Below are 56,183 nucleotides of genomic sequence, written 5' to 3' on the forward strand. Positions count from 1 at the left end.
GCCAGCGCGGCGGGAAGATAGCGAAATCCATGTTGCTGGTGCCCGGTGTGTCGCTGGGCGAATGCAGCACCAGGAAGATCGACGGGTCCGGGTGGTCGTAGCTGATCGAGCCGATCGTGTTGAAGCGGCGCAGGTCGTAGCGGTACGGCGCGTAGTTGCCGTGCCAGGCCACCACGTCCAGCGGCGAATGATCGATGGGCGCGCGCCACAGGCGGCCCTCGAACTTGGCGATCAGTTCGAAATCACCGTCCACGTCCTCGAACGCGGCGTGCGGCGTTTCGAAGTCACGCGGGTTGGCCAGGCCGTTGGCACCGATCGGGCCCAGGTCCGGCAGCTTCAGCAGCGCGCCGTAGTTCTCGCAGATGTAGCCGCGGCTGGGGCCGTCGGGCAGCTCGACGCGGAAACGCACGCCACGCGGGATCACCGCGATCTGCTGCGGCTCGACCTCGACCACGCCCAGTTCGGTCAGCAGGCGCAGCGCGCCCAGCTGCGGCACGATCAGCAGTTCGCCGTCGGCGTTGTAGAAGTAGCGGCCCACCATGTCCCGGTTGGCCGCGTACAGATGGATGCCGACGCCGGCGTGCGCATCGGGCGAGCCGTTGCCGCCCATCGTGTACAGGCCTTCGACGAAATCAGTCGGCAGTTCCGGCAGCGGCAGCGGGCTCCAGCGCATCTGGTTGGGCGAGGCCGGCTGCGCGCCGAAATCACACTGCAGCTGCGACTGCGCGAACGGGGTGAATTCGCCGTGGGTCACCGCCGGGCGGATGCGGTACAGCCAGCTGCGGCGGTTGCTGCCGCGCGGTGCGGTGAACGCGGTGCCCGACAGCTGTTCGGCGTACAGCCCGTGGGCCACCTTCTGCGGTGAGTTCTGCCCGACCGGCAGCGCGCCGGCGACGGCCTCGGTGGCGAACTCGTTGCCGAAACCGGACTGGTAGCCGCGGGCGGTGATGGCGGTGGACATGGAAACTCCAGAGATTGCCGGCCAGCGGCCGGCACTACCATTCGGACAGGCAATGCCGGCGGGCCGCCAACATTGCCTGCAGACGTTACAGCACGCCGCGGCGGATCTGGTCGCGCTCGATGCTTTCGAACAGCGCGGTGAAGTTGCCTTCGCCGAAGCCTTCGTTGCCCTTGCGCTGGATGATCTCGAAGAAGATCGGGCCGATGCAGTTCTGGGTGAAGATCTGCAGCAGCTTGCGCTGGTGGGTTTCCGGGTCGGCGTCGATCAGGATCTTGTTCTTCGCCAGGCGCGCCACGTCTTCACCGTGGTTGGGCACGCGCTGGTCGATCACATCGAAGTAGGTCTCCGGCGTGTCGAGGAAGTCCACGCCCTGCGCGCGCATGGCTTCGACGGTCTCGTAGATGTTGTCGGTGAAGCAGGCGATGTGCTGGATGCCCTCGCCCTTGTACGCGTCCAGATACTCGTTGATCTGGCTCTTCGGGTCGGAAGACTCGTTCAGCGGGATGCGCACGATGCCGTCAGGGGCGGTCATCGCCTTGGACACCAGGCCGGTCTTCAGGCCCTTGATGTCGAAGTAGCGGATCTCGCGGAAGTTGAACAGGCGCTCGTAGTAATCCGACCACTGCTGCATGTTGCCGAAGTACAGGTTGTGGGTCAGGTGGTCGATGAAGGTCAGGCCGAAGCCGAACGGACGCAGGTCGGCGCCGTCGATCACCTCGTAGTCGCCATCGAAGACGCTGCCGGCGCTGCCGTAGCGGTCGACCAGGTACAGCATGCAATCGCCGATGCCCTTGATGACCGGGGCGTTGACCGCCTTGCTGTCCGGCTTGAAGGCGATGGCTTCGGCGCCGTTGCCCAGGGCGGTCTGGTAGACCTCCTGGCCCGGCTTCTTGAAGCGGATGGCAAAGCCGCAGGCGCAGGGGCCGTGCTTTTCGGCGAAGTCGGCGGCGAAGGAATCGGGGTCTTCGTTGACGAGGAAGTTGACGTCGCCCTGGCGATAGACGGTAATCGGACGCTGCTTGTGCTTGAGCACCGCGCTGAAGCCCATCTTGCGGAAGTACTCGTGCAGCTCCTGGCCACGGCCGGCCGGGGCGGCAAATTCGACGAACTCGAAGCCGTCGATGCCCATCGGGTTTTCGAAGGTGGTGACCTGCATGCCGGGGTTCGGGTGCGAGGCGGTCGGGACTGCGGTATTCATGGCGTGGCTCCGAATCGGTACCGCATCGGTACAAACCAGGTGCGGGCTAGGGTGGACCCGGCGAGAATGCAGGGTCCGGACATACCACTTATAGTTACACTTGAAACCACCAGCAAGGTGCACCGCAGCATGAGCCCAGCCGACCCCGCCTCCACCCGCGTGCGTGCCTCGCACGTCCTGCTCGACCTGGAACAGTTCCTGCCCTATCGGCTGAGCGTGCTGTCCAACCGCGTGAGCGGCAACATCGCCAAGCTCTATGGCGACCGCTACGGCCTGGCCATTCCCGAGTGGCGGGTGATCACCATCCTGGCGCTGTACCCGGGTTCGTCGGCCAGCGAGGTTTCCGATCGCACGGCGATGGACAAGGTCGCGGTCAGCCGGGCGGTGGCGCGCCTGCTGGAGCGTGGTTTCATCAAGCGTGAGACGCATGGCGATGACCGCCGGCGCTCGGTGCTGGCGCTGTCGGCGGCCGGTTTCGAGGTGTACGAGACCATTGCGCCGCTGGTGATCGAGATCACCCGCAAGCTGATGTCGGTGCTGAGCGAGGAAGAGGAGCAGGTGCTGGAGAGGCTGATCCTGCGGCTGGCCGGCGATGGCCTGGAGCGGATGGGCGAAGGCGTCTGAGGGAAGGCTTCCGGGGCCCCTGCCCCGGTCCCCGGTCCCCGGTGGGTGCCGACCGTTGGTCGGTACATCTGTCAGATATCGAAATCAATTGTGGGTCAGAACCGGTGCCGACCAACGGTCGGCACCCACCCGTGCCGGACGCCGTTCCGGTAGATCCACGCCATGCGTGGATGACGTTGCCTGCCTCGCCCGGCGTGTCGTCGGCAACACTTCGCGGGTCCATCGGGCCGTCGTTGATGACGTTGATCGCGTGCAATTGGGTGTTGGCCGACGAGCGGCACTCGGGCCTCACACGTCACTGGCTGTCGGCGTTGCCACCTGATGTTTCGGGATTGGCCCGGTAGCATCGTCCTGGACAGATCAGGCCTATCCAACTGCGCAAATCGAGTGGTTTTGCCTATTGGACGAACGCTCCGGTCGAGGCGAGGTTGGGCGCGCAGCGGAGCACCGCTGCCGGGGTTGAACGCCCGTTGATCCAGGCCCAGGAATCCCGCCATGTCCCGATCCGCCCGCCGCAAAGACCCGGCGCCCTCCCCCATCACCCTCGATCATGAGGCCGACCTGCAGTGCATCGATGAGGCGCTGGCGACGGTGGAGTCCATCGCCGATGCCTGGTTTGAACACCATCGCCTGAAGCCCTGCCCGCCCGGGTTCCTGCTGTCACTGAACCGGCTGCGCGACTTCACCAGCTTCGCCAAGGCCTACGCGACCGCGCTGCGGCTCGTGCGGGAGTAGATCCACGCCATGCGTGGATGCTCCTGCTCAGCTCAGGTGCTTGCGCCGCGCATGGATCCACGGCACGGCCAACGCGGCGATGGCACCGCCGGCAAAGCCCAGCGAGGCGGCAACCGTAGCCGCTTCGATCGCACCGGGCAGCGCCAGCGCGGCAGCGACCAGCAGCAACGATGGCAGGCCGACGAAGGTGCCGAGGAAGAAGGTCCAGCGCGGCGACCAGGTGTTGAGCTGCAGCAGGCTGACCGGCTGCCAGGCCTCCGAGGCGGTGTCTTCGGCGATCTTCGCCACCACCTTGCCAAGGTCCACTTCCGGCACCAGCCGGCCCGGGCGGGCGGCGGCGATGGCCTCGGCCACGGCCTCCACCGGCGGGAAGCTGGCCGGCCACGCGCCCGGCGCGGCCACGCCATAGGCGGTCAGCAGCGGCACGCTCAGCCACGGCGCCACCAGCGGGCGCACCTTGCGCCGGCCGTACACGCACCAGATCTGCGCCTGGCCGTGCGCGGTCACGTTGTACAGGGCAAGCTCGCCCGGCGGCGGGTAGCCCAGCATGGTCACCCGTGCGGCCATGCTGTCCTGGTCCATCGCGCGCAGGAACCCGGGGCGGCTGCGCCCTTCCTGCATCCAGGCCAGGCCGAGCGCGCCGACCAGCCAGGCTTCGGCGACGTCCTTGCTGCCAGCAGTGGCGCGCTCATCCGCGGCCAGGTACCAGGCCAGCGATTTCGGTTCGGCCACGTCGTCCACGCCCCAGCGGCTGTCGTCGCCCAGCACGTGGCGCACCGGCAGGCGTGCCGGCGCGGTCTCGCCGCGTTCGCCGGTGTGCAGGAACGGCAATACGCCCTGCACGAAACTGGGCAGATCAATCGCGCGCAGGCCATTGCCCTGCCATTCCGGCGGCAGCAGGCCAGCCAACTGGCCCTCGGCAGCCAGGCGGTCCAGGCGGGACTTCTGTTCAACCAGCTTCTGCACCGCGCCCTTCAGCACGACGTTGTCCGGCAGGGCGATCTGCGGCAGGCGGTGGCGCGGCGGCGCCAGCTCCACGGTGTCCTCACCGGTGCCTGCGTCATCCAGCAGGGCATCCTGCGGCGGCAGGCTCACCCCCTCGGGGGCGGCGTCACTGGCCGCTTCGGGCAGGCGTTGGGCGTGGTCGGTGTGCATGGGCGCTCCGGTAGGGGCAGCCGACGATCCTGTCGACTGACGTCCTTGCCGTTAGCGGCCATGGGGTGGGTTTCTGTAGGTGAGCAGGCACGGCAGCCGAGCGTGGGCTCGGCTCTACAGAGGCAGGGCAGCCGGGGTCAGCGCTGCGGCGCCCACTTCTTCAGGAAGGCCATGAACCTGCTGCGGTTGTAGCCCTTGCCTTCGTTCTTGGCTTTTTCCAGCTCGCCGGTGAACTGCGACTGCAGCAGGGTGCCATCCGAATCGAGCACGAACAGGTGCGGGTAACCCTTCACCTGCGGGTACTGCGAGAGAAACGCCGCGTTCTCGTTCTCTTCGCTGTAGTTCACCTTCAACCAGACGTAGTTGGCATCGCGGAAGCGGCGGATTTCGGCATCGCCTTCCACGAACTGGTCCATCAGGTGGCACCAGGGGCACCACTCGCCGCCCACGTCCAGGATGATGTGCTTGTTGCCGCGCTGGGCTTCGACCTTGGCCGTTTCCAGATCGGCGGCCGGGTCGCGGGCCGGGTCGAAGCTGGCATTGAGGCCGGCGATGGCGGCGATATCGGCCGCCGCCGGGGTGTTGCCCGAGGCCACCGGCGCGCTGGGATCAGCGGCCGGTGGCTCGGTGGGACGGGTGTCGAGCGGCTGCGTCGGTTCGGCCGGTGCCGGCGGCGGTTGCTGGGAACAGGCGCCGATCAGCGCCGCACACACCACTGCCACCACTGCACTGCCGAACGTTGTACGCATGCCCACTACCCTCTGTTTACTTGACGCCGTGCATCAGCTTGTTGATCAGCGGGGCCACCAGGAACAGCACCACGCCGGAGCCGATCAGGGCCCAGAAACCGAAGGTATACCCCTTCAGTGCCGATTCGATCGTCATGCCACCTTCACCGGACACCGCGCCGGCGAAGATGCCCGACAGGTTGTTGCCGATGCCGGTGGACAGGAACCAGCCACCCATGCCGAAGCCGACCAGGCGCACCGGGGCCAGCTTGGTCACCATCGACAGGCCGATCGGCGACAGGCACAGCTCACCCACCGACTGGATGACGTAGACCATGAACAGGGTCCAGAACGGGATCTTGCCGTCCACGACCATCTGCGACAGGGCGAACATCAGCAGGGCGAAGGCGGCGCCGTTGAACAGCAGGCCCAGGCCGAACTTGCGCGGGATGGACGGATTGGCGCTGCCCATGGCCACCCAGATCCAGGCGATGATCGGCGCCAGGGTGATGATGGCCACCGAGTTGACCGACTGGAACCACGCGGTCGGGAAGGTCCAGTCACCGAACTTGCGGTTGACGATGTTGTCGGCCAGGAAGGTGAAGGAGCTGCCCGCCTGTTCGAAGAACATCCAGAACATCACGTTGAAGGCGAAGATGATCAGCATGGCGATCACGCGGTCGCGCTGCACCTTGCCCTCGCGGATGCCTTCCACCAGCAGCAGGATGGCCAGGACGGTGAACATCGCGCCCAGGATCCAGGCCAGCGCAGCGGCGCCGGTGGCCAGCAGGAAGTACGACACCGGAATGGCGACGATCGCACCCCCCACCACCTTGATGATCGGCCCGATGCCTTCGGCGCCGGCCGGCGGTGCACCAATGCCCTTCAGGCCGGCGCGACCGATGTAGAACCACACCAGCGAAATCAGCATGCCCACGCCGGAGGCGATGAACACGATCTTGTAGGACGGCATCTCGGCGGTGCCGAAGATCTTGCGGGCCAGGTACTCGGTCAGCACCGGGGCGATCATCGCGCCGATGTTGATGCCCATGTAGAAGATGGTGAAGCCCGAATCGCGGCGCTCATCCTTCAGGCCGTACAGCTTGCCGACCATGGTGGAGATATTGGGCTTGAACATGCCGTTGCCGACGATGATCGTGGCCAGGCCGAGCTTGAAGATGTGCTCCTGCGGCAGGGCGATCATGAACAGGCCTGCGGCCATGATGACCGCGCCGGTCAGGATCGACCGCTGGTAGCCCAGCACCCGGTCGGCCACGTAGCCACCGAAGATCGCTGCAGCGTACACCAGGGCCAGGTAGGCGCCGTAGATGCGGCTGGCGTCGGCTTCGCCGGCGGCACTGCCGTTGCGGAACTGGGCAACGATGTACAGCACCAAGGCCCAGCGGATGCCGTAGAACGCAAAGCGCTCCCAGAACTCGGTCATGAACAGCATCCACAACGGGCGCGGGTGGCCCATCAGGGTCTTGAATTCCGGCACGGCCGGCTCTGGGGTGTTCGCAGTGGCGTTTAGGCTCATGCGGGTTTCCTGGTTCGGTGGATGGACGGCACATCCGATGTGCGCTTGGAGCAACGCGCGAGGATCACCGACTTCTGGCGTTCACGTCAAATACACGCCGTTTGAGGCAGGTCACGGCCTGCTCGCTGAACTTGCATCTGAAACGATCCAGCCCATCGCCGGCGGCCTTGCTGAATGGGGCTCAGGCCGGGTCGGCCGGTGGTGCCACCTGCAGGCTGGTGCGCACCTGGAACAGCTCGGGGAAGAAGGTCAGCTCCAAGGCCTGTCGCAAAAAGCCCACTCCGGAGGAGCCGCCAGTGCCGCGCTTGAAGCCGATCACCCGCATCACGGTACGCATGTGGCGGAAGCGCCACAGCTGGAAGGCGGTTTCCAGGTCCACCAGGTCCTCGCACAGCGAGTACTCGCGCCAGTAGCGGTCGGTGTCCTGGTAGATGCGGGCGAACACCGGCTGCAGGCTGTCGTCGGACACGTGCGGCAGGGTCCAGTCACGGTCGGTGTAGAGGTCGGGGATGGCGTGGCCGAAGCGCGCCAGGTACTTCAGGAATTCCTCGTACAGGCTCGGCGCTTCCAGCACGCTGCGCAGCTGCGCCTGGCCTTCCACGTCATGCTCGAACACCTGCAGCATCTGCGCGTTCTTGTTGCCCAGCAGGAACTCGATGTAGCGGTACTGCAGCGACTGGAAACCGGAGGACGGGCCCAGCACGTCGCGGAAGCCCATGTACTCGGACGGGGTCAGCGTTTCCAGCACCGACCACTGCTCGGTCAGCTGGCGCAGCACCTGCTTGCTGCGCGCCAGCACCTTGCGGCACTGCCAGACTTCATCGCGCTGCAGGAAGCCGATCGCCGCCCGCAGCTCGTGGCCCAGCAGCTTCAGCCACAGCTCCGAGGTCTGGTGCTGGATGATGAAGAGCATCTCGTCGTGGTGCGGCGGGTTGGACAGCGGCTGCTGCGCGGTCAGCAGCTGGTCCAGCCGCAGGTAGCCGCCGTAGGTCAGGCGCCCGTGCAGGTCGGTGTGGATGCCGGCTTCGAGATCGCGTTGGTTGTTGTCGACGGACATGGGCGGGACCAGATCAGGGGCGGCAAGGGTAGCGCGTTGCCTGCCGCGCGGGCAGCGGGCAAGGGGCAGCGTGCGGACCATACCGGGGCGTGCAGTCGGCCTGTGGAACCGCCGTTGCGCGTGGAACCTTTCGCGCCGTTGCGCCGGCAGTCAGCCAAAGGCGTATTCTGATGCTTTGCAGCAACGACTGAATACGTTGTTGTTATTGGCCCCCGAGCCGTCGCCAGGGGTACAAAGGGGAATCCCCGTGTTGCGCCGCAGGAAGGCTATTTCGTACGCGTTCCTTAACATGGCGATTCATATCATTTGTAACTTCTCTGTCGAAGGTGCAGTACGCAATGACGGTTGCCGCTGAGTTCAAGATCGAATACCTGCAGTACCTGGACGCGGACGGCAAGCTCGTCCGTGACGACCTGCCCGCATCCCTGAAGGATCCGGCCGTCCTGGTGCCGCTGTTCAAGCAGATGCTGTACGTACGCACGTTCGACAGCAAATCCATCGCGCTGCAGCGCACCGGCAAGCTCGGCACCTACGCCGCCTGCCTGGGCCACGAAGCCGCACACGTCGGCATCGGCGCTGCGATGAAGGCCGGCGACGTGTTCGCGCCCAGCTACCGCGAATACGGTGCGATGTTCATGCGTGGCGTGCGCCCGTACGACGTGCTGATGTACTGGGGCGGCGACGAGCGCGGCAACGACTACACCGGCAACGCGGTGAAGGACTTCCCGTTCTGCGTGCCGATCTCCACCCAGTGCCTGCATGCTGCCGGCGCTGCGCTGAAGTTCAAGCTCAACAACGAAGCGCAGATCGCAGTGGCGGTGTGCGGCGATGGCGGCAGCTCCAAGACCGACTTCTACGCCGCGCTCAATTCCGCCGGTGCCTACAAGCTCCCGCTGATCCTGTGCATCGTCAACAACGGCTGGGCGATCTCGGTGCCGCGTTCGGCCCAGACCGGTGCCGAAACCCTGGCCCAGAAGGGCCTGGCCGGCGGCCTGCACTGCCTGCAGGTGGACGGCAATGACCTGATCGCCGTGCTGGCCGCGATGGAACAGGCGCGCGAACGCGGCCTGGCTGGCGACGGCGGCACCGTGCTGGAACTGCTGACCTACCGCCTGTCCGACCACACCACCGCCGACGACGCACGCCGTTACCGCGACGACGCCGAAGTGAAGGACGCCTGGACCCGTGAGCCGATGCTGCGCCTGCGCAAGTACCTCATCGCCCAGGGCGTGTGGAGCGAAGACGAAGAAAAGACCTGGGTCGAGCAGTGCGCGGCCAAGGTGGACGAGGAAGTGAACCAGTACCTCAATACCCCGGTGCAGCCGGTCGAGGCGATGTTCGACTACCTGTATGCCGATCCGCCGGCCGACCTGCTGGCCCAGCGCGCGGCCGCCATTGCCCTGGAGCAGCGCCATGGATGACATCAAGACGGGCGCATCCGCTTCCCAGGCCAATGCCGCCGACAGCGCCGCTGTCGCCGGTGGAGATATCGCAATGACCGCTACCCCCATCACCCTGATCGAAGCCATCACCCAGGCCCTGGCCTGGGAGCTGGAACACGACCCGTCGGTGCTGGTGCTGGGCGAGGACGTGGGCGTCAACGGCGGCGTGTTCCGTGCCACCGCCGGCCTGCAGCAGCGCTTTGGTTCGCAGCGCATCCTCGACACCCCGCTGGATGAAACCACCATCGCCGGCCTGACCGTCGGCCTGGCCGCACAGGGCATGAAGCCGGTGGCCGAAGCCCAGTTCGACGGCTTCGTCTACCCGATGGTCGACCACATCATCTGCCACGCCGCGCGCCTGCGCACCCGTACCCGTGGCCGCCTGCACTGCCCGATGGTGCTGCGCGTGCCGTGGGGCGGCGGTATCCGCGCGCCGGAACACCACAGCGAAGCCAACGAATCGATCTTCACCAACGTGCCGGGCCTGCGCGTGGTGCTGCCGTCCAGCCCGCAGCGTGCCTACGGCCTGCTGCTGGCCGCCATGCGTGATCCCGACCCGGTGATCTACATGGAGCCCAAGCGCATCTACCGCCAGTACAAGGAAGTGGTCGTCAACGACGGCGAAGCGCTGCCGCTGGACGTGTGCTTCGTGCTGCGCGACGGCACCGACGTGACCCTGGTGGCCTGGGGCGCACAGGTGAAGGAAGCGCTGGAAGCGGCCGACAAGCTGGCCGGCGAAGGCATCAGTGCCGAAGTCATCGACGTGGCCACGCTGCGTCCGCTGGACTTCGCCACGATCGCCGAATCGGTGGCCAAGACCGGCCGCTGCGTGGTCGTGCAGGAAGCCCCGAAGACCGCGGGTTTCGGTGCCGAGATCGCCGCACGCCTGGCCGAGGAGTCCCTGTACGACCTGCTGGCCCCGGTCGAGCGCGTTACCGGCTACGACACCCACATTCCGCTGTTCCGCCTGGAAATGAAGTACCTGCCCAGCGTGGACCGGATCGTGACCGCGGCCAAGCGCGCGGTGGCGGCAGGCTGACATGCGGGCACGGCTCCTTGGGGCTTACCGCAGCCAGTATTCCAACCCGCTCCGGTTCCGCACCGGCCAGATCGTCGAAGTCGGTGTACGTGACGAGGAATGGCCGGCGTTTGCCTGGGTACGCACCAACGATGGGCGCGCTGGATGGGCGCCCATCGCTTGGCTGCAGCTGCTGGATGATGGTCGCGCCGAAGCCCTGCGCGATTACGACGCCCGCGAGCTGGATGTGGAAAACGGCGAGATGGTGAAGCTGCATCACGAACATGGTGGGTGGTGGTGGTCCGAGCGCGCGAATGGCGCGACGGGCTGGCTGCCGGCCCGCGAACTGGAACTGCTGGAAGAGAACTGCACATGAGCCAGACCAAGAATTTCAACCTGCCCGACCTGGGTGAAGGCCTGCCGGACGCGACCATCGTCGAGTGGTTCGTCAAGGAAGGCGACGTGATCAAGCTGGACGCGCCGCTGGTGTCGATGGAGACCGCCAAGGCCGTCGTGGAAGTGCCCTCGCCGGTGTCCGGCAAGGTGCTGAAGCTGTCCGGCGCCGCCGGCGACATCATCCCGACCGGCGCGGTGCTGGCCAGCTTCGAGATCGATCCGAACCTGCCGCAGCGTGCCGATGGCCAGGACACCGGCCACAGCCACGGGCACGCCCCGGCGGCCCCGGCCGCACCGAACCCGCCGCCGCTGCCGGCCGCCCCGGTGGCTGCCGCCGCTGAAGAAAAGGCCGAGCGTGATGACGCCGGCACCGTGGTCGGCGCGATGCAGAGCTCCAATGCCGTGCACACCGAACAGGCGCTGGCCGTCGGTGGCGTCAAGGCCGTGCCGGCCGTGCGTGCCACCGCGCGCAAGCTCGGCGTCGACCTGGCCCGCGTGCGCGCCACCGGCGCCGATGGCGCGGTGACCATGGCCGACGTCAAGCAGGCTGCGGCCGACGGCAGCGCCAAGCTGGGTGCTGCCCCGGCACCGGTGGCCGCCGCTGCGTATACCGCCCCGGCCCCGGCCCAGGTGGCTGCGCCAGTGCAGAGCGAAGCCCGTACCCCGCTGTCCGCCGCCGGCAAGCCGATGCGCACCCAGCCGCCGGGCGTGGTCGCCAAGGGCCAGCCGGAGCCGCTGAAGGGCGTGCGCCGCAACATGGCGCGGGTGATGGCCGATGCGCACAGCAAGGTCGTGCCGACCACGCTGAACGACGACGCCGACATCCACGCCTGGCTGCCGGGCAACGACGTCACCGCCCGCCTGGTGCGCGCGATCGTGGTGGCCGCGCAGAAGGTGCCGGCCATGAACGCCTGGTTCGACGGCGAAGCGCTGACCCGCACCCTGCACGCGCAGGTGGACATCGGCATCGCCGTGGACACCGACGACGGCCTGTTCGTGCCGGCGCTGCGCAATGCCGACATGCTCGATGCCCGTGGCATCCGCGAAGGCGTCAACCGCCTGCGCGAACAGGTGGAAGCCCGTTCCATCGCGGCCTCCGAACTGAGTGGCTACACCATCTCGCTGTCCAACTTCGGCATGTTCGCCGGCCGCTATGCGACCCCGGTCGTGGTGCCGCCGTGCGTGGCCATCATCGGTGCCGGCCGTGCCCGCCACCAGATGACCCCGGTGATGGGCGGCGTGGAAGCACACAAGGTCATCCCGCTGTCGGTGACCTTCGACCACCGCGCCGCCACCGGCGGTGAAGCGGCCCGCTTCCTGCGCGCGATGATGGACGACCTGGCACTGGCCAGCTGATGGCTGGATGCCAACCCTTGGTTGGCACATGACCTGAAAAAACGCCGGGCATTGCCCGGCGTTTTTTTGTGGGCGCAGCGTGGCGATCAGTCGCGCGCGACCATGCCCTCGGCACGGCTGTACACGCGCAGGCGATGGCCATCGGGATCGACGCCAACGAAGGTGTGGCCGAATTCCAGGGTGACCGGCGCCTGGGTGATCTGCACGCCGAGCGCGCGCCAGGCGTCGTGCAGCTGCTGCACTTCGGCGGGGCTGGCGGCCACCATCGCCAGCTCGGCGGCGCCGGCCTCGGCGGTGACCGGCGGCAGCACGCCATCACGCTGCCACAGGCCCAGCGCCGCGCCATCGCCCAGCAGGAACAGGGCGAAGCCGGGCGACTGCTCGACCGGCGGCGTGCCGAGGATGCTGCTGTAGAACGTGGCACTGGCCGCGACATCACGCACGTACTGCAGCAGGGTGCTGGGCTTGAACATGGGGAACCTCCGTTGTTGGGAGTGCCCATGGTGGTGCGGCCCTGCTGACAGATCCTGTCAGTAGCGTGGCGGCACTGGCTTCTGTTTCTGCCTTGGTAGAGTCGACTGTCAGTCGACTGCTCTTGCCTCAGAAAGTCCCGCGCTGCGCGCGATAGTCGACTAGCAGTCGACTCTACCCCCGCTTCTCTACCTCCGCCGGCCGGCAACTCACGACTGGTCCAGCCAATCCGGGGCGATGCCCTGCGCCTTCTGCCAGCGCCGCAACAACGTGGCGCGCGGCACAAGGTAGTGGTCCTGCAGCACGCGCACCTGGCGGATGCGGTCCAGCCTGAAATGGCGGAAGTCCTCGCGGCCCTCGCACCACGCCGCCAGCATCGGTACTTCATCGAAGTAGGCCAGCGCGAACGGCCACACAATGCGCTCGGTGCGCTGGCCGTGCGCGTCCTGATAGCCGAACTGCAGCCGTTGTTGTGCACTTACCGCCTCGCGCACTGCCTGCAGGCGCGCCGGTGGCACCTTCGCCGCAGCTTTCGAGGGGCCTACACGCAGGCCGCTGTCGCGCAGTGCTTCGCGGCGTGCCGCTGGCAGTACGTGGGCGATGCGTGCCAGCGCATCACGGGCGGCGTCAGCCAACGCCGGCTCGGTGCGCGCGGCGACCCAGCGCAGGCCCAGCACCAGCGCGTCGATCTCGGCCGGTGGCAGGGTCAGCGGTGGCAGGGTATCGCTCGGCGCCAGCAGGTAGCCGATACCGGCCTCACCACGCAGGTCCGCACCCTGCTCACGCAGGGTCTCGATGTCGCGGTACAGCGTGCGCAGGCTGATGCCCAACGCATCGGCCAGCGCCTGCCCGGCCACCGGCCGGCGGTGCCGGCGCAGCAGCTGCAGCAGTTGGCTCAGGCGCAGCGCACGCGACATCAGCCGACCAGCGCGCTGGACGCCACCACGTGTTCGCCCGGCGGCGGCGCCAGCGCGGCATCCACCAGCGCCCTGGCAATACGGCTGGCCGGATTGATCCGCCATGCCCGCGGCAGCACCGGCCCCAGCGCGCCAAGCACCTGCAGGGCGAAGTGTTCGCCACGGCGAACCTGCTGCCGCTGCCCACCAATCAGGCCCGGCCGCACCAGCGTGAGCGAAGCAAAGGTGAGCGCGCGCAGATCGCGCTCGAGCTCGCCCTTCACCCGGTTGTAGAAGAACGCCGAGCCAGCATTGGCACCAGCGGCCGAGTTCAGCACGAACACGCGGGCGCCCTGGCTGCGCGCCAGCCGGGCGAAGGCCAGCGGGTAATCGTGGTCGACGCGGTAGAAGGCCTCGCGGCTGCCGGCCTGGGCCATCGTGCTGCCCAGGGCGCAGATCACCGCATCCACCTGCGCCCAGTCCGGCGCATCGGGCAGCGCGTCGAACGACAGCACGGGGGCATGCAGCTTCGGATGGCTCAGGCCCAGCGGGCGCCGGGTCGGGGCCACTATCGCGCGGCAAAGCGGGTCGTCCAGCAGCATCGGCAGGGCCAGCCCGCCGACCAGGCCGGTCGCCCCCAGCAACATCACGCGCATACCCACCTCCACTGCGGCATCCTGTCGCCCATCGTAGCCGTTCAAGCCGTCGGCGGCCGCGCCGATATGCTGTCACCAGTCCCTGCCAGCCCCAGGATTTTCTTGCCATGACGGACCAGCCCGACCACCGCCCTGCCCCCGGCACCGCCCTGGGACCGCCGGCGCGCACCCGCGCGGTGCCCGACGATGGCCGTGGCGACCGGGTGGTCCTGCAGGGCGGCACGGCCGTGGCCCTGCAGCAGTTGTTTGCCGGCGCCGATGCCCCCGAGCCGCTGCTGGCCGCCTTTGCCAATGGCATGGCCACCCTGCCCGGCGAGCTGGGCGACATGGGCGACCGCCTGCAGTCGGCGCAGGCCAGCGCCGACTGGCCGCGCTATGGCCGGGCGATGCGGCAGCTGATCGACAAGTACATCCGCACCATCGAGCAGCATTCGCCCGATGGCCAGCCCGACAGCCTGCGCCTGTCCGAACAGCTGCGCCTGCTGCTGGGCGGCGCGGTGGTGTCGCTGCTGCTGCACGACCCTGACCTGCGCGAGCAGGCCCAGGCGCTGGCCGCCCAGCTGCGGCAATGGCAGCCGGGGGCGCCGCTGGAGCCCATCGAACAGGGCGTGCGCGAGCTGGGCCACCAGGTGGGCGTGCGTGCGGAAAGCTGGCAGGAGCAGCAGGCGCTGCTGCTGGAGCTGTTCGCCCTGCTGCTGGAAAACGTGAGCGAGCTGCTGGATGACCGCAGCTGGCTGCAGGGGCAGATCGCGGCCGTACGCCAGCTGCTGGCCGGCCCGCTGGAAGCGGAGTCGGTCGAGCGCACGCGCGCGGAACTGCGCGAGGTGATCTACAAGCAGGGGCTGCTGCGCCAGGGCATCGATGATTCAAAGGCGGCGATGCGCGGCCTGATGGGCGAGTTCATCGAGCGCATGGACGGCATGGCCGCCAGCACCGGTGAGTACCACGACCGCATCGGCACCTATGCCCTGCAGCTGCGCGAGGCGCGCAGCATCGCCGACCTCAACCACCTGCTGCAGGAAGTGATGCACGACACCGGCAAGGTGCAGCAGCAGGCCGCGCAGGCGCGTGACCACCTGGCCAGCGCGCGGCAGGAAGTGGAACGGGCCGAGCGGCGCATCACCGAGCTGGAACAGGAACTGCGCGAGGCCGGCGACCTGGCCCGCATCGATCCGTTGACCCAGGCCCTGAACCGGCGCGGGCTGGACGAAATGCTGCAGCGGGAAATGGCACGGGCGGCGCGCAACAACACGCCGCTGGGCTTGGCGGTGATCGACCTGGATGACTTCCACCAGACCAACGATACCCATGGCCATGCCGGCGGTGATGCCCTGCTGCAGCACCTGGTGTCGATCTGCCGCCTGCTGCTGCGCGCCACCGATGGTGTTGCCCGGCTCGGCGGTGACGAGTTCGTGCTGGTGCTGCCGGAAACCCCGGGCGCCGACAGCATGGCCACGGTGCAGCGCCTGCAGCGCTCGCTGGCCCATCGCGTGCTGACCGTGCAGGACCAGCGCGTACCGGTGCATTTCAGCGCCGGCCTGGCGCAATGGCAGCCTGGCGATGATGCCGAGGCCCTGCTGCGCCGCGCCGATGAGGCCCTGTACGTTGCCAAGCGCCAGGGCAAGAACCGGGTGCAGGCGGGGTAATCCCGCCCTGGTGGGTGCCGACCGTTGGTCGGCACGCCATTCAATGCAGCCGAGCATGGGCTCGGCTCTACAGCTTCCCGCGCAGCTTCTGGATGCCGGTCACCGCGGCCAGCACGATCGCACCGGCAACGATGCCGACCACCATGTTCGCCGCCGCACTGATCAGCCAACCCCACTGCCCTTCGCCACCGAAGCCCTGCACCGCGTGGTGCAGCACCGGCACGTTGTGCACCAGGATGCCGCCGCCGACCAGGAACATGGCGATGGTGCCGGCCACCGACAGGAACTTCATCAGCCACGGCGCGGACACCACCAGGCCACGGCCGAACGCGGCCACCGCCCCGCCCTTGCGCGACAGGTACAGGCCCACGTCATCCAGCTTCACGATGCCGGCCACCAGCCCGTAGACGAACACCGTCATCGCCAGCGCGACCACGGCCAGGGTCACCAGCTGCTGGGTGAAAGCCGCGGTGGCCACCACGCCCAGGGTCAGCACGATGATCTCGGCCGAGAGGATGAAGTCGGTGCGGATGGCGCCCTTCACCTTGTCCTTTTCCCACGCCACCATGTCCACCTGCGCATCGGCAAGCGCCTTGCGCCGCTCGGCCTGGTGCTCGGCGTCCTCGTCGGACGAATGCAGGAAGCGGTGGGCCAGCTTTTCCACGCCTTCGAAGCACAGGAAGGCGCCGCCGATCATCATCAGCGGCACGATCAGCGGCACGTTCCAGCCCCGGCTGTGCAGCCAGGCCTCCAGCGCGCTGATCGCCAGCGCCGCCGGCACCAGGATCACCTTGTTCAGCAGCGAGCCCTTGGCCACCGCCCACACCACCGGCAGTTCGCGGTTGGCGTTGACGCCGGTCACCTGCTGCGCGTTCAGCGCCAGGTCGTCGCCCAGCACGCCGGCGGTTTTCTTCGCCGCGACCTTGGTGAGGATCGAGACGTCGTCGAGCAGGGTGGCGATATCGTCGAGCAGGGCAAACAGGCTGGCACCGGCCATGGTGGATCCAAAGAGGGAATGGGCGGATTCTGACTGATCCGGTGCCTGCTGCGGAAGCGGGTTCACCGCGTGCCTACTGCGCAGCAGGGACACTGGCAGGGTCCCCCTTCCGCCGGGCGCCCGCCGGGCATGGCCCGGCGCTACCAGAGCAGCGCACCGTCCCGAGGAGTTCCGCTTGAGCAATCCGTCCACCGCCACGGCCAATCCCCCGCTGGTCAAGGGCATGAACCGGCGCAGCCAGATCCTGCGCCTGCTGATGCGCTACCGCCATTCGGGCGTTTTTTCCGGCATGAACCTGGACGCGGCCGGCAGCCATACCGACGTGCCGGCCGACGGCAACCCGGAGCAGTTCGTCAGCGATCTGGAAGCGCTGGGACCGACCTTCGTCAAGCTCGGGCAGATGCTGTCCACGCGCCCGGACATGGTGCCGCCGGAGTTCGCCACCGCGCTGGAACGCATGCAGGAGAACGTGGCGCCGATTCCGGTCGAGCGCATCCACGCCATCGTCGAACAGGAACTCGGTGCCGGGGTGAACAAGCTGTTCGCTTCGTTCGACCCCGAGCCGCTGGGCTGTGCCTCGATCGCGCAGGTGCATCGTGCCGTGCTGCACGACGGCCGCCAGGTGGCGGTGAAAGTGCAGAAGCCGGAAGTCGCCGCACAGCTGCGCTCGGATCTGGAGGCGCTGCGCAGCTTCGCCCTGGCCGCCGACCACCTCACCCAGGTCGGCCGCCGCGTGCGCCTGCGCGACTGGCTCAACGAATTCGCCAAGACGCTGATGCAGGAGCTGGACTACCACGCCGAGGCCGAGAACCTCGCACGCTTCGGCCGCCACCTCAAGCCGTTCCGGCGCCTGTGGGTACCGCAGCCGCTGTGGGATTACTGCAGCCAGCGCGTGCTGACGATGGAGCTGGCCACCGGCGTGCGCGTGGATGCGATTCCCGACGTGCGCCGCACCGAGCAGGCGATGGATCCCCTGGCCGCCGCATTGATCCGTGGTTACCTGGACCAGATCTTCGTGCATGGCGAGATCCATGCCGACCCGCATCCGGGCAACCTGCGGGTGACCCCCGACGGGCGCCTGGCGATCTTCGACCTGGGCATGGTCGCGCACATGCCGCCGCGCCTGCGCGAGCGCCTGCTGAAGATCCTGTTCGCCGCCGTTGATGGCCGCGGCGAGGAAGTGGCTGACGACCTGATCAGCATCAGCACGCGCCTGGAAGCCTTCGACGAGGAACGCTACCTGCGCGAGACCGGCCAGCTGATCGCGCGCTATGCCGCCAGCGGCAGCTTCTCCGAAGGCCGCGTGGTGCTGGACATGGTGCGCATCGCCACCGCGTCCGGCCTGCGCACGCCGCCGGAACTGAGCCTGGTCGGCAAGGCCCTGCTCAACCTGGAAACCGTCTGCCGCCTGCTGGCACCGGACCTGGATACGCGCCGCATCGTCGAGCGACAGCTGCAGCATGTGATGCGCGCGCGCCTGAAGAAATCGCTGTCGGCCGCCAACCTCGCCAGCGAGGCGATGGAGCTGCAGCAGCTGCTGCGCGATGGGCCACGCAAGCTGACCGACATCATGGCGCTGCTGGCCGAGAACCGCCTGCAGATGAAGGTGACCGGGCTGGAAGAGTCGCGCTTGATGGAGAACCTGCAGAAGATCGCCAACCGCGTGGCGGCCGGCATCATCAGTGCAGCGCTCATCATGGCAGCGTCGTTGATGATGAAGCTGGAAACCGGCTGGCACCTGTTCGGCTACCCCGCCATCGCACTGTTCCTGATGCTGATCGGCGTCGTGCTTGGATTGGGCATCGTGACCAGCGCGTTGCTGTTTGATCGGCGTGCACGTGCGCGTGAGGAACGCGGGCATCGTTGAAGAAACGGGAAATCGCGCCGTTTCTTAATGAAATCGCGTAGCTGCATTCACGCTGTTTTTACCTGCAGCGCGCGTTTTCACCTCATGTAACGAACAAACATTTCAGTCAGGTTCGTGCAGGCACTATCGGGTCATCGGCCTGTCATGGATGTGTGCTTGCGGCAGCGCCGGTCGGATGGACACGCGTCGGTACGACGTCCATCACCACCTCCCGTCACTGCCGAAGCCGCTTATGCTCTGGATCCTGCTGCTGTCGCTGTTGCTGTTGGCCTGGTTGTTCCTCGCCTCCGATAAGTGGGTGTGGTGGAAGGCGAGCACGTTCTCGCTGCTGCTGCTCGCACTCAGCACGTGGTGGTTGATCGACAAGCTGTCCGGCGATGGCCTGAACGCAGCAACGCTCTACCACCTGGGCGCCGACATGGAAGGCGCGGGTATCGCCGACTTCAAGGGCTATATCGCCGGCTACATCGCGCTCATCGTGGTTTCGCTGCTGCCGCTGTTCGCCACGCGGGTGAAGCGCTGGCGCCGCCCCGGCCACGGCGGCGCATGGTTTGCGGGCTTCGCGGTGGTGTGGATCGCCACGATCATGGTCAGCCCGCTGGCACGCGATGGCCAGCGCCTGTACCAGCAGCTGCGCCCGGTCGATTTCGCCCGCATCGCCCCCGAATACCAGGTGCCGACGCAGCCGCTGCAGCGCCCGCGCAACATCGTCTGGATCTATGGCGAAAGCCTGGAACGTACCTACCTGGACGAGAACGTGTTCCCGGGCCTGATGCCCAACATCAACCGCCTGGCCACCCAGTCGCTGGACGTGCGCGGCCTGGCATCGGCCGAGGGCAGCGGCTGGACCATCGCCGGCCTGGTGTCGTCGATGTGTGGCGTGCCGCTGACCACGTCGCAGGGCGATGAGAACAGCATGGACCGCATGGGCAGCTTCCTGCCCAAGGCCGTGTGCCTGGGTGATTACCTGAAGCAGCAGGGCTACACCAACCATTACCTGGGCGGCGCCAGCGGCCGCTTCGCCGGCAAGGGCCAGTTCCTGGCCAGCCACGGCTTCGATGAAGTGCACGACCTGGAGTGGTTCAAGCAGCAGAAGAAGATCGGCCGCGTGCATTACTCGCCGTGGGGCGTGCACGACGACGTGCTGCTGGACACGGCCTACCAGCGCTTTGAACAGCTCTCGCGCAAGGGCGAGCCGTTCATGCTGACCACGCTGACCATGGACACCCACCACCCGGCCGGCCACCTGCCCGTGGCGTGCAAGGGCCAGCGCTATGAGAGCAGTTACGGCAACATCAACATGCTCAACGCACTGAAGTGCAGCGACCGGCTGATCTCGCAGCTGGTGCAGCGCATCCAGGCCAGCCCGTACGGCAAGGACACGCTGATCGTGATCGCCTCGGACCACCTGGCGATGCCCAACGACCTCACCAGCATCCTGACCAGGCAGAAGCGCGAAAACCTGCTGCTGTTCCTGGGCGAAGGCATTGCCCCGCAGCAGCTGAAGGCCGACGCCGGCACCACCCTCGATTCGGGTGCGACGCTGCTCAGCCTGCTGGACCCGCAGCTGAAGACGATGGGCTTTGGCCGTTCGCTGATCGACACCCACCGCGCACCGAGTGCCAGCGTGGCGACCCAGCGTGACGGTGGCCGCGATTACCCGCAGTACCTGGCCTTCGCCCGCTCGCTGTGGCTGGGCGAACCCACCCGCGAGCTGAAGATCGATGGTGATGACCAGGTGGTGGTGGGACTGCAGCACGTGCAGCCGCCGGTGCTGCTGGAGTACGACAAGGACTGGGGCCTGAAGTCGGTGTATCTGGAGAACACCTCGCGCCAGTTCGACGACGCCGACCCGGACAACACCTTGGCCTATGTGGACCGCTGTACCGCGTTCGAGGATGGCTCGGCCGATGGTGACTGGTGCGCGCTGCTGGTGAACCGCGACAACGGCATCAAGCTGTTCCGCGATGACGACCTGCGTGGCGGCATTGCGGTGGATGCACCGCTGGAATCGTTCCAGGGCCCGCGCCCGAGCGTGCGCCAGGCGCACATGATCACCCAGAAGGGCCGCCGCACCCGTGCGGGCCAGTACATGCTGGAACTGGTGGCGAGCACGCGCCCGGACCGTGGTTTCTGGATCGAGGCGGTGTCGTCGCAGCGCAAGGTGGTGCTGGCGCAGCAGTGGGTGCAGCCGGATGCGGACGGCAAGATCAACGTCTCGTTTGGTCTGGATCACGAGGTGGATGATCTGGAGATCCGGGCATGGTTGAACCATGCCGAAAAGCTGGCGGTGGATACGTTTGCGCTGGTGCCGTCGCGCGGGCGACCGCGGGGGTAAGGGTGTTTCTATTGCAGGGCTTGCAGCCCTGCACCTGCTCAATGCAACGGCAAAAGCAAAAGCGGGGTATCCGTGGGTTGGCGGGGCGGTGTCGGATTGCGGGGACGCCGCAAGTACGTCCTTGTAGGCTTGGCCGCGGCATCCATGCCGCGGACACCCCGCAATCCGACACCGCCCCACCTTCGACAGGTTCACGCGGCTGTTGGTAGGTGCCGACCGTTGGTCGGCACATCTGTCAGATATCGAATGAATTCATTCGTGCCGACCAACGGTCGGCACCCACCAGAGCAGAACGCCGTTCCAGTAGGTCCACGCCATGCGTGGATGAAATCTGTCAGATATTGATATTCCACCCCGTGCCGACCAACCGTCGGCACCCACCAGAGCAGAACGCCGTCCCAGTAGATCCACGCCATGCGTGGATGAAATCTGTCAGATATTGATATTCCAGCCCGTGCCGACCAACCGTCGGCACTCACCAGAGCAGAACGCCGTCCCAGTAGATCCACGCCATGCGTGGATGAAATCTGTCAGATATTGATATTCCACCCCGTGCCGACCAACGGTCGGCACCCACCAGAGCAGAACGCCGTCCCAGTAGATCCACGCCATGCGTGGATGAAATCTGTCAGATATTGATATTCCACCCCGTGCCGACCAACGGTCGGCACCCACCACAGCAGAGCGTCGTTCCAGTAGGTCCACGCCATGCGTGGATGAAATCTGTCAGATATTGATATTCCAGCCCGTGCCGACCAACGGTCGGCACCCACCAGAGCAGAACGCCGTTCCGACAGATCGCAGAGAACTGTCGAAGGCGGGGTGGGTCCGCCATCCCGCAGGAAACCCGCTTTTGACGTTGACGTTGATTCTGCAGGTGCAGGGCTGCAAGCCCTGCAAAAAGACCCCCCCTTTTACTCCGGCGGGGTATCACGTACCAGGTGGATGTCAGTCGGGGTCGACAGCGGGATCCCCCGCTCGGCCAGTATCTGCAGCAGGCTGAAATACAGATCGCTGCGCGTGCCATACACCTGCCTCGGGCTGGCCACGTAAGCGAAACTGTTGAACGTGATCTGGCCGCCGGCAATGCTGTCGATGAATACCGACGGCGCCGGCTGCGCCAGCACCGCCTGGTGTGCGCCATAGGCATCCAGCAGCGCCTGTTTCAGCCCCGCCACATCGGTGCTGGTCGGCACCGCGAACTGGATCTGGATGCGGCCCTGGTTGTTGCCCATCGTCATGTTGCGGATGGTCTTGGTGATCAGCTCCGAGTTCGGCACGATCAGCGTCGACTTGTCGCCCACCTGGATCTCGGTCGAACGCACGTTGATGCGGCGGATGTCGCCTTCCTGGTCGCCCAGCTTCACCCAGTCGCCGATCTTCACCGGGCGCTCGGCCAGCAGGATCAGGCCCGAGACGAAGTTCTGGATGATCGCCTGCAGGCCGAAACCAATGCCCACCGACAACGCACTGGCCAGCAGGGCCAGGTTCTTCATGTCCAGGCCCATCGCGGTCAGCGCCCACAGGCCCACCAGGATGATGCCGACGTAACCGGCAATGGTGCTGATCGAATTGCGCGCGCCCAGGTCCAGCTCGGTCTTGGGCAGGTAGGTGTCGGTCAGCCAGCGCTGCATCAGCTGGGTCAGGCCAACGCCCACCAGCAGCACCAGCACGCCGGTCACGATGCGGCCCGGCTGCAGCGTCAGGCTCTTGTTGATCTCGATGCCATTGGCCAGCGAGGCGATGCGCTCGACAATCGTGCCGACGTTGCCGAACGGCGCGGCCAGCGCCAGCAGCGCGATCAGCACCACCAGCGCGCGCAGCATCGCCGACAGCAGCACGCCGGCCTGCTCCAGCCGCGAAACACTCAGGCCGGTACTGAGCAGGATGGTCTGCCCGACCTTGCTGTCGGCGTTGAGCAGCCAGGTGCTGAAGTCATCGACAAACTTGAACAGCAGCATCGCCGCCAGCACCACGATGGCACCGCCAATCAACTGCTCGTTGACGAACTTGGCGAAGTTCACGTAGCCCAGCAGGCTGGCGATGATGGCGGCCGTGACGGCGAGGTTGCCGGCGACGCGCGCCAGCACCAGCCAGCTGCTGCGACGTACCGGCACTGCCGCACCCACGCCATCGGCCTGCGCCTCCAGCTTGGCCTCGGCTTCGGCATTCTGGCGGCGGTGCAGGCGCGACAAGGTGACCAGCATGGCCATGATCAGGCCGAGGTAGGTCAGCGCGATCACGCCGTCCAGCGCCACGGTGGTCACATCGCTGGTGCGCGTGGCCCGGTCGATGGCCACCAGCACCGTGCTGAACCAGGCCAGCGCGGCCGCACCCCAGGCGTACTTGCGCAGCTTCAACGCGGCGGTGTCATCCAGGTTCAACAGCCGCCACGAGGGCCGCGTCGGCACCAGCAGGCAGGCGCTGAGCGCGGCAATGAAGGCCGCCACGAAGGTGGCCTGCACCACGCCGTCGGCCACGTTCTGCAGGCGCGGCGCGATACCACCGATGGCGTTGAGCGACGCGATGAACACCACCACCGCATAGCCCGGCAGCAGGGTGCCGACCAGCAGCAGCCACATGGCCAGGCCGGAGCGGCGCAGGCGCCCATCGGGCGCACGGTCGGAGGCGGCGAAGCGCCGGCCCAGCGCGCGCAGCCACAGGCGCAGCGGGAACATCATCACCAGCGCGGCCAGCAGGCCCAGCAGCGGCGTCCACCAGCCTTCCTTGTTCAGCGCATCCACCAGGGCATCACGGCCCTGCGCGGCCAGCGGCGTGACCCGCGCGATATCCACCGGAAGCTGCTTGGCGACCTTGCGCCACAGCGACGGCGACAGCGGCGAATCGACCTTCTGGCCCAGTTCCTCGGTGCGCTGCGCGGTGCGCTGCTTCTCGATGTCGGCCGCCAGCTGGCCGGCACGCACGGCGCTGGCTTTTGCCTGCGCGATTGAAGACGCCAGCGCATCACGCTGGCGGGTCAGGTTGCGCCGCTGCGTCGCCAGCTCCGGCGGCTCGGTGGTGCCCTCCGGTGCCGTGCCCAGCTGGGCCAGCTGCTCGGTCAACTGGTCCAGCTGCGGCTGCAGGCTCTTTTCCAGGGCCTCGGCATCGCGGCGCACCTGCGATGCGGTCTCGGACAGCATCGCCAGCGTTTCCGTGGCCTCGGCGGCATCGCGCTTGCGATCCACCTCTTTCAGGCTGGCATCGAACTGGGCCAGCTGCTGCTTCGGCGTCGGGTCATCATCCTGGGCCTGCACCGGCGCGGCCAGCAACAGCGCGCCACACAACAGCAGCGCCAGCGAAGGGCCACGCCCCAGGATCGTTCGGAAGAAGGAAAGCAAGCCAGCCACACCGGTTCGCGCGGACCACCGCGCCTGCGCGCGACTATACGGCACGGATGGTAAAGGCTGGATGGAGGGCGCTGCGAACCTCGGCGACGGAGGTAGTGTCGACCGTTGGTCGACTGCCGCGCGCAGCGCGGGATTTCCAGGGCGTCCCGCCAGAAGCAGTCGACCAACGGTCGACTCTACCCGGCCCTCAGTACTTCAACCGCAGCTCTTCCACCTGGGGCTGCTGCAGCGCGTACCAGTCCTGGAATTCTTCTTCGCTGATCTCATCCGGCGCGTACACCGCGATGGGATGCCAGTCGTGGTCGGTCGGCAGCGGCTGCCGCGGGCCGGCGCGCAGGCTGTAGCTGACGCCTTCGTAATCGACCACATCGTCCACCTGCGGCCACTGCTCGCGGGCAAACGCGGTTTCACTCTTCAACAGGATCACCTGGTACATCGGCACCTCCACTTCGCGGGTATGGGAAAAAACGCGGCGCTGGCGCAAGCATAGCGCCGCACCGGCGGGCACTGGCACGCCGCGCGGGCGACGCAATGTTCTGGACGTGGCGCTCGCCCCGGTTTCACCTGCCCATGGCGAGCCCGGCGGCATGGTGGGGGTCCGTTCCCAACGCGTACCGCCCCGCCTGTCCATGACCGACCACCCGCCGCTGAAGACCGTCGCCGACCTCAAGCTGCCCCGCTACCTGGGCACCTGGTACGAGATCGCACGCCTGCCCATGCGCCACGAGCCGGACGGCTGCACCGATGTGTCCGCCCACTACCAGCTGCTCGACAACGGCAACGTGCAGGTGCACAACCGCTGCCGCATGGACGGCGAGGTGGAGGAAGCCATCGGCGAAGCCTGCCCGGTGGACAATGACAGCGCCCGCCTGGCCGTGAGCTTCCTGCCCAAGGGCCTGCGCTGGCTGCCCTTCACCAAGGGCGACTACTGGGTGGTGCAGGTGGCCCCGGACTACAGCGTCGCCCTGGTCGGCAGCCCGGATCGCAGGTACCTGTGGCTGCTGGCCCGCGAACCGCAGCTGGATGCCACCGTGCGCGACCATTATCTGGCCACCGCGCAGCAGCAGGGCTTCGATCTGTCCGAACTGATCCACACCCCGCATACCGGCCACCCCACTGCCTGAGCCCCCCATGGACCTGAAGAGCGGCTACCCGTGGTGGGCCGTAAGCAACGGGCTGATCCAGGCCTTCCCGCCGCTGCAGCAGGACCTGCGCTGCGATGTGCTGGTGGTGGGCGGCGGTGTCACCGGCGCGCTGATCGCGGATGAATTGTCCGGCCACGGCCACGAAGTGGCGCTGATCGAGCAGCGCGACATCGGCTGGGGCAGCACCGCCGCCAGCACCGCGCTGCTGCAGTACGAGATCGACACCCACCTGCTGGACCTGGCCCGCCAGTACGGTGCCGACGCCGCCGAACTGGCCTACCGCGCCTGCGCCGATGCCATCCCGGCCCTGGGCGAGGTGGCGCGCGGGCTGAAGAACGTCGATTTCCAGCGCATGGACAGCCTGTACCTGGCCAGCCGCCACCGCGACGTGCCGGTGCTGATGGCCGAGGGCGCCGCACGCCGGCAGGCCGGGCTGGATGCGCGCTGGCTGGAACCGGACGACCTGCAGCAGCGCTTTGGCGTGGACGCCGGCGGGGCGCTGCTGACCCGCCAGGCCGCGCGGGTCGATCCGTATTGCCTCACCTATGGCCTGCTCAAGCGCGTGCGCCGCCGCGGCGGCCATGTGCATGACCGCACGGTGCTGCACCGCCTGGACGCCACCGCGCGCGGCGTCACCGCCCGCACCGAAGCCGGGGCGACGATCCGCGCCCGGCACGTCGTGCTCGCGATGGGCTACGCCAACCAGCGCTGGATCGACCAGCGGGTGGCACGCAACCGCAGCAGCTACGCCTTCATCACCGACCCCATCGATGCCGGGGTGCTGGGGCCGCTGCAGCGCACGATGGTGTGGGAAAGTGCGCGCCCCTACCTGTACCTGCGCGCCACCGGCGCGGGCCGGCTGCTGGTGGGCGGGCTGGACGATGCCATCGACATCCCGGCGCGCCGCGACCGGCGGGTGCAGGGCAAGGCGAAGCAGCTGATGAAGCAGCTGCAGCACTGGTTCCCGCAGCTGCAGCCGACCCCGGCGTTTTCCTGGGCCGGCACCTTCGCCGAGACCGCCGACGGCCTGCCGTTCTTCGGTCCGCACGCGCAGTGGGGGCCGCGCGTTCACCTGGCCATGGCCTACGGCGGCAACGGCATCACCTATTCGATGATCGGTGCGGGGCTGCTGCGGGCACGGATCGAGCGGCGGCGGCACCCGCTGCAGGATCTTTTCGGGTTCGACCGCTTGCCGTAGAGTCGAGCTTGCTCGACTGGATTACGGGCAGTCGAGCAAGCTCGACTCTACGGGCCGGCGACAGGCATCATTCAAGCTGCGCCTGTTAGCGTCGGCCTGTACCGCCGCGCGTGGCGCGGTCCCTGCCTGTTGGAGCATCGTGATGATCCGTCCCCTGACCCTGCTGCTGTGCCTGGCCAGCCTGCCCGGGACCGTCCTTGCCCAGTCCGCCGCGGGCGCCACGGCGCCGCAGTCGAACGGCCTGGACCTGTCCGTGCCGCAGGCACCGATGCGCTACCTCAACGACCCGACCGTGCAGCAGGACCCGCCCGGCACCTATTACGGTGACAAGAGCGGCCCGCGCGTGCACGACGATGCCAGGATCGCCGACGTCACCGACGACAAGCTGAAGGTATCCGGCAGCTTCACCACCGGCATCGGCTACTCCAAGGGCTACGGCAACTCGCACTACAACGCCGCCACGCTGAACCTCAGCAAGAACTACACCACCGATGAGGGCAAGACCCGCGGGGTCAACCTCAACATCCATGTCAGCGAAGGCAACGGCCCGGGCTTCGGCCCATATGGCGGTGGCTTCTATGGCCGCGGCGGCCCGGGTTACTGGGATTACCCGCCGCCGTACGGCTGGTAAGCAGCTCCCGCTGCGCACGCCGGGCATGGCCCGGCGCTACGTCTGCCTCTGTAGAGCCGAGCCCATGCTCGGCTGCACAATTCGCCGGCCGGTACCGACGTCAATCCAGCCAGCCATCACGCTCGCTGTGCAGGATCCGCCCGTCGTATCCGCTCAGGCGCACCTCCACGCGCTGGTTGCGGGCGTTGCGCGCTTCCAGCGACCAGGTCGCGCCATCGCGTTCCAGTGAATGGATCTCACGCAGGCCCTGGGCCTGTGCCTTGGCCAGCACCTGCTCGGTGCCCAGCAGCGCGCGGCCATCGTGCTCGTCGAAAATCTCGCCGGTCTTCGGGTCGACATAGACCTCGCTGAAGCGGCCATCGGCACGGCTGACATCCGCCTCCCACAGGCCATCATCACGCTCGATCTCATGGATCTGCGTGTAACCGGCCTTGCGCAGGGTCTGTTCGACCTGGGCCATGCCCAGCGGTGCCGCCTGCACGGCCGGGGCGAAGGCCAGGGCGATGACGGTGGCGAGGGTGAGCGACTTCAACATGGGGGTTCTCCTGTTCGGTGCCGGACCATCCCGGCACCGCCACGATGCCCGGCCTGGCTAACAGCCCCTTAGCCAGCCCTGTTAGCCAATGGTTAGGACACACCAGCACACTCGCGCCCTCCTCCCTGTATTGTCGCAACCGACCGTGCTGCTTCCTTTCGCCCTGCCCCTGCTGCTGGCCCTGGCCAGCCCCACGACCGCCGCCCAGCCTGCCAAGGACCCGGCGCAGGATGTCGCGCGCCGGGCCGTGCAGCAGGGCCGCTATGTCGCGCTGGAAGGCGTGGTGCGCGATGCACTCACGCGCCACCCTGGCCAGCTGCTGGAAGTGGAACTGGACGATGGCGTGTACGAGGTGGAAATCCTGCGCGCCGACGGCGTGGTGGTGGAGCTGGACTATGATGCGCGTAACGGCAGGCTGCTGAAGACGGAACTGGACGACTGATGCGCATCCTGCTGGCCGAAGACGATGTGGCGCTGGCCCAACGCCTGCAGCCGCTGCTGGAACAGGCCGGTTACGTGGTGCAGGCCGTGGCCGATGGCCGCCAGGCCGAAGAGATCGGCCAGATCGAGGACCTGCAGGCCGCCATCGTCGACCTCGGCCTGCCCGGGCTGGATGGCCTGAGCGTGATTGAACGCTGGCGCGGCAACGGCCGCAGTTTCCCGGTGCTGGTGCTGACCGCCCGCGGGCGCTGGCACGACAAGCTGGCCGGTTTCGATGCCGGCGCCGACGACTACCTCACCAAGCCTTTCCAGGCCGATGAACTGGTGCTGCGCCTGCGCGCCCTGATCCGCCGCAGCCATGGCCACGCCAGCCCCCGCCTGCAGTGCGGCCCGCTGCAGCTGGACGTCAATGCCGGCCGCTTTGAAATGGACGGGCAGGCATTGGCGCTGAGCCCGCAGGAGTTCCGACTGTTGAGTTATTTCATCCACCACGCCGGCAGCGTGATCAGCCGCGACCGTCTGGGCGAGCAGATCTTCGAAAGCGGCTACGACCCCGATTCAAACGCGCTGGACGTACTGCTGGGGCGCGTGCGCCGCAAGCTGGGCGTGGACCTCATCCATACCGTGCGTGGCCAGGGTTGGCGGCTGGCCGAAGCATGAGCGCGCGGCAACCTTCGCTGCGCCGGCGGCTGCTGCTGGTGGCCGGTATCGGCCTGGTGCTGGTCTCGGTGCTGGCCGGCGTCCTGCTGGGCGAGCTGTTCAAGCGCAGCGCGCGCGACCGCCTGGATGGCGAGTTGCAGCAGGACATGCTGACCCTGCTGGCGCAGGCCGAGATCGATCCGGACGGGCAGCTGCGCTTGCGCCAGGAGCCGAACGACGCGCGCTTCCAGCGGGTGTTTTCCGGTGTGTACTGGCAGATCGCCGACAGCCACGGCAAGGTGCTGCTGCAGTCGCGATCGCTGTGGGACCAGACCCTGCCCGCCACCGTTGCGGGCCCGGCCGAGCGTGACCTGTCCGGGCCGATGCAGCAGTCGCTGCGCGCGCGCGTGCAGCAGGTGCGCCTGCCGCGTGCCACGCAGGCGTACGTCGCCCTGGTAGCGCATGACCGGCAGGCGCTGGACGCCGATGTCGCCGCTTTCCGCAACCGCAGTGCGCTGGCGCTGGGCATCCTGGTGGCGGCGTGGCTGGCGGTGCTGGCCAGCCAGGTCCATTTCGGCCTGCGCCCGCTGCGTGGGCTGGGCCAGCAGATCGAACGCATCCGCCGTGGCGAGGCAGAGCGCATCGACCGCCGCCAGCTGGACCGCGAGATCGCGCCGCTGGCCGATGAGCTCGATGCCCTGCTCGACCACCACCAGCGCATGGTGGCGCGTGCACGCAGCAGCGCCGAAGACCTGGCCCATGCCCTGAAGACCCCGCTGAGCGTGCTGGCCGCCGAAGCCCAGGGCGAAGGCCGCGACTGGCGCCGCACCCTGCACGAACAGGGCGCGCGCATGCGTGCCAGCATCGACCGCTACCTGGCCGCGGGCCTGGCCGTCGACCATCGGCAAAGCAGCGAGGTGGCCCCGGCCGCCGAAGCCCTGTGCCGCTTGATGACCCGCGTGCATGGCGGCCGCCGCATCCGCTTCCAGATGGATGTGCCGCGCGGTATCGCCTTTGCCGGCGCCGTCACCGACCTGGAGGAAATGCTGGGCAACCTGCTGGACAACGCCGGCAAGTGGGCCCAGGGCGAAGTGCGCCTGCGTGCGCTGGCGCAGAACGACCGGCTGCACATCGAAGTGCGCGACGACGGCCCCGGCCTGGACAAGGCCAAGCTGGAGAGCGTCCTGCAGCGCGGCGTGCGCCTTGACGAGCGGGTGGAAGGCAGCGGCCTGGGCTTGGCGATCGCCGCAGAGATCGCGGCCAGCCACGGTGGCTCGCTGCGCCTGTCCAACGAGAACCCCGGATTGCGTGCGCGGCTGGAGCTGCCGTTGGCGGCGCCGTAACGCTGCTGTAGAGCCGAGCCCATGCTCGGCTGGCTCCGCTGCAGCCGAGCATCGGCTCGGCTCTACAGTGGACCGCGAACGGCAGCCGAGCATGGGCTCGGCGCTACAGCGCTCAGCGGTGGTGCATCCACCAGCAGTCGATGGCATCCAGCGCGATGTGGATCATCAACCCGATGCCCACCAGCCGCGTCTTCTTCGGCACGCACAGGCCCGCATACACGGCGATGGCCGGTGCAGTGTGCAGCGGGTGGAAGCCGATGCTGCAGCGGTTGGGCGCGTAGATCGGGTCGGCCAGCAGGTGGTCCAGGTCGATGATCCAGCCCAGCAGCAACAGCAGCCAGACGGACGCGAAACGCTTGCGCCAGAACAGCCATGCCAGCAGGGCTGGCACGGCGGCATGCAGGAACAGATGGAAGATCGCGCGCGCGCTCATCGGCACAGGTAGCGCCGGGCCATGCCCGGCGTTCCCATGGACATCACGCCAGCGGTTCGTCGGACAGGTAGGTGTAACCGGTCAGGCCGGCTTCCAGCGCCTGCGACAGCTCCTGCGCACGCTCCGGCGACAGCTCGGCCGCCGCCACGCGCTGGGCGTAGGCCGCACGCAGGTCGTCCAGCTTGTAGCCCACATAGTCCAGCATCACATCGGTAGTGTCACCGCGGCGCTGCTGGGTAATGGCGTAGCCATCGGCATCGGCCACCACTTCCACCGCGTCGGTATCGCCGAACAGGTTGTGGATGTCGCCCAGGATTTCCTGGTACGCGCCCACCATGAAGAAACCGATGCGGTAGCTTTCGCCGTGCTTCATCGCGTGCAGCGGCAGCGAGGTGTCCAGGCTCTCGTTCTCGACATAGGTCTTGACCATGCCGTCCGAATCGCAGGTCATGTCGGCGATGATGCCGCGGCGGTCCGGGGTCTCGTTCAGGCGTTCGATCGGCACGATCGGGAACACCTGGTCGATCGCCCACGCATCGGGAATCGATTCGAACACGCTGAAGTTGACGAAGTACTTGTCGACCAGGCGCTCGTTCAGTTCATCCAGCGCCGGGCGGTGGCTCTTCTCGTCGTAGCTCAGGCGCGCACGCACGCCGTGGGCGATGGCGTAGAACAGATCGTCGATGCGCGCACGCTGCGGCAGGTCGATCTGGCCCAGCGCGTAGCTGGCCAGGCCTTCGGCGTGGAAGTGCTGCGCTTCCTGGAACAGTTCCACCGCCGGGCGCGTGTCCAGTTCCTCGTGGATCTCGCGCAGGTGGCGGATCGAGGCCGGCTCGTCGTCGTGCTGGTCCGGCACGCGGCCTTCCTGCGCCTGCTCCACTTCAGAGACGTTGGCGATCAGCACCGCGTGGTGCGCGGTCATCGCGCGGCCACACTCGGTGACGATGCGCGGCGGGGTCAGGCCGTGCTCTTCGCAGGCGTTGGCCAGCGGCTGCACGATGTTGCTGGCGTACGAATTGAGCCCGTAGTTGATCGAGCAGAAGCTGCGCGAACGGGTGCCTTCGTAATCCACGCCCAGGCCGCCGCCCACGTCCACGTGGGTGATCTTCGCGCCCAGCTGTGACAGCTCGACGAAATAGCGGGTGGCTTCGCGCATGCCGTTGGCGATGTCGCGCACGTTGGAGATCTGCGACCCCATGTGGAAGTGCAGCAGGTTCAGGCAGTCGGCGTATTCGGTATCGCGCAGCGACTTCCACAGATCCAGCAGCTGGCGCGGGGACAGGCCGAACTTGGCCTTGTCGCCACCGCTGTTCTGCCACTTGCCGGCGCCCAGCGAGGCCAGGCGCATGCGCACGCCCAGGCCCGGCTTCACGTCCAGTGCCTTGGATTCCTCCAGCACCAGCTTCAGCTCGGACGGCTTCTCGATGACGATGAAGGTCTGCAGGCCCAGCTTGCGGCCGATCAGGGCCAGGCGGATGTACTCGCGGTCCTTGTAGCCGTTGCAGACGATCAGGCCGCCCGGGCGCGACAGCGCCAGCACGGCCATCAGCTCGGGCTTGCTGCCGGCTTCCAGGCCGAAGCCTTCACCGTGGTGGCTGGCCAGGGTGCCGGCCACGCCGCGGTGCTGGTTCACCTTGATCGGGTACACGGCGGTGTAGCCACCCGGGTACTCCCAGTCCTGCTGGGCCTGGGCGAACGCCGCCTGCAGCTTGCCCAGGCGCTGGCCGAGGATGTCCGGGAAGCGCACCAGCAGCGGCAGCTTGGCGCCGCCGGCACGTGCAGCGTCCACCACCTTGGGCAGCGACACCACCGGGCCATCTGCCCCGGTCGGTCTCACTACCATGTGCCCGGCCTGATCCACATCGAAATAACCATCCGCCCAATGCGGGATCGAGTAGGTCTTGCGGGCTTGGTCGAGGGACCAATCGGTCATTGCAGTCGGCCTTGTTGGCAATAAAAGGGGGGGCATGATAACGCCTATATGCCCACAGGTTCGTTATCATGCGCGCCCGCGCCCGTGGCAGGTCTGAACCTGAACGGGCCGATCCGTCCGGATGTGGCATCTGTGCCACGCGGCCCCGCCCGCCAGCCCGGCTTCAACCCTCCGAACAGGACCGTAATCCAATGACTGACAGCAGCAACTGGTACATCGAACACTTCGAACGCACGGGCTCGGCCATCGGCTTCCGCATCACCGGCAAGCTGGACGAGGTGCAGTCGCCGTTCCAGAAGATCGAGATCTTCCAGACCACTGACTGGGGCAACCTGATGACCATCGACGGGGCCATCATGCTGACCAGCAAGGACAACTTCTTCTACCACGAGATGATCAGCCACCCGGTGCTGTTCACCCACGCCGCGCCCAAGCGCGTGGTCATCATCGGCGGTGGCGACTGCGGCACCCTGCGCGAAGTGCTCAAGCACAAGGGCGTGGAGAGCGTGACCCAGTGCGATATCGACGAGCAGGTCACCGTGATGGCGCGCAAGCACTTCCCGGAGCTGTGCGATTCCAACGATGACGCCCGCGCCGAGCTGCTGTTCGACGACGGCGTGGCCTACATGGCCAACTGCCCGGCCGGCAGCGTGGACGTGGTGATCGTCGATTCGACCGACCCGGTCGGCCCCGGCGAAGGCCTGTTCAACAAGGCCTTCTACGAGAGCTGCTTCAAGGCCCTGAAGGACGACGGCATCCTGGTGCAGCAGTCCGAATCGCCGCTGATGCAGCTGGAGCTGATCAACGAGATGCGCACCGAGATGGGCAAGGCCGGCTTCGGCTCGTTCAAGACCCTGCCGTTCCCGCAGCCGTGCTACCCCACCGGCTGGTGGAGCGTGACCATGGCGCGCAAGGGCGAGAGCGGTTTCGACTTCCGCCAGGCCGACTCGGCTGCCAAGACCTTCAACACCCTGTACTACACCGCCGCGCTGCACACCGGCGTGCTGGTGACCCCGCCGTTCGTGGCATCAGCCCTCAAGGGCTGATGGCAAGGTGTGCCGACCAACGGTCGGCACCTACCGGGGCTAATGCGTGCCGACCAACGGTCGGCACCTACCGACAGCGCGGGTTTTTTCTTTCTGTAGAGCCGAGCCCATGCTCGGCTGCTTCTACCCGGAATCCAGCCGAGCATAGGCTCGGCTCTACAATTCAGATCGCCCAGATACCGGCAATCACCGCCACCACCAGGCCCCACTTGATGACCTGGTAGGCCACCACGCTGCGCTCGCGCAGCGCCTTGGCCTTCAGGCGCACCTTGTACACGCCACCGAAGGCCTTGTTGACGCCACCGGTCGGGTCACCCGGCAGGTTCGGCGAGGCACCGCCGGCCAGCAGCGTGGACGCCACCGCGCGGTTGAACAGGCCCGGCAGGCCGAAGCGCAGCGGGCGGGCGATATCGCAGAACAGGATCACGCGGTCCTGGTCGGTCTCGTTGTGCGCGTGGTGGATGTAGGTCTCGTCGAACATCATCCACTCGCCGTCGCGCCAGCTCTTCTTCACCCCGTCCACCACGATGTAGCAGCCATCGTCGTTGGGCGTGCTCAGGCCCAGGTGCAGGCGCAGCGAACCGGCGAACGGATCGCGGTGTGGGCGCAGTTCACTGCCCGGCGGCAACTGCGCGAACATCGCCGCGCGCACATCGGGAATCGATTCGATCAGCGCCACGGTCTTCGGGCACATGGCCTTGGCCGACGGGTGCGACGGGCCGTACCACTTCAGGTAGAAGCGCTTCCAGCCACGGCGGAAGAACGAATTGAAGCCGGCATCGTTGTAGCTGCTGGACGCGGCGATCTTCTGCGCGTCACGCAGGGCCAGCGCCTCGTCGCGGATCACCTGCCAGTTCTGCCGCAGCGGCTCCAGCTGCGGAAGCTCCTTGCCCGGGTCCAGGAACGGCGTGGTGGGCACCTTCGAGAACAGGTACATGATCACGTTGATCGGGGCCATGAAGCTGGAGTGGTCCAGCAACTGGCGCGACCAGCGCGCGCGGACCTTGCCGCGGTAATGGATGTACAGCACGCAGGCCACGAACAGCGCTGCCAGGACAATCTTGATGATCAAAGCACTTTCCTCCAGCGGGCGCCGGACAGGGAAACGAACGATGCGGCCGCGCGGCCTGCACCAGGTGGGGACGCGGCAGGGGACGGTGACGTGCCGGGTGGGGGCGGCCGCCGATGTCGCGGGTTAACAGCTTATGGTCGGCAGCCAATGCCCCCGGGTCAAGTTACCCAAGCACCCTGTTCAGCATCACGTAGCTGAACAACCGACCTACACTGGCACGGATGCCCGCCTGCGACCACACCCCCTACCCCGCCCTCAGCGCCCGCTATGCGGCCTTCTTCCCGGGCCAGCCAGCAGCCACGCCACGCAGCGAGGCCTTCCATTGGGCTGGGGGCACCCTGCGCCTGGACCGCCACGGCCCGACCGATGCCGGCGCGACCGTGGTGCTGGTGCATGGCGCCGGCGGATATGGCCGCATGTTCGCCCCGCTGGCCGCCGGCCTGGCCGCGGCCGGGCATGAAGTGGTGGCGCCGGACCTGCCCGGCTATGGCTTGAGCCCAGCGGCCTGGCAAGCCTTCGATTACGGCACGTGGAAGCAGGCCCTGCTGGCCCTCATCGAGGCCGAGTACAAGCGCCGGCCGCGCCCGATCGTGCTGCTGGGTGCCAGCATCGGCGGCTACCTGGCCTATCTGGTGGCGGCCGAATCGCCGTGGGTGCAGGGTCTGGTGGCCACCACCCTGGCTGACCCACGCGACCCCGACGTGCAGGCCGCGCTGGTGCGCCAGCCGTGGATGCGCGCCCTGCTGCCCACGCTGCGCCCCGCCAGCCGCCTCACCCGCGGCCTGCGCGTGCCGGTGCGCTGGTTCACCCACATGCAGCGCATGTCGCGCGACCCGGCCCTGGCCGCGCTGGTCTGCGCCGACCCGCTGGGCGGCGGCAACCGCGTGCCGCTGGGCCTGCTGGCCTCCCTGTTTGACACCGCCCCGGCGCTGGAACCCGAGCAGTTCCAGCGCTGCCCGGTGCTGATGCTGCACCCGGCCTGCGACGACTGGACTCCGGTGGCGATCAGCGACCGCTTCTTCCAGCGACTGGCCGCGCCCAAGCAGCGGGTACTGCTGGATGAATGCGGCCACTTCCCCATCGAGCAGCCCGGCCTGGACCAGCTGCGCGACGCACTGCTGCCGTTCGTGCGGCGCATTGCAGACCAGTTTGCTGGCAAGCCATTGATTGAAAAGGCCCGAAGCGCCAAGTGAGACGAAATTGTCCGATCAGGCGCGACGAACTGTTCCAGCTACGGCCCCGACATTTCTCCGACAAAGCGTGGATTAGCGAACTCCGCGGTACTAAAATTCACTTAACGAAAGTTTAGCTACCTCCCCTCCAGTCGTACCGGTTCGCTTGACGCTGCAGCGCCACCCACCGGGTCGTCGTCCGAGACCCCGCCATGACTTCCTCTGTTTCCCCCTCCCCGTCCTGCGGCGATGATGCCGTGGCCCCGCTGCTGCTCAAGCGCGGTGATCGCTTCCTCGCCCCCGATGTCTACCGCACCTGCCTGGACGGCCGTCCGGCGGTGGTGAAGGACTACTCGCGCTACCGCGGCACCCCGGTTTCGCTGATTGCCCGCCTGATGGTGCGCCGCGAAGCGCGCATCCTGCAGCGCCTGGGTGGCTGGAAGCATGCCCCGGCCCTGCTTGGCACCCTCGGCGGCCTCGCCCTGGGCATGGAATTCATTCCGGGCCAGACGCTCAGCACCGCGCAGGCGGTGGGCAATGAAGTGTTCGACCAGCTGCAGCACGCGCTCAGCCGCCTGCACGCGGCCGGCATCACCCACAACGACCTGCACGGCACCAACGTGGTGGTGAGCGGCGGCGTGCCGGTGCTGCTGGATTTCACTTCGGCCTGGCGCGCCCCGCGCTGGCTGCGCCGCAACCCGCTCAGCCGGCAGATGCGCCGCAGCGACATGAAGAACCTGCTGAAGATCCGCCAGCGCGTGACCGGCCAGGCGCCGAGCGCCGCGCAGGCCGCGCTGGTGGCCGACCCGGGCTGGGTCGCCGCCGTGCGCCAGGGCTGGAAGCGGTTCTACAAGTGGGCGAAGCGGTAGAGTCGACCGTTGGTCGACTGCCCTTCCATCCGCACCCGAAATACCCGCGCTGCGCGCGGTAGTCGACCAACGGTCGACTCTACCCAGCCGCGTCCAGACGCCACGCGGCGCGCTTACAGCGCGTCCGCGTCCAGCTCGCCGGTACGAATACGCACCACGCTGCCCAGGTCGTACACGAACACCTTGCCGTCGCCGATCTTGCCGGTGCCCGCCGCCTTCACGATCGCCTCGACCACCAGTTCCACCTGGTCATCGGTCACCGCCACTTCCAGCTTCACCTTCGGCAGGAAGTCGACCACGTACTCGGCGCCGCGGTACAGCTCGGTATGGCCCTTCTGCCGGCCAAAGCCCTTCACCTCGGTCACCGTGATACCGGTAACCCCACGCTCGGCCAGCGCTTCGCGCACGTCGTCGAGCTTGAACGGCTTGATCACCGCCATGACCATCTTCATCGTCGATCTCCTGTATTCCGGCGTGGAGGATAGCGCCTGAACGCACCCGGCGCGAAACCGCCGCCGCCTGTGCGGCCGCGCGGGCCGGCAGTATCCTTATGCGCGAACGGCCTGCCAGGCCACGGAGTCCCCCATGATCGACCTGAACCACCTCGATGACCTTGCCCGCCGCCTGAGCGACCTGGTCCCGCCGGGCCTGCGCGAATCGCGCGAGGAACTGCAGGCCACCTTCAAGACCGCGCTGCAGGCCGGCCTGGCCAAGCTGGACCTGGTGACGCGCGAGGAATTTGAAGTGCAGCGTGCAGTGTTGCTGAAGACGCGCGAGAAGCTGGATGCGCTGGAAGCGGCTGTTCGTGAGATTGAAGGGCGGGATTCAACCCAGGCCTGAGCGCTGCCCCCAGTAGATGTGACAGGGATGCGACCTCCGGCCATAGCAGAGGTCGCGCCCATAGCAGTGACTAGCCAGTGCGGGTAATCAGCGGACACCCAAGTTCTGATGCGTCACCTGACAGAAAGCCTCGCGTCCAGAACTTCATCTTCCCGGCGTCCAAGGCTACCGTCCCGTCTTCGGCCAAGGCCCCAACCACGTTACCCTCGCTGCCCAGCGCCACGGTGCACTTCCCAATTCGCCCGTCCGCTCGGATAAGCATGTGGTTGGGTTTGGCCGCATAGCACACGTGACTGACACGGAGACCCGACTCCTTCAGTGACTGGAACGCCGGGTTCGAATCTGAAAGCCCTGACACTGAAACCTGGCTTTCAAACTCAGCTTCCACTCCATTCTCGACAAAGAAGCCCTCAGCCTCAAAGTGCGCCTGCAGGAGCTTGGATATCCGGACCGCCTCGGCGTGCGTAATCATCTGCAGAGACTCGCCCTTCCCGCCAAGATTGGATATGTCGCGCAGAAACACCGTGAAGCGTGCATCTCCCTTGAAATCACCACACAGCCGGCGCGAAAGCCGCATCAGGCTCTCTTCATTGCCCGGCATGATGTGCAACCGCATCATCACCGTGAAGTTGAAGCTGGAGGCCTTCATGGCAAGCAGGTTCTCGTAGATCCGATGAAACGTGCCAGCCCCAGAGGCATACCGTCGCGTCAGATCGTGAGCATCTGAATCTCCATCCAGCGATATCTGGAAGAAGTTCACGCCAAGTGCTACCAGTTCAGTGAACACCGGCGGAGTCAGCTCAAAACCGTTCGTGGTCATGCTGCAATCCAGCATCTCGAGAGCCCCAGAGGAAGAATGCGCGTGGAAGTCCCGAGACAATTCCAGGACAACACCCTTCGCTAGAAGTGGCTCACCGCCAAACCATTCCACACGCAGCTCTTTCAGCCCATGATGTTCCACACGCCTGCGCACCAGCGCCTTGATTCCGGCAATGGTTGGCGCACGCATTCGACCGATCTCGAAATCCTCGTAGCAGTAGACACACCGGAAATTGCACTTCTCGGTTGGCATGATCGTCAGCTCCAACCGCCTGTTCAATCGTTCCTGAAAGTTCTCCACCTACCTCTCCTTGTAGTTGCTACCCCACCCTGATCACACGCACCGCCTCCGGTAGAGTGGAAATCCGGTGCGTCACAATGATCCTCGTCATCTGCAGTCCCAAAAGGACACTCATGATCTGCTGCTCCGCTTCGTAGTCGAGCTGGCTCAGCGTTTCGTCCAGAACCAGGACTCTCGGCGCCCGATAGAGCGCGCGCGCCAACAGAAGCCGCTTCTGCTGGCCGCCGGACAGCAACCGCCCTTCATCCCCAACCTGGGTCGCAAGCGCCATCGGCTGGGACGACGCAAAGTTGTCGAGGCCCGCAGCAGCGAGGCAATGCCACACGCGCGGGATATCAGCCACCTCCCCAAGCGTGATGTTCTCAAGCACAGTCCCTGACAGCAGCGTGTCCTGCTGGAGGACCGTTCCAATCTGGCGGCGCAGGAGGGGCAAATGACAGGCCTTCACATCACAACCGTCCACTTCAAGCACGCCAGCTGTCGGCGCCACCAAGCCAGCCAGGATGCTCAACAGTGTTGACTTACCCACACCCGACGGACCAACGATGGCTACCATCTCACCCGGTCGAATGGTGAGGCTTACATCCTTGAGCACCCAGGGATCATCGACGGAGTAACGAAAGTGGATCCCACGACAGACAACGGACGGCGCAGGACCTCTGTCGCCCGCTCCGGCCCAGTCCGCACATTCCTCTGCAGGCTCGGAGAGCACCTCCGAAATTCTCTGCAGATGCACCCGCGCCATCTTTACGTCCATCACTTTCGGTACGAGCGCACTTGCACGCTGGCAGATCATTTCGACATAGATGGTCACGGCGACAAGAGCACCGACGGATAGAGCTCCGCTATCAACCGCCAACACGCCTGCGTAGACCACGAGGACCCTCAACAGGCCGAGAATCACGTCGCTTCCAGACTGCGAAAGGATAGCCATGCGCTGAAGAGAAATACTCGCTCTGATAAGTGACGAGTTGCCCCTGCGAAACCGGTCACCCCTGAGCCGCTCCATTCCGTTCAGCTTGACCGTCTGTGCTGCACGCACGGTCTCGATCACCTCACGGTCCTGCGATGCGAGCCTGTTTGCGAGCACGTTGCACGCGACGCCTACCCGACCTGACATGGATACCCGAACGGCCATGCACAAAGCCGCTCCAGAAGCGGCCATCCCTGCAAGCGGGAGGCTATAGGTACAGCACGCCGCCAGCAGGATGAACAGCGCAAGCGCATCGACCGCGCACTCCACGATCCGGGACGATGCAAGCTCCTGAACTTCGTTCACCGATCCCAGCCGCGAGATGACATCTGCTGCGTGCCTGCGCAGGAAGTACGACGGAGGAAGCTCCAGTACCCGACCGAACACACTGTTCGATAGCCCGCCAACAATCGAAGCACCCAGGTCTGCAGTGAGCAGACCGCGGATGGAAGCAGCCCATACCCTCGCAATCGCAATGAAACCGAATATGAGCAACAGGCCTTCCGCACTGAATACTCCAGCGCCCCCTAGACCATCTACCGCGGACTGATATTAAAAAGGCGCTGCGACCGTAAGCAGCTCCGCCACTAAAGCTAGAAGCAGTATCGGGAGATACCGGAGCCTGCGTGGGCGCATCTGCGACGTCAGTGCCGACCAGGGGCTTGGCTCCACCGGCATGTCTTCACACTGTCTGCTACCGCCAGTAAACCGAAGTAGTGCACCGGAGAATCGCTTCTCCAGTTCTGCGCAGGAAAGAACCAGCTCACCGACAGCCGGGTCGAGCACAAGAAACTGCTCGGCTCCACATCGCTCGACGACCACGAAATGGCAGTCATCAACCAGAATAACGCAGGTCGCATCAAGCCTCCGAAGGGCAGATGCGGTTCCGGCAAACACGCGGTGCTGCAAGCCAAGGTCGCGGGCAATTTCCGAGAGACGTGCAACCGTCGTACCTCGAAGTGAAACCGGGTATCGACGCCGCAGCCAGCGAAGGGTTACCCGCCGGTCGTATCTGGCAGCGATCATCGCCAAACACGCCAAACCACACTCCGTTGACTCGGACTGAAGGACGACGTCTCGACTCCTAAGCATCCAGCGATTCCACAGCCCAAGCACCATGCACTTCTCCTGGACAGGCGGTCATCGCTGGCGAAACGCCAGGGCGGGATCAACCTTGGCCGCGCCCAAAGCGGGAATCAGAGCGGCGATATGGCAACTCAGCAACGTCAGTCCCGCACCCAGCGCCACCGAAGCGGCGCTTACTGCAGCCATCTCCAGTTGGAGTGCAAGAAGACGGTTCGCCGCTACGGCCAACCCTGCACCCAGGATCACGCCAAGCCCGGCAACAACGGCACTCTCCACGGCGAAGAGGGCCACCACCTCACGTCGGGATGCCCCAAGCGCGCGCCGGATGGCAATCGACCGGTGTCTGGCAGAGACCCAGTAATGACTCATTCCGAACACCCCGAGCGCTGACGAAGCGGTCACGACGAAAACCACTGCCAGCAACACACTTGACCTGGATGCGTCCTTGGCGAAGTGCGCTGTCCTGAGCTCGGCCACGGAGCGAACGGGCTCCTGTACAAAGCCCGGCATGGACGAGGACAGGGCGCGAGTCACGACCCGCTTCGCCTCCAGATCAAATGGCACGTTTCGACGGACGGCATACAGCCCCCCGATACTCTGGGCATCGATCTTCACTTCCGAGATCACGGCCTCGTAGTCGCTGGCATCACCGGTGGATGCGCTCCTGAAGTCTGCCGTGATACCCACGACTCGCAGGGTCAGCGGATAGCTGCCCCACACCTCGGTATGGATCATCTTTCCCAAAGCGTCGCCCGCAGGGAAAAGGCGCTTGGCGAGACTCCGGGTGACGACCGCAGGTACGGCCAACGTGCTGTTGGGCTCAAGTACGTCCTCGACGGAGGGTGCCTGCAGGCTATCCAGCGCAACGCCCTGGACAACTGACGTACCCAGTACGCTCGCGAGCTGCTCGCTTCCAAAGTAGATATACGGGTGCCCTGACGCATCGCGGTTGGACTTCTCCAGCCGCACCGCCCCACGCTCCACCGCGAAAGGGACCGGGCCGATTGCTGCGGCGCTGATACCTGGTACGTCCCGCAGTGCACGCAGCCCAGCGCCCGAACTGGTTGCGGCATCTTCGAAGTCGATGACGCCTATGTTCTGCACCACGGCGATACGGGCCTCGCTCAGGCCGGACTCGGCATCGATGCGCTCCGAAGCTTCCAGAACAATCGTGGATATGTTTGCAAGCACCGCCATGGAAACTGAGATCTGAAGCACCATGAGGCCAACGACCGTGAGGTGCTTCGACACCGTTTTCAGCGTCGTCATCATCGCGTGAACCACCGTCATGGCACTTCCCCCATGCGCAACGATACGAACCGCTGGCTGGCTCTCCACAGCGGAATCGACGCCGACAGAAGGGAAGACATCGCCGCGATCAAGGGGCACAGGGCAACGTACCACCACGCAATGGAAAGGTGCGATGCATACGCACTGGAGAGACCCTGCACGACCCGAAATCCGAGGAGGACCATTGGAATGGAGACGAGTCCTCCGGCGGCCCCCAGCACAGCTGAATGAACGGCGAGCTGCCTGACGATGTCTCCACGGGTTGCGCCAAGCGACCGGCGAATGGCGATCTCCCTGGACCGGCCCACGAAGCCAGCCAGGAAGAGCCCGGCGGCATTCACGAGGCAGATGACCAGAACACCGGCTGCGAACCACAGCTGTGTACTGACTTCATCGGGAAGTACGTCATTGATCGCCAGCCACTCCTTGAGCGGTGCCACGCGGGAGAACACGTCAGTGGCTCTGCCTGAATCGACCTGCGCGAGCCCATAGCGGTGCAGCGTACTGCTGAATGCGCCGAGCGCGTGCGTGTCGTTCAGCTGGACCCATAGCTGCAGCCAAGCGCACGATGCGCTCTCCGGATCCTCAGGGACGCCGTCGCGACAGGACATCGCGCCCATGCCGTAGTCCTTTGGCAGCGCACGCCATGCCGCCAGCGGGATATAGAGACGTTCGCTCTCCGCGTAGGCACCGCCTCGAAGATCGTGGAATCGTGGAATGGGATTCCAGTCCTCCACCACGCCGACGATGGCGAAGCTCCGCGTGGCCAGCTCGATCTGTCTTCCCACCGCAGATTCCGATCCGAACAGCTCCCTCGAGAGTGATCGCGAGATCACTGCAACGCGCGCTCCATTCTGGTCATCATCAGATCGCCAGAAGGCCCCGGAGAGCAGTTTCAGGTCGAGCAGGGAATGCGCACCTGACGTAAAACCTCGAACGGCAATCATGCCGAGCGGCCGATTGGTTCCCATAGGCCTGTAGGGAAGCCAGGATGACGACGTTGCTACGCTCGGGACGCCGGTGAGGCGGGCAATTTCCTGCACATCGTGCAGCGACAGCACAGACAGCGGCCGGGCAGAGCTGGATCGGGCGGCATCATCCCGCAGATCAAGCTCCACGTGATAGAGAGACTGGCTGATGCTGGGTGCAGGATCGCCCCCGAGGCCGATCCGGATCAGCAGCATCGTGGCAAACGCGCTTATGCCTGTCGCTACGGCGAGCACGATCAGGACGCTGAGAAGTTTCGATCTATGGATATCGGACAGTGCGAGTTCCAGCGCGTATCGCATGCATTGCTCTCCTTGGTGCGCTGAAAGGAATGCGCCGCCACGAGGGCGGCGCATCATTTACAAGTCTCAGGGGGACTTGCATGCACAGCCGGAAACGCAGTTCCCGCTGTTTACCTTGCAGACCGCGCCGGCAGCCTGGACGCCTCCGGCGCCCAGCATTTCCAGAGCGCGCGGATCACGCACTTCGCAAAGGCCGTTCTCGTCATAGACGAACGGGTGATTGGTTTCAGCGGTCTGTCTGATCTCTTTCATAACCTCTCCTTGGCGCTGCGATGTACCCCGACGAGCCCAGTGGTTCGTGGGGATCTGCCGATGTACGGCAAACTCGATGCCCGCGGCCTCATGCGGGTCGAGTTCGTTTCTTCCACTCCGCTCTGTGCACTGCCAATAGATTCTGGCTATCGAGGGCACCCGCGTCTGTCGCAATCATTGGAATCAGTTGATGCGCCGACGTTTCCTCATCCGCGTGATGAGCTGGCAGTCTCTGCTTTTTTTGCGTGCCCATGAGACGCACACAATGTCGATAACGTCACGCAGGAAGCGGACTGACCCGTGATCAACCTGTGCTCCACAGCAAGCAGCACGACCCACATCGCCTTTCTCCGTGATAGTTTCGGAGTGCCCACGCCGGGCAACGGACGCCCCTCGATCCCGACAGGAGTCACGATCATGCTTCGATATTCTGCTCTGCTGTTCGCGCTGGCCCTGCCCGGCACTACGCTGGCCGCCGACGGCCTGGACCCGGCAGCCACCGAACGCTGCGTGGCCTGGATGAAGGAGCGCCCCTCCAGCGCACCGGCCGAGGTCCGCACCGTCGCGCCGGATACGCTCTGTGCCGACTTCACCAGCAGCCTGACCAAGGAAAGCCGCGATGCGTTCCTCACGCAGATGTCGGCCATCCCTGCAGGCGTCACGCCACAGGTGATCGTGCGCTCGATGGGCGGCGACGTGGAACTGGGCATGGACATCGGCGATGCCATCCTCGACCGCAAGGCCAGCGTCCACGCGTACCAGTTGTGCGTGTCGTCCTGCGCCAACTATCTGTTCCTGGCCGCACCCACGCGCCACGTCATGCCCGACAGCGTCGTGCTGTTCCATGGCGGCGTGGTGCCACGCATGATGAAACTGCCTGACCTCACCGCCGAAGGCCGGCAACGCCTGCAGGCCAGCATCGAACGCCAGGACGGGTTCCTGCGCCGCGCCGCGGTGTATCCGCCGTTGTTCGAGTGGATGGACCGGCTCAACGAGCCCGACGCCAACCTCATGCACCACTGCCCCGCAGACCGCACGATCTCATTGATCCAGCTTTCAGATGCCGTGCTGGCAGGCATCGGCGCACCCGTGGCGAGCAACGAGGGCCCGCGCAGCCAGGAGGCAGTGGATGCGCTGGTCGCGCGCTATGGCCCGGCGATGGCGGTCTGTTACTGGGACCAGCCGGTGAAGCACTGACCTGCTCCCCGTGAGCTGGGCCACGCCCAACGGCAGTAGTACGGCGTTGCCACGAAATGCAGCACCTTCGTCGGCGATGCAGCAATCGTTGCGGCATCGCCGAACGTTGCATAGTTGATCGTGCGTCGCAGCGTCGCGCTGGGGGCAATGCGATGCTCACCGCAGCCGCCTGGGCAATACACGCTGGAGAAACTGCTGCTTGGCGCCAGCGCCTGTGCATCGACCTGCAGGTAGGTCGATTCCTGCGACACAACAAAACCGCCGATGTCATCTGGCCAGTTCTCGGCAGAGACGCACATCGCGCGCGTGTCCAGGGAGGTCAACGTGATCTCGAATCGGCGCGCGTCAGCGTTATCGACTATATCCAGCCGGAATTTTTCCGCCGGCGGACGCTGGAAGGGGGTTGCGCAGGATGCCAGCAACGCCGCCAGTCCCAGCAGCATGCAGCGCCGGGCCGCCGTTGGGGTGACACCCAGGAAAACACGTCCTCGTGGCCATGCCATACAAAAATCCCTCCTTTCCCCAGCGGCGCGCGACGTCCGCCCTGTGCTCAGTCGCACAGCCGGGTAAACGACTCCATATCGCCGCCCCGGCCGGCAAATGCCGACTGGAACTGGGACTGCACGTCCTTTTCCAGAACCTGCAGCACCGCAGGCGACAGACTGGAGGCGTAGCGACGCGCATCCGCAGCAAATGTACCGGAAAGAGCGGGATCTTCGATTCCCATCTGCATGAGCCTGGAAATCCGGTAGGCCAGGGCAGGCTCGAGCGGCAGCATCATCGTCGCATGCGGGTGTGCGTTGAGTTGGCCGGCAGCGGCGCGCACCATCAACCAACTGCCCCTGGCAATGCCCGCGTCGATCAGGATGCGGGCCTGCGCGGTGTAGGCGCCTGCAAACCGCGCGTGGTCCGGCGTTCCCTGCGCGGGCTCCGCCCAAGGCAGTGCGACGAAGCAGGCAGCGGCACGCGCGTCGCCGGCCGCGGCATTGTCCAGCGCCAGCAGGTACACCTGCAGTGCCGCCTTGTCAGGCGCCACGCTCTGCTCCCAAGGCGCACATTCTGCACGGCGCGCATCAAGCATGCGCACGTTCTCAAGAAAGCGCGTGCGCAGCGGCTCCGGCATCCCCGCCGCCCTCACCCGCAGGGATGACGTTGCATCCGGATCGATCCCATCACTTCCCAGGAACGATTCAAACTGGCGCCTGGCGAGGCAGTGGCGCACATAGCGATAGGCGGAAGCGGACGAGGCCTGCTCGGCCGGTGGAATGCCCTGCAGCAGCTCAGCGATGGTGTCGCGCGCAGGTTCGTTGATGGTCGTGGTGGCAGCAGCGAAGCTGCCCGCACCGGACAGGCCCACGAGTACCCAGCCCATCGCAATCCTCTTGACGCGCATTCCGGCTCCTTGCCAATCGTGGTCGGGCACGTCCGCAACAGCGGCGGCATGGCTTCCAGCCCGAGCTGCTGCAACTTTACCCTGACGCCGACCGCCGCCGCCCGGAAAAACCCTAGACCGCGCGCCTGCAAATCCCGATGGCCTCGCGCCGTCGTCGGGCGGCACCATCAAGCGCCCCTTCGCAGGAAACCACACATGAGCCTGGCGCTGGTCTACAGCCGTGCCCGCGCCGGGGTCGATGCCCCGCTGGTGCGGGTGGAAGTGCATCTGTCCGGCGGCCTGCCGGTCACCCAGATCGTCGGCCTGGCCGAAGCCAGCGTGCGCGAATCACGCGAGCGCGTGCGTGCCGCCCTGCTCTGCGCGCGCTTCGATTTTCCGCAGCGGCGCATCACTTTGAACCTTGCGCCCGCCGATCTGCCCAAGGAGGGTGGCCGCTACGACCTGGCCATCGCGCTGGGCATCCTCGCGGCCAGCGGACAGGTCGAACCGCAGTCGCTGCTGCCTTACGAATTTCTCGGGGAGCTGGGCCTGACGGGCGAACTGCGGCCGGTCAGCGGCGCCCTTCCGGCCGCCATTGCCGCCGCCGAGGCCGGGCGCATCCTGGTGGTGCCGCCGGGCAATGCTGCCGAGGCTGCGCTGGCCGAGCATGCGGATGTGCGCGTGGCCCGCACCCTGCTGGAATGTTGCGCCGGGCTGGGCAATCCGCGCCTGCTGCCGCCGGTGGAGCGCGTGGACACCACACCGCTGCCCCTGCCCGATCTGGCCGACGTGCGCGGGCAGGCACATGCGCGGCGCGCGTTGGAAGTGGCCGCCGCCGGGGGCCACCACCTGCTGCTGATCGGCAGCCCCGGCTGCGGCAAGACCCTGCTGGCCTCGCGCCTGCCCAGCCTGCTGCCGGACACCGAAGAGGACGAAGCACTGCAGCTGGCCGCGATTGCCTCGGTGAGTGGCGAAGGGCTGGACCCGCGTCGCTGGCGGCAGCGTCCCTTCAGGGCACCGCACCACAGTGCCAGTGCGGCGGCATTGGTGGGTGGTGGCTGTTAATTACAGCTAACTCCACTACTTTACAGTTAACCCCGCTACACGCTATGAGCCGCGCTCTCGCCGATAACCCCGCGCGTCATGGCAATGAATCAGGCGCATGTAGCAACAGTCAGGCTAAGCGGTACAAGCGGAGCTTCCGCGCAAGACTGAACGACGCAGAGGTACCAGTCAGATACCGGAGGGCAGGCCATTAGCCATCACGGACCCGCCCGCCCTTTTATTGGCTGCAGGTAGTGCTTCAGCACCCAACCCTCGATATCCCGCTGCTCGAGATGATCGCGGAACCGTACCTTTAGCCATCGCGAACTCTTGCCAGTCACTAGGACTTGCTGGTTCGTGTAAGCAGTGCCCAAGACCAAGCCACCTCCAGGCCGAGCACGCACCGTCGCCGAGCGTGTCCCGACCACGTACACCTCCCCCTCACCCTCCAGCGCCTGCCCTGCCAATACTTCAAGTGCACGATTCAGTCGTTCCGAAGCGTCCATTGCCTCTCGGTGACGCTCTTCCAGCACCACCTTCTCCTTAGCCATCTCAGCTGCCTGCATTTGCTGATCGATGCGGTCCAGGTACCAACGCACGTTATCCAGGAGACTGAAGATCAAGGTCAGGTACAGCGTGAGATACGCTACTCGCTGCGCTTCGCTTTTGCCGCGCCAGAAAGCTGCGGGCGAGGCAGCGACGTCTTTTGCCAAGGCCTCGATCGCTCGACTCTTTGCACCCGCAACTTCGATAGCAATCGAATCGTCGTCGGCATTGTCAGGACCATACTCAGCCCGAAGCTCCTCGACCGAGGCGTAGTCTGCCGATAGCTCTGGCGATCCATAGCGGTCGTAGAGCTCACTCTTGATACGCTCGAACGTGGCAGAACCAGCATTCCGAGCAAAGATCGCGTCTCTCTGCTGAGCTAACTGCTCCTTTTGGAGAAGCTCCCAGGTGTACTCGGCCAAGCTAAGTCCACCCAGCATGCCTTTGGTCGTAGAAGCATCGGTCAGCGACTTGATTGCTTTATTGATCGCGCTATCGCGGGCGAGAGCTGCTTCCACGGACCAGGCTGCCACGGACTGTGCCGAAGCGAGCACCCGCTTCCGCTCGGTTTCGAGGTAGGCATCAATGACTGAGTTGGCTCGCCCTTGAAGATACCTCGCAACATTCTCTGCTTCAGAGCGAAGGTTTCTGGTCTGCGAGAGGATTGCCATTCGCGTCGCGACAGACTCCTGCTCCCTGTACAGGCTTGCCAGTGAGTCCAAGCCGCCAGGATAGTCGAGCTGCCCAGCCAGGCTGTTTGCCGTCTGCGCCTTCAGGAGATCCGAGAGTCCATGGCTTCCTTCAAATCTGAATCGGTCTGGTGTCATTCCCGCATTCCTTTGTCGTTGCTTGGCCAGGGTAAGCGGTCGCTACCGCTCTTGGCGGGGATTTTAGGCCGCGCGCCTTGCCAAGTTTCTGAACGAGATGTGGCAGCGGGAAGTGCGCTGCTCAACGATGGCCGCAACCAGCGTCAGGCCACGTCGGGGCGCGCAATCACTTGCGTACAGACGGGACTGTTCCCGTATTGGAGCCGTACTTCAGGCATGGCGATGTGACCTCGACGCAGGCGAGCTTGGCGTGGACGTCAGTCGTCGCTGAAGCGGTAACACTGGGCGAGCGCAGGATCGCAAAGCGCAACTCGAACATGCGGTCCACTGGGGACGATATCCAATCGGTGTTGATGCAGGAAGTACTTGACCAAACACTGGCGCATGGCCGTACTCCAACGCCAGCCGGCGTGCGTATTGCTCATACCAAACTGCCGCGCGACCACTTCCTGCTGTGCTTTGGACAAGGAGGGATCTGGCTGGATGGCCACCTCTACACAGGTCTGCCACTCGACATCCAGATGCTCAATGGCGGGCAGATTGGCAGCATCGTCAGCCGGGCCACACTCTACGATGCGGTTCAGCACTAAGTCCGCAAAGCGCGCTTTCCGCTCATCATAGGCACGCACGTGCCAACGGGAGAGCACATACACTAGATTCTGCGGCCAGATGATCCGGCGCTGAGGGTCGTCGTCTGAGAACGACTGGTAGGCGATCTCGACACACTGCCGCTGACTGATGGCAGCGACCAAGGGCCTCAGCACCTGGGCGGGAATACTTCCCTGCGCGCTTGGCAGCATTTCCACTGCCAAGGCCGGCCCGGTGCCGGCCATGATGGCCGGGTCACGTGCTAGCGAGAAGGCCAGCAGGAGCTCCAAGTACTCCTGGGGATCGCCAGAGGCGTGCTGCGGCTTGAAGCGTTCAGTTGCCGTCCACGCCCTGACCTCCGGATCGTAGGCCAGAAAGCCGGGATAGCGGGCCCGGTAACTGCTAATCTCACGCGTCACGTGGTTAAGGGTCAGCCCGAAGGCCGCGCACAGATCCTTGCGCTGCAGACATCCCTCCCACAGCAGCTGGGCCTCGATAAATCTGAAACGTTGTATCTGCGCTGGACTCAGTTCAGTCGTCAACTGCGGCGGCCCCAATCAGGACGAGTAGTACCCTCGTCGGCATGCTAGCACACAAGTTGATTGCCTCAATCATTGTGTTAATATCGGACCGTTTACTCAGGGCAAAGGCTTGCCGTGAAAACCGCCGCTTTGAACAATTGGCTACATGCTTGGGGCTACCTGCAGGACGCAGGCAACCTCCACCGTGCGGGCAAGGTTCCCGGTTCGCATCCATATGCCCGCGAGATTGATGATCTCCTTGATCCCAATGGAGACATTCGCGCCCGCGCCGTCTTTGACGTCGATGGCGTCCCTACCGTTTGCTTCTTGGCCAAGGATTCGCGCACCAGCAAGAAGGCCGCCTTGGACGCCATTCGAGAGAGGATCTGGAACCAGAACCTGATCTCCATTGTCCTCGTTGTGGATCAGGAAAGCGCGCAAGCCCTCCCCGTAAGTAACCGCAAGGCCGATGCGGTCTCGCTTGGTCGCGACGAAGCCAATCCACTGAGCCCGTTTTCCAGCGCCGACGTGCAGTCGGGCTCGGTGTTCGCTGACCACCCTGAGTGGTTCTCTGCCGAGAACCGAGTCGACCAGGTCCTGCTGCGGTCTTTGAAAGTAATGGTGGACGTCCTGCAGAAGCAGGGCCTGACCAAGACCGATGCCCAGCTGCTGATGGCCCAAGTGATGTTCGTCTCCTACTTGGAGCACAGGGGCATCATCGGCGATCAGTACCGCATCGAACACGACGTGGAACCGCTCTCTGCACTGGTGGCGGCCAAGGACGCGGCCGGAATCATCAAGCTGCTCCGCCAGCTGAAGAAGGACTTCAATGGCGATCTGCTTGAGCCCGGCGAGCGCCTGGATCGATTCTGGAATGGCCTGTCGCCTGCCTCGCTCCAGAGCCTGCACGGGTTCCTCAAGCGCGATGACCTTGAAAGCGGTCAGCTCAGCTTCTGGCGCTACGACTTCCGGTTTATCCCGGTTGAGCTGATTTCAGGCATCTATGAGTCCTTCTTGTCCGAGGACAAGAGGGAGGTCGGAGCGTTCTACACACCGCGGCATTTGGCGATGCTGGCGGTGGATCTAGCCCTGGAAGACTCCAAGGATGTGCTCAGTGAGCGCATTTACGACGGTGCCTGTGGTTCAGGGATTCTGCTTACGACCGCCTTCCGGCGCTTGATCGGTCATGCTCAGGGTCGCCGCGGCGGTATGCTCACGTTTGGGGAGCGCGTAGAGCTACTGGAGCGTTCAATTTTTGGCTCAGACCTGAATCTGTCGGCCTGTCGCGTGACGGCGTTCAGTCTGTATCTCTCGGTGCTGGAGGGCCTGGCGCCGGCCGATCTGGCCACGCTCGCAGCGGAAGGAAAGGCGAAGCTCCCCAAGTTGGTGGGCAAGAACCTACGTGGCGGCGAGGTCGATGGTGACTTCTTCGACGTATCCAATCCGCGCGCGAAGCGCCCGACGTGCACCGTCTTCCTCTCCAATCCACCTTGGGTCGAACCTCCCAAGACGGTCAGCCTGAGCAGTGATACGTGGGCGCGTGCCAACGGCGTGGATCTGCCTCGGCGGCAGACGGCCGCGGCCTTTGTCTTCCGAGCCAGTCAATGCCTGGTACCGACAGGCAAAGTCTGTTTCATCCTTCCAGTGAGCCTGCTTGCCGCCCCCAGCAGCAAGGCGTTCATGCGGGATTTGCTGATGCAGTACCGGGTTGACAAGCTGATCAACTTTGGCGATGTCCGCAAGCTGCTGTTTGCATCGGCACGCCAGCCCACCATGGTGATGGTTGCCACGCCGCGACCAGAGGGTCAGCTTGGCCCTGCCCGAGATGAGCAGATCGACTACTGGACTCCTAAGGCCGATGTCAGCCTCGCCTTCAGCCGCCTGACGGTCCATGGTGCCGATCGCAGCCAGATCCGCGCGCAGTCACTTTCCTACAGCAACGAACTGCTGACCACGCTGTTCTGGGGCAATGCCCACGATGTCGCGATGATCAGCCAGCAGCGCCTTAAGGGGACATTGGGCGCGCTACTCAAGCGCGACGGCTGGACCAGCATGAAGGGCTTCCATGTTATGGACTCTTCGGTAAAGGAGCCGGCTTCATCGGAGCCTTTGGCAGCCATGTCCTTCCTGGATGCCAGATCCTTTAGCAGCGTGGGCTCAGTGCTTGACCGCGCCGTACTCAAGCCATTCCCGGCGGAAGATTGGCCGACGGTAGCTCGTATCCCGCCCGCGATGCTCAGTGCTTTCCAGGCCCCCCGAATTGTACTGACTGATGGCCTGTCCACTGACCGCAGGGTCTGCGCTGCATATTCCAGCGCTCCCTTCTGCTTCACCAGCAGCATAGGCGTGATCACCGCTCCAACTGGCCAGGCCAGGCTGCTGCGATTCATCGCCTTCTACCTGCAGTCGGACCTGGCCCGATACTTCCTGCTCATGACTGCGTATCAGATCGCGTTTGAGCGAGAGCGCGTGAGCTTGAACGACCTCAAAGCGCTGCCGTTTGTTGCGCCTGACGTGCATCGTGATCCGAAAGCTGCCGCGGGTATCGTCAAGCAGCTTACCGATCTCCTGGCGGCTATCGAAGCCAAGCCTCCGATCCTCCATAACGACTTGTACGCGGCCAAGCGCCAGGAAGCTGAGGCCCTTCTGGCTGAGTACTTTGAGCTGAGCCCGCAGCAGCATGCTCGCATCCAAGAGATCAGTGCGCTGGTGGTGGATAGCATCCAGCCGGGGACCATCTCTGATCTGAACACAGCGCTGCATCGGCGTCCCTCCGAAAGCGAAATTCAGCAGTACGGGGCAACCCTGAGCTCTGAGCTGCGCGCCTGGCAGCAGGCCGCAGGCGGAACCGGCTCCATCGAGGCTGACTTGGCATTCAACGCTGCCGGTGCCCGAGGGCCTATTGGCGTTGTGCGCATGAAGCCAAATAAGGCAGCTCAGTCCAGGATTGAGGCAGCTGAGTCGAACAAAGCCGTTCGTGCGCTGGTGGACGAACTGCGGGGCAATGATCTGTTGCCGGCAAGCTGGGGCGAGTGCCTGTACGTGATGGGCGACATCATTATCCGACATGAAGACAACATCTACCTGGTGAAGCCCTTCATTAGCCGCTTCTGGATGACCGGATCGGCTCAGCGTGATGCCGAACGCATCGTGCGCTACGCCAGGGGAATGGAAAGCTGATGGAAACCAAAGCTATGGATAGCGCTAGCAAAGACCCTTGGCAGGAAATGTTCCCGCTCAACGAGGCGCGGCAAGCCACTGAGTTCCTGGTAACCACATGGCATCGCATTACCAGCGAGAGCCCTGACCGCTTCAGCCCTGGCATGTCGGAGCCGGTACTCACCGAGATCTTCTGGTGGTACCTGAACCAAACCAGCACATCCGTTGGCCGCCTCACCGGACAGTGGAGCTATGAGCGCCATCTGCTGGAGCTTGATCCAGCAACAAAGAAGTTCATGAAGCGCATGCGCATGGATATCACGTACTTCTCCAACGCCCAGCTACCTCAGCTGGACATGGTGTACGAGTTCAAGAAGCTCAAGCCGGAATCCGCCAGCCGTGGCAAGTACCGGGGCAAGGACGGCCTGCAACGCTTCGTTGACGGTTACTACGCCAAGCACCAGCCCATCGCGGCAATGGTTGGAATGACGCTCAGTGATCGAGCTGGCTGCATCAGCAAGCTTGCTGCGGACCTGGCCAAATCGACTGCTCACACCTCGCTGTCCATGGTGGCCAACGGCGCGGGCAAGCACGTCTGCGCCCCCTCTGAGGTCTTTGGCACTCATGCAGAGTTCGACACTCAGCATGTTCGGCCCGCCGACCAGGCCTGGGCAGGGGGCAACATCCGGGTTGCGCACATCTTCCTGCCGCTTCCAGGCTGTACGTGATGGCATGATCGACCGAGCTCCGGTGCCCGCTCGAGGCACCGGAGCCCTGGTCGGTCAGTCAGCGCTACTGCGGCAGCTTGATCATGGCCAGAAGCGTCCGAAACCGTTTCGTCGTATCGCTCAACGAACTTGTGAATCTTCTCGCGATCGACGTTGTAGCTCTCGATCCAGCTGCCGATCGCCAGTCCTATGACGTCGATCAGGCCGCGGAACTCGAAGTAGTGGATGCTCCCCGTGTCGGGCAACTTCAACCTTGCGCCGCTTACGCGGAAGGAAATGCGTCGCACACTGCTCGCCCTCACCTGTGATGAGTTGAGGTTGGACATGTGCAGCAGCCCATTGCGAAGTTCCCAAAGCTCTTCGGCGGTGATCTCTAGCGGCGCAAGATCCGCATAGTCCCGCAGCCAGCGGATGAACGAGGATGGGGCGCGCACGTCGCCGTACTCCACGTACGCAAGACTATCAATGCAGCTCAAGAGGAGCTTCATCGAAGAGACGTAAAGTCCCTTCTGATACGTCAGCCTGATCGCGGCGAAGTAGTCATCGTTGATGAGCTTGTCAAACCGGGCCCCCTCGCTGGTGACGTACTTGGTGAACCAGTCAACCATCTGACCGTGTTCACCGGCAGCAAGGGATGCTTCACCTACGTCGAACTCACCGAGCTGACTGCTGTAGTTGTACGTAACTCGCCCTTTGATCACCGGGGACACCAGGACCAATGGTCCTTGCCCGGCGCCGGCATGAGACAACGCCTCATCGAAAAGCTCTCGCTCAGTACCCAACCTGCAGCGCGTGTTGTATTCGTGCCTGGTAAAAGGCCGGGAGAGCTTGACCTTGGTCGCCCGCTGAAGATCAGCCTTGACGTTCTTTTGCAACAGCTGCCTTCCGACATCGTCGTCACCATCGAGATCGTGAGCCGCATAGCCCACGCGGTCACAACGGTCGTCTGGATCAAAGTATAGGTAGAGGTTGTAGATGGATTCCATGGCGAACGCACCCTCCTTGATTGAGTTAAACGGCTCTGCGCAGCACAGAAGTGACGTCAAATCATTGGCATAGCGTCAAAAAATTGAATGCCAAACAGGCGCTGCACTTAATGATGCTACTGCGTTATGGTGTGGTCCCGCGAGCATTCATCTGGTGACATGAAGTTCCTTGGATTCCCTACTGACGACCATCTTTGGGCGGTAAAGTGGTGCGATAAACATCGCCAGATGCACGAGAAAAGCAGATCGTCCAGCGTAGAAATCCTTCTGCAGCAGATCCCCGCTCGCGATGCCCAAATGCTTCGCCGCATGTCAGAGTCAGAGGTCGGCCAGTTCCTGGCACGGGATAAGAACGTAGCTGCACAATTTCGCACAGCCCTACTTGATGCCGGCTCGCTGCCCGCCATCCGGGTGGGTCAGGTGTATCAGTCCGGCCGTCGGGTGGGCGATCTCCGCACCAGCACCTTGATGCTGGACATGCCCGGTGGCGAGCAGCTGATGAGGGAGATATCTCTCGGCGACAATCTTGTGAAGCCGCCGGGCTGGGCTGAAAAATACAACTTCCGACTGCTCAACCCATCGCAGTACGAACTCCCCTATCGGACTTACGACATGTCCCGGTGCGTCGTGCGACGAATTGAGCATGGCGGAGCTGAGGTCGACGTCGTCATTCCCCGGATGCTGATTGAGCAGACCTTCTACTACCCCGACTCGCGCATGATCCACATCGCGGCCAAGGGTGATTGGGACGTCCAGAAGGATGAACTTCTTTACCTGAAGCCCATGACCAATGGGCTCGAGACAGCCATCTGCGCGGAAACCGGCGCATGGAAGGTCGTGGTGCGCACCCACATCCTAGACATGCACGCCCCGGGCTTGGCCATCTTCGCTCACAGCCCATACGCCCAGCACAGCGTAAATCTGATTTACAGCAACGCGTTGCTGGAACGAGGCTCTGATCGATTTGCGCCTTGGCATGCGTCCGGTCGGATTCCGTGGGATCCGGAGCTGGGTCCTTTTCGGTTGAGGTTGCGCGGGCTCATGCTCAAGTCCAACCGCATGAAAGGCACCGAGACATTCCTGGTCACGCACATCGCCGGCTGGACCCTGCCTGCTCACGTACCCACCATTCTGGCCGAGCGCGAGAACAGCGGGTTGAAGTCGCAGGACGGAACAGAAGACCCTAATCGCAATCGGGGCGGCAGGTCGGAAGGCCGAGGCAACAACCAGCGGGACATTGAATCGGGCGTGGATGCCAATCCCCAGTTCGGAAATGAGGGCTTCGATACCACTGCAATTGAGTGGCTAGAGGAGCCACGCGTTGAGACCCAAAAGAAGAAAAGCCATATCTCTCCCACAGGTGAGCCCACCACTGGTGGGTCAGAGAATCCCGATCAAACCCAAGAGGCATCAACGGGTGACGACGGCGGCCAAGAAGGAAATCCTGGCAAAGCCACCGTGCGCGCGATCACTCATCCCCCGT

General features: G+C 65.3%; 50 protein-coding genes and 1 pseudogene (2 of these 51 running past the window's edge). 24 read left to right on the plus strand and 27 right to left on the minus strand.

The annotated features are described in order from the left end of the window. Positions 1-961 carry the 5' portion of a homogentisate 1,2-dioxygenase gene (gene hmgA / locus QMZ26_RS01585; protein ID WP_283220339.1) on the minus strand. It extends 338 nt beyond the left edge of the window, so only the first 961 of its 1,299 coding nucleotides appear in the window; its start codon is at positions 959-961; its stop codon lies off the left edge, out of view. 85 nt (positions 962-1,046) lie between these two features. After that, a complete protein-coding gene (hppD, locus tag QMZ26_RS01590) occupies positions 1,047-2,159 on the minus strand; it encodes a 4-hydroxyphenylpyruvate dioxygenase (protein WP_174208704.1) in 1,113 nt (370 codons plus the stop codon). Between the two features lie 129 nt (positions 2,160-2,288). On the opposite strand from hppD, the gene QMZ26_RS01595 reads away from it, so the two are divergent. Together QMZ26_RS01595 and QMZ26_RS01600 are read left to right on the plus strand one after the other, a co-directional pair. After that, positions 2,289-2,783 carry a MarR family winged helix-turn-helix transcriptional regulator gene (locus QMZ26_RS01595; protein ID WP_283220340.1) on the plus strand — a complete coding sequence of 165 codons (495 nt, stop codon included), beginning with the start codon at positions 2,289-2,291 and terminating at the stop codon, positions 2,781-2,783. 495 nt (positions 2,784-3,278) lie between these two features. Continuing rightward, on the plus strand, positions 3,279-3,518 hold the full coding sequence (locus QMZ26_RS01600; RefSeq protein ID WP_079223925.1) for a hypothetical protein: 240 nt from the start codon (positions 3,279-3,281) through the stop codon (positions 3,516-3,518). A gap of 27 nt (positions 3,519-3,545) precedes the next feature. Here QMZ26_RS01600 and QMZ26_RS01605 read toward each other — a convergent pair whose 3' ends face one another. The 4 genes from QMZ26_RS01605 to QMZ26_RS01620 form a co-directional block, all read right to left on the minus strand. Continuing rightward, entirely contained in the window at positions 3,546-4,673 is a 1,128-nt protein-coding gene (locus tag QMZ26_RS01605) for a hypothetical protein (protein WP_079223926.1), read from the minus strand. Positions 4,674-4,810: 137 nt separating this feature from the next. Next, on the minus strand, positions 4,811-5,422 hold the full coding sequence (locus tag QMZ26_RS01610; RefSeq protein WP_283220341.1) for a thioredoxin family protein: 612 nt from the start codon (positions 5,420-5,422) through the stop codon (positions 4,811-4,813). A gap of 16 nt (positions 5,423-5,438) precedes the next feature. Further along, positions 5,439-6,938 (minus strand): oligopeptide:H+ symporter, encoded by a 1,500-nt coding sequence (locus QMZ26_RS01615; protein WP_283220342.1) that lies wholly within the window; start codon positions 6,936-6,938, stop codon positions 5,439-5,441. 181 nt (positions 6,939-7,119) lie between these two features. Continuing rightward, positions 7,120-7,995, minus strand: coding sequence for a tryptophan 2,3-dioxygenase family protein (locus tag QMZ26_RS01620; RefSeq protein WP_283220343.1), 876 nt, complete (start codon positions 7,993-7,995; stop codon positions 7,120-7,122). A gap of 338 nt (positions 7,996-8,333) precedes the next feature. Here QMZ26_RS01620 and pdhA point away from each other — a divergent pair, with 338 nt between their 5' ends. The 4 genes from pdhA to QMZ26_RS01640 are packed head-to-tail and all read left to right on the plus strand — an operon-like array spanning position 8,334 to position 12,207. Then, the gene (gene pdhA / locus QMZ26_RS01625) at positions 8,334-9,416 is read left to right on the plus strand and encodes a pyruvate dehydrogenase (acetyl-transferring) E1 component subunit alpha (RefSeq protein WP_079223930.1); all 1,083 of its coding nucleotides are present in this window, start codon (positions 8,334-8,336) and stop codon (positions 9,414-9,416) included. Further along, complete coding sequence (locus tag QMZ26_RS01630) at positions 9,409-10,476, plus strand: alpha-ketoacid dehydrogenase subunit beta (RefSeq protein ID WP_079223931.1); 1,068 nt, start codon at positions 9,409-9,411, stop codon at positions 10,474-10,476. Before pdhA ends, QMZ26_RS01630 begins: the two co-directional genes overlap by 8 nt. Before the next feature lies 1 nt (position 10,477). Beyond that, positions 10,478-10,831 (plus strand): SH3 domain-containing protein, encoded by a 354-nt coding sequence (locus tag QMZ26_RS01635; RefSeq protein ID WP_283220344.1) that lies wholly within the window; start codon positions 10,478-10,480, stop codon positions 10,829-10,831. Then, positions 10,828-12,207 carry a dihydrolipoamide acetyltransferase family protein gene (locus QMZ26_RS01640; protein ID WP_079223935.1) on the plus strand — a complete coding sequence of 460 codons (1,380 nt, stop codon included), beginning with the start codon at positions 10,828-10,830 and terminating at the stop codon, positions 12,205-12,207. The genes QMZ26_RS01635 and QMZ26_RS01640 overlap by 4 nt, the downstream gene beginning before the upstream one ends. A gap of 86 nt (positions 12,208-12,293) precedes the next feature. On the opposite strand, the gene QMZ26_RS01645 is transcribed toward QMZ26_RS01640, so the two are convergent. From QMZ26_RS01645 to QMZ26_RS01655, 3 genes are all read right to left on the minus strand, one after another. Beyond that, positions 12,294-12,680 carry a VOC family protein gene (locus QMZ26_RS01645; RefSeq protein WP_283220345.1) on the minus strand — a complete coding sequence of 129 codons (387 nt, stop codon included), beginning with the start codon at positions 12,678-12,680 and terminating at the stop codon, positions 12,294-12,296. 207 nt (positions 12,681-12,887) lie between these two features. Further along, positions 12,888-13,595, minus strand: a complete 708-nt coding sequence (locus QMZ26_RS01650; RefSeq protein WP_200732490.1) for a YafY family protein — start codon at positions 13,593-13,595, stop codon at positions 12,888-12,890. Then, positions 13,595-14,230 carry an NAD-dependent dehydratase gene (locus QMZ26_RS01655; protein ID WP_283220346.1) on the minus strand — a complete coding sequence of 212 codons (636 nt, stop codon included), beginning with the start codon at positions 14,228-14,230 and terminating at the stop codon, positions 13,595-13,597. The genes QMZ26_RS01650 and QMZ26_RS01655 overlap by 1 nt, the downstream gene beginning before the upstream one ends. A gap of 107 nt (positions 14,231-14,337) precedes the next feature. Between QMZ26_RS01655 and QMZ26_RS01660 the strand changes: the two genes are divergently transcribed. Then, on the plus strand, positions 14,338-15,876 hold the full coding sequence (locus QMZ26_RS01660) for a GGDEF domain-containing protein (RefSeq protein ID WP_079223943.1): 1,539 nt from the start codon (positions 14,338-14,340) through the stop codon (positions 15,874-15,876). Positions 15,877-15,943: 67 nt separating this feature from the next. Here the strand turns inward: QMZ26_RS01660 and QMZ26_RS01665 are convergent, their stop codons facing one another. Then, positions 15,944-16,873, minus strand: a complete 930-nt coding sequence (locus QMZ26_RS01665) for a DUF808 domain-containing protein (protein WP_283220347.1) — start codon at positions 16,871-16,873, stop codon at positions 15,944-15,946. 223 nt (positions 16,874-17,096) lie between these two features. On the opposite strand from QMZ26_RS01665, the gene QMZ26_RS01670 reads away from it, so the two are divergent. Together QMZ26_RS01670 and QMZ26_RS01675 are read left to right on the plus strand one after the other, a co-directional pair. Further along, entirely contained in the window at positions 17,097-18,740 is a 1,644-nt protein-coding gene (locus QMZ26_RS01670; protein ID WP_234458342.1) for an AarF/UbiB family protein, read from the plus strand. A gap of 232 nt (positions 18,741-18,972) precedes the next feature. Next, entirely contained in the window at positions 18,973-21,078 is a 2,106-nt protein-coding gene (locus tag QMZ26_RS01675) for a phosphoglycerol transferase I (protein ID WP_283220348.1), read from the plus strand. Between the two features lie 914 nt (positions 21,079-21,992). Here the strand turns inward: QMZ26_RS01675 and QMZ26_RS01680 are convergent. Continuing rightward, entirely contained in the window at positions 21,993-24,425 is a 2,433-nt protein-coding gene (locus QMZ26_RS01680) for a DUF3772 domain-containing protein (RefSeq protein WP_283220349.1), read from the minus strand. 187 nt (positions 24,426-24,612) lie between these two features. Continuing rightward, positions 24,613-24,861 carry a hypothetical protein gene (locus QMZ26_RS01685; RefSeq protein WP_079223952.1) on the minus strand — a complete coding sequence of 83 codons (249 nt, stop codon included), beginning with the start codon at positions 24,859-24,861 and terminating at the stop codon, positions 24,613-24,615. 193 nt (positions 24,862-25,054) lie between these two features. Between QMZ26_RS01685 and QMZ26_RS01690 the strand changes: the two genes are divergently transcribed. The 3 genes from QMZ26_RS01690 to QMZ26_RS01700 all read left to right on the plus strand — a co-directional run bounded on the left by QMZ26_RS01690 (position 25,055) and on the right by QMZ26_RS01700 (position 27,399). Next, positions 25,055-25,549, plus strand: a complete 495-nt coding sequence (locus tag QMZ26_RS01690) for a lipocalin family protein (RefSeq protein WP_200731970.1) — start codon at positions 25,055-25,057, stop codon at positions 25,547-25,549. 7 nt (positions 25,550-25,556) lie between these two features. Then, the gene (locus tag QMZ26_RS01695) at positions 25,557-26,768 is read left to right on the plus strand and encodes an FAD-dependent oxidoreductase (RefSeq protein WP_283220350.1); all 1,212 of its coding nucleotides are present in this window, start codon (positions 25,557-25,559) and stop codon (positions 26,766-26,768) included. Between the two features lie 142 nt (positions 26,769-26,910). Continuing rightward, on the plus strand, positions 26,911-27,399 hold the full coding sequence (locus QMZ26_RS01700) for a hypothetical protein (protein ID WP_079223958.1): 489 nt from the start codon (positions 26,911-26,913) through the stop codon (positions 27,397-27,399). Positions 27,400-27,499: 100 nt separating this feature from the next. Here QMZ26_RS01700 and QMZ26_RS01705 read toward each other — a convergent pair whose 3' ends face one another. Beyond that, the gene (locus QMZ26_RS01705; protein ID WP_283220351.1) at positions 27,500-27,934 is read right to left on the minus strand and encodes a PepSY domain-containing protein; all 435 of its coding nucleotides are present in this window, start codon (positions 27,932-27,934) and stop codon (positions 27,500-27,502) included. Between the two features lie 148 nt (positions 27,935-28,082). Between QMZ26_RS01705 and QMZ26_RS01710 the strand changes: the two genes are divergently transcribed. The 3 genes from QMZ26_RS01710 to QMZ26_RS01720 are packed head-to-tail and all read left to right on the plus strand — an operon-like array spanning position 28,083 to position 30,357. Beyond that, on the plus strand, positions 28,083-28,376 hold the full coding sequence (locus QMZ26_RS01710; RefSeq protein ID WP_079225415.1) for a PepSY domain-containing protein: 294 nt from the start codon (positions 28,083-28,085) through the stop codon (positions 28,374-28,376). Further along, positions 28,376-29,035 carry a response regulator transcription factor gene (locus tag QMZ26_RS01715; RefSeq protein ID WP_283220352.1) on the plus strand — a complete coding sequence of 220 codons (660 nt, stop codon included), beginning with the start codon at positions 28,376-28,378 and terminating at the stop codon, positions 29,033-29,035. Before QMZ26_RS01710 ends, QMZ26_RS01715 begins: the two co-directional genes overlap by 1 nt. Further along, the gene (locus QMZ26_RS01720; protein WP_283220353.1) at positions 29,032-30,357 is read left to right on the plus strand and encodes an ATP-binding protein; all 1,326 of its coding nucleotides are present in this window, start codon (positions 29,032-29,034) and stop codon (positions 30,355-30,357) included. The genes QMZ26_RS01715 and QMZ26_RS01720 overlap by 4 nt, the downstream gene beginning before the upstream one ends. 112 nt (positions 30,358-30,469) lie before the next feature. Here QMZ26_RS01720 and QMZ26_RS01725 read toward each other — a convergent pair whose 3' ends face one another. Then, the gene (locus tag QMZ26_RS01725; RefSeq protein WP_283220354.1) at positions 30,470-30,790 is read right to left on the minus strand and encodes a DUF6122 family protein; all 321 of its coding nucleotides are present in this window, start codon (positions 30,788-30,790) and stop codon (positions 30,470-30,472) included. 43 nt (positions 30,791-30,833) lie between these two features. After that, positions 30,834-32,723 carry an arginine decarboxylase gene (gene speA, locus QMZ26_RS01730; RefSeq protein ID WP_079223967.1) on the minus strand — a complete coding sequence of 630 codons (1,890 nt, stop codon included), beginning with the start codon at positions 32,721-32,723 and terminating at the stop codon, positions 30,834-30,836. A gap of 191 nt (positions 32,724-32,914) precedes the next feature. Between speA and speE the strand changes: the two genes are divergently transcribed. After that, a complete protein-coding gene (gene speE, locus QMZ26_RS01735; RefSeq protein ID WP_079223969.1) occupies positions 32,915-33,769 on the plus strand; it encodes a polyamine aminopropyltransferase in 855 nt (284 codons plus the stop codon). A 163-nt stretch (positions 33,770-33,932) separates the two neighbouring features. On the opposite strand, the gene QMZ26_RS01740 is transcribed toward speE, so the two are convergent. Next, positions 33,933-34,838 carry an aspartyl/asparaginyl beta-hydroxylase domain-containing protein gene (locus QMZ26_RS01740; RefSeq protein WP_174208738.1) on the minus strand — a complete coding sequence of 302 codons (906 nt, stop codon included), beginning with the start codon at positions 34,836-34,838 and terminating at the stop codon, positions 33,933-33,935. Positions 34,839-35,062: 224 nt separating this feature from the next. Between QMZ26_RS01740 and QMZ26_RS01745 the strand changes: the two genes are divergently transcribed. Continuing rightward, on the plus strand, positions 35,063-36,034 hold the full coding sequence (locus QMZ26_RS01745) for an alpha/beta hydrolase (protein WP_283220355.1): 972 nt from the start codon (positions 35,063-35,065) through the stop codon (positions 36,032-36,034). A gap of 191 nt (positions 36,035-36,225) precedes the next feature. Then, a complete protein-coding gene (locus tag QMZ26_RS01750) occupies positions 36,226-36,882 on the plus strand; it encodes an RIO1 family regulatory kinase/ATPase (RefSeq protein WP_079223975.1) in 657 nt (218 codons plus the stop codon). Positions 36,883-36,995: 113 nt separating this feature from the next. Here QMZ26_RS01750 and QMZ26_RS01755 read toward each other — a convergent pair whose 3' ends face one another. Next, the gene (locus QMZ26_RS01755) at positions 36,996-37,334 is read right to left on the minus strand and encodes a P-II family nitrogen regulator (protein ID WP_079223976.1); all 339 of its coding nucleotides are present in this window, start codon (positions 37,332-37,334) and stop codon (positions 36,996-36,998) included. A gap of 133 nt (positions 37,335-37,467) precedes the next feature. Between QMZ26_RS01755 and QMZ26_RS01760 the strand changes: the two genes are divergently transcribed. Further along, positions 37,468-37,722 carry an accessory factor UbiK family protein gene (locus tag QMZ26_RS01760; RefSeq protein WP_283220356.1) on the plus strand — a complete coding sequence of 85 codons (255 nt, stop codon included), beginning with the start codon at positions 37,468-37,470 and terminating at the stop codon, positions 37,720-37,722. 70 nt (positions 37,723-37,792) lie between these two features. Here QMZ26_RS01760 and QMZ26_RS01765 read toward each other — a convergent pair whose 3' ends face one another. From QMZ26_RS01765 to QMZ26_RS01785, 5 genes are all read right to left on the minus strand, one after another. Then, positions 37,793-38,842 (minus strand): radical SAM protein, encoded by a 1,050-nt coding sequence (locus QMZ26_RS01765; RefSeq protein ID WP_283220357.1) that lies wholly within the window; start codon positions 38,840-38,842, stop codon positions 37,793-37,795. Between the two features lie 19 nt (positions 38,843-38,861). Then, positions 38,862-40,310 (minus strand): ATP-binding cassette domain-containing protein, encoded by a 1,449-nt coding sequence (locus tag QMZ26_RS01770; protein WP_283220358.1) that lies wholly within the window; start codon positions 40,308-40,310, stop codon positions 38,862-38,864. Positions 40,311-40,955: 645 nt separating this feature from the next. Next, positions 40,956-42,191, minus strand: a complete 1,236-nt coding sequence (locus tag QMZ26_RS01775) for an FtsX-like permease family protein (protein WP_283220359.1) — start codon at positions 42,189-42,191, stop codon at positions 40,956-40,958. Then, entirely contained in the window at positions 42,188-43,480 is a 1,293-nt protein-coding gene (locus QMZ26_RS01780; protein WP_283220360.1) for an ABC transporter permease, read from the minus strand. The genes QMZ26_RS01775 and QMZ26_RS01780 overlap by 4 nt, the downstream gene beginning before the upstream one ends. 66 nt (positions 43,481-43,546) lie before the next feature. Next, entirely contained in the window at positions 43,547-43,732 is a 186-nt protein-coding gene (locus QMZ26_RS01785; RefSeq protein ID WP_283220361.1) for a hypothetical protein, read from the minus strand. A gap of 417 nt (positions 43,733-44,149) precedes the next feature. Between QMZ26_RS01785 and QMZ26_RS01790 the strand changes: the two genes are divergently transcribed. Further along, the gene (locus QMZ26_RS01790) at positions 44,150-44,929 is read left to right on the plus strand and encodes a hypothetical protein (protein ID WP_283220362.1); all 780 of its coding nucleotides are present in this window, start codon (positions 44,150-44,152) and stop codon (positions 44,927-44,929) included. Here the strand turns inward: QMZ26_RS01790 and QMZ26_RS01795 are convergent. Together QMZ26_RS01795 and QMZ26_RS01800 are read right to left on the minus strand one after the other, a co-directional pair. Next, positions 44,902-45,372, minus strand: coding sequence for a hypothetical protein (locus QMZ26_RS01795; RefSeq protein ID WP_283220363.1), 471 nt, complete (start codon positions 45,370-45,372; stop codon positions 44,902-44,904). The genes QMZ26_RS01790 and QMZ26_RS01795 overlap by 28 nt on opposite strands. Positions 45,373-45,479: 107 nt before the next feature. Further along, entirely contained in the window at positions 45,480-46,322 is an 843-nt protein-coding gene (locus tag QMZ26_RS01800; protein WP_283220364.1) for a hypothetical protein, read from the minus strand. 195 nt (positions 46,323-46,517) lie between these two features. Between QMZ26_RS01800 and QMZ26_RS01805 the strand changes: the two are divergent. Beyond that, positions 46,518-47,360, plus strand: a pseudogene (locus QMZ26_RS01805) (magnesium chelatase domain-containing protein); the annotation flags it as partial. Positions 47,361-47,563: 203 nt separating this feature from the next. On the opposite strand, the gene QMZ26_RS01810 reads toward QMZ26_RS01805, so the two are convergent. Together QMZ26_RS01810 and QMZ26_RS01815 are read right to left on the minus strand one after the other, a co-directional pair. Then, positions 47,564-48,718: an SH3 domain-containing protein gene (locus QMZ26_RS01810; protein WP_283220365.1), complete on the minus strand. Its 1,155-nt coding sequence runs from the start codon at positions 48,716-48,718 to the stop codon at positions 47,564-47,566. A 257-nt stretch (positions 48,719-48,975) separates the two neighbouring features. Further along, positions 48,976-49,848, minus strand: a complete 873-nt coding sequence (locus tag QMZ26_RS01815) for a WYL domain-containing protein (protein WP_283220366.1) — start codon at positions 49,846-49,848, stop codon at positions 48,976-48,978. 114 nt (positions 49,849-49,962) lie between these two features. On the opposite strand from QMZ26_RS01815, the gene QMZ26_RS01820 reads away from it, so the two are divergent. Beyond that, entirely contained in the window at positions 49,963-53,007 is a 3,045-nt protein-coding gene (locus QMZ26_RS01820; protein WP_283220367.1) for an N-6 DNA methylase, read from the plus strand. Then, complete coding sequence (locus QMZ26_RS01825) at positions 53,007-53,714, plus strand: hypothetical protein (RefSeq protein WP_283220368.1); 708 nt, start codon at positions 53,007-53,009, stop codon at positions 53,712-53,714. The genes QMZ26_RS01820 and QMZ26_RS01825 overlap by 1 nt, the downstream gene beginning before the upstream one ends. Here the strand turns inward: QMZ26_RS01825 and QMZ26_RS01830 are convergent. After that, the gene (locus tag QMZ26_RS01830) at positions 53,627-54,700 is read right to left on the minus strand and encodes a hypothetical protein (protein ID WP_283220369.1); all 1,074 of its coding nucleotides are present in this window, start codon (positions 54,698-54,700) and stop codon (positions 53,627-53,629) included. The two genes, QMZ26_RS01825 and QMZ26_RS01830, sit on opposite strands and share 88 nt — an antisense overlap. Before the next feature lie 159 nt (positions 54,701-54,859). Between QMZ26_RS01830 and QMZ26_RS01835 the strand changes: the two genes are divergently transcribed. Beyond that, positions 54,860-56,183, plus strand: the 5' portion of a protein-coding gene (locus QMZ26_RS01835; protein WP_283220370.1) for a hypothetical protein. 710 nt of this gene lie beyond the right edge of the window; 1,324 of the gene's 2,034 nt are visible here — the first part of the coding sequence; the start codon lies at positions 54,860-54,862; its stop codon lies beyond the right edge, outside the window.

Origin of the sequence: Stenotrophomonas sp. PFBMAA-4 (assembly GCF_030053215.1) — a bacterium.
In the GTDB taxonomy this organism is placed as follows: Bacteria; Pseudomonadota; Gammaproteobacteria; order Xanthomonadales; family Xanthomonadaceae; genus Stenotrophomonas.

What these genes read in the sequence shown, in the direction of transcription:
- speE (WP_079223969.1), top strand. Translation starts at nt 32,915, where the DNA reads ATGACTGACAGCAGCAACTGGTACATCGAACACTTCGAACGCACGGGC.
- pdhA (WP_079223930.1), top strand. Translation starts at nt 8,334, where the DNA reads ATGACGGTTGCCGCTGAGTTCAAGATCGAATACCTGCAGTACCTGGAC.
- QMZ26_RS01755 (WP_079223976.1), bottom strand. Translation starts at nt 37,334, where the DNA reads ATGAAGATGGTCATGGCGGTGATCAAGCCGTTCAAGCTCGACGACGTG.
- QMZ26_RS01605 (WP_079223926.1), bottom strand. Translation starts at nt 4,673, where the DNA reads ATGCACACCGACCACGCCCAACGCCTGCCCGAAGCGGCCAGTGACGCC.
- QMZ26_RS01700 (WP_079223958.1), top strand. Translation starts at nt 26,911, where the DNA reads ATGATCCGTCCCCTGACCCTGCTGCTGTGCCTGGCCAGCCTGCCCGGG.
- QMZ26_RS01825 (WP_283220368.1), top strand. Translation starts at nt 53,007, where the DNA reads ATGGAAACCAAAGCTATGGATAGCGCTAGCAAAGACCCTTGGCAGGAA.
- QMZ26_RS01645 (WP_283220345.1), bottom strand. Translation starts at nt 12,680, where the DNA reads ATGTTCAAGCCCAGCACCCTGCTGCAGTACGTGCGTGATGTCGCGGCC.
- QMZ26_RS01725 (WP_283220354.1), bottom strand. Translation starts at nt 30,790, where the DNA reads ATGAGCGCGCGCGCGATCTTCCATCTGTTCCTGCATGCCGCCGTGCCA.
- QMZ26_RS01655 (WP_283220346.1), bottom strand. Translation starts at nt 14,230, where the DNA reads ATGCGCGTGATGTTGCTGGGGGCGACCGGCCTGGTCGGCGGGCTGGCC.
- QMZ26_RS01685 (WP_079223952.1), bottom strand. Translation starts at nt 24,861, where the DNA reads ATGTACCAGGTGATCCTGTTGAAGAGTGAAACCGCGTTTGCCCGCGAG.
- QMZ26_RS01630 (WP_079223931.1), top strand. Translation starts at nt 9,409, where the DNA reads ATGGATGACATCAAGACGGGCGCATCCGCTTCCCAGGCCAATGCCGCC.
- QMZ26_RS01640 (WP_079223935.1), top strand. Translation starts at nt 10,828, where the DNA reads ATGAGCCAGACCAAGAATTTCAACCTGCCCGACCTGGGTGAAGGCCTG.
- QMZ26_RS01780 (WP_283220360.1), bottom strand. Translation starts at nt 43,480, where the DNA reads ATGCGATACGCGCTGGAACTCGCACTGTCCGATATCCATAGATCGAAA.
- QMZ26_RS01810 (WP_283220365.1), bottom strand. Translation starts at nt 48,718, where the DNA reads ATGACACCAGACCGATTCAGATTTGAAGGAAGCCATGGACTCTCGGAT.
- QMZ26_RS01795 (WP_283220363.1), bottom strand. Translation starts at nt 45,372, where the DNA reads ATGCTGCTGGGACTGGCGGCGTTGCTGGCATCCTGCGCAACCCCCTTC.
- QMZ26_RS01775 (WP_283220359.1), bottom strand. Translation starts at nt 42,191, where the DNA reads ATGACGGTGGTTCACGCGATGATGACGACGCTGAAAACGGTGTCGAAG.
- QMZ26_RS01705 (WP_283220351.1), bottom strand. Translation starts at nt 27,934, where the DNA reads ATGTTGAAGTCGCTCACCCTCGCCACCGTCATCGCCCTGGCCTTCGCC.
- QMZ26_RS01610 (WP_283220341.1), bottom strand. Translation starts at nt 5,422, where the DNA reads ATGCGTACAACGTTCGGCAGTGCAGTGGTGGCAGTGGTGTGTGCGGCG.
- QMZ26_RS01760 (WP_283220356.1), top strand. Translation starts at nt 37,468, where the DNA reads ATGATCGACCTGAACCACCTCGATGACCTTGCCCGCCGCCTGAGCGAC.
- QMZ26_RS01720 (WP_283220353.1), top strand. Translation starts at nt 29,032, where the DNA reads ATGAGCGCGCGGCAACCTTCGCTGCGCCGGCGGCTGCTGCTGGTGGCC.
- QMZ26_RS01675 (WP_283220348.1), top strand. Translation starts at nt 18,973, where the DNA reads ATGCTCTGGATCCTGCTGCTGTCGCTGTTGCTGTTGGCCTGGTTGTTC.
- QMZ26_RS01800 (WP_283220364.1), bottom strand. Translation starts at nt 46,322, where the DNA reads ATGCGCGTCAAGAGGATTGCGATGGGCTGGGTACTCGTGGGCCTGTCC.
- QMZ26_RS01600 (WP_079223925.1), top strand. Translation starts at nt 3,279, where the DNA reads ATGTCCCGATCCGCCCGCCGCAAAGACCCGGCGCCCTCCCCCATCACC.
- QMZ26_RS01665 (WP_283220347.1), bottom strand. Translation starts at nt 16,873, where the DNA reads ATGGCCGGTGCCAGCCTGTTTGCCCTGCTCGACGATATCGCCACCCTG.
- QMZ26_RS01785 (WP_283220361.1), bottom strand. Translation starts at nt 43,732, where the DNA reads ATGAAAGAGATCAGACAGACCGCTGAAACCAATCACCCGTTCGTCTAT.
- QMZ26_RS01690 (WP_200731970.1), top strand. Translation starts at nt 25,055, where the DNA reads ATGACCGACCACCCGCCGCTGAAGACCGTCGCCGACCTCAAGCTGCCC.
- QMZ26_RS01650 (WP_200732490.1), bottom strand. Translation starts at nt 13,595, where the DNA reads ATGTCGCGTGCGCTGCGCCTGAGCCAACTGCTGCAGCTGCTGCGCCGG.
- QMZ26_RS01790 (WP_283220362.1), top strand. Translation starts at nt 44,150, where the DNA reads ATGCTTCGATATTCTGCTCTGCTGTTCGCGCTGGCCCTGCCCGGCACT.
- QMZ26_RS01620 (WP_283220343.1), bottom strand. Translation starts at nt 7,995, where the DNA reads ATGTCCGTCGACAACAACCAACGCGATCTCGAAGCCGGCATCCACACC.
- QMZ26_RS01750 (WP_079223975.1), top strand. Translation starts at nt 36,226, where the DNA reads ATGACTTCCTCTGTTTCCCCCTCCCCGTCCTGCGGCGATGATGCCGTG.
- QMZ26_RS01595 (WP_283220340.1), top strand. Translation starts at nt 2,289, where the DNA reads ATGAGCCCAGCCGACCCCGCCTCCACCCGCGTGCGTGCCTCGCACGTC.
- QMZ26_RS01670 (WP_234458342.1), top strand. Translation starts at nt 17,097, where the DNA reads ATGAACCGGCGCAGCCAGATCCTGCGCCTGCTGATGCGCTACCGCCAT.
- QMZ26_RS01715 (WP_283220352.1), top strand. Translation starts at nt 28,376, where the DNA reads ATGCGCATCCTGCTGGCCGAAGACGATGTGGCGCTGGCCCAACGCCTG.
- QMZ26_RS01830 (WP_283220369.1), bottom strand. Translation starts at nt 54,700, where the DNA reads ATGGAATCCATCTACAACCTCTACCTATACTTTGATCCAGACGACCGT.
- QMZ26_RS01695 (WP_283220350.1), top strand. Translation starts at nt 25,557, where the DNA reads ATGGACCTGAAGAGCGGCTACCCGTGGTGGGCCGTAAGCAACGGGCTG.
- QMZ26_RS01660 (WP_079223943.1), top strand. Translation starts at nt 14,338, where the DNA reads ATGACGGACCAGCCCGACCACCGCCCTGCCCCCGGCACCGCCCTGGGA.
- QMZ26_RS01745 (WP_283220355.1), top strand. Translation starts at nt 35,063, where the DNA reads ATGCCCGCCTGCGACCACACCCCCTACCCCGCCCTCAGCGCCCGCTAT.
- QMZ26_RS01615 (WP_283220342.1), bottom strand. Translation starts at nt 6,938, where the DNA reads ATGAGCCTAAACGCCACTGCGAACACCCCAGAGCCGGCCGTGCCGGAA.
- speA (WP_079223967.1), bottom strand. Translation starts at nt 32,723, where the DNA reads ATGACCGATTGGTCCCTCGACCAAGCCCGCAAGACCTACTCGATCCCG.
- QMZ26_RS01635 (WP_283220344.1), top strand. Translation starts at nt 10,478, where the DNA reads ATGCGGGCACGGCTCCTTGGGGCTTACCGCAGCCAGTATTCCAACCCG.
- hppD (WP_174208704.1), bottom strand. Translation starts at nt 2,159, where the DNA reads ATGAATACCGCAGTCCCGACCGCCTCGCACCCGAACCCCGGCATGCAG.